Raw genomic sequence first — 57,671 nt, 5'->3', positions numbered from 1 at the left:
CCCACCGGCACACCGGCCACCACCAGTTCGCGACGCGCACCGAAGTTGGCCTGGACGAAGACCCCGACGGTGTACCGGTCCTCGCCGTACTCCACCACGCGCGACGCGGTGCCCGAGCCGCCCTTGAAGCCGTAACAGCGCATCCCCGTTCCGCCGCCGACGCACCCTTCCTCGACCGGGCCGGAGGCCGCCGCCTCGATCGCGGCCCCCGCGTGGCGGGACTCGACGGCCGGACCGTGGATGTCGTTGAGGTGCCCGTCCCAGGTCTCCGTGACGACCGGCAGCAGCCACTCCGGCGCCATGCCCCGGCAGTTGGCGCGCACCCACTCGACCACGCCGCGGTGCACCGGGCCGACCGCGTAGGTGTTGGTGATGACCACCGGAACGGCGAGCGAACCGGTCTCCTCGATCCACGCGGTCCCGGTCATCTCACCGTTGCCGTTGAACGAGTGCCAGCCGGCCGCGCAGGGGGTGCCCACACCGTCCCGGCCGCGCGGCAGCAGCGCGGTCACTCCGGTGCGTACGTCGTCGCCGTCGACGAGGGTGACATACCCGACCTCGACGCCGGGCACGTCCGTGATCGCGTTCCACGGGCCCGGCTCACCGGTCAGGGGGATGCCCGACTCACGTGCGCGCCTGCGCTCTTCGCCCGGGTGATCTTCGCTCATGCGGACAGAGGCTACGGGAACACCCGCCCGCCGGACGAGACCCGCGCCACCTCTTCCTCGTGGCCTACGACCCCGTTCCGTGCAGCGTCCCGTCGGTTCCCCGAACAGTGCCGGGGGTGTTCTCGACGACGATCGCGGTCAGCACCAGACCACCCTCGGCCAGCCAGCGGCCGTGGAAACCCGTGGGCACCGCCGACTCCCCCGTCCCGGTCCCCGGCTCCGGGTCGGAGAGCAGCAGTTCGGCGGTGAAGCTGCCGTCCAGGCGGAGCTCGATGTCGGCCTCCTCGAAGCCCAGCCACCGGTGGGTGAGCGGGAACCAGGCCTTGTACACGGCCTCCTTCGCACTGAACAGCAGCCGGTCCCAGTGAATCCCCGGGTGCGCCAGGCGCAGTTCGCGCTCACGCCGCTGCTCCGTCACCAGCGCGATGTTGTTGTGCACGTCGCCGGGGAGCGGCGCGTGTCCTTCGGCGTCGATGCCGACGGTGAGCACCTCCGTCCGGCGGGCTACGACGGCGGCGCGGTAGCCGGTGCAGTGGGTCAGGCTTCCGACCGTGTCCTCCGGCCAGAGCGGGGCACCTCGTTCGCCTTTGAGGATGGGGACGGGAGCGATGCCCAGCGATCCGAGGGCGCGGCGGGCGCAGTGCCGCGCCGTGGCGAACTCCCTGAGCCGTTTCTCCACGAAGCCGCGGGTCAGCTCCTCCTCACCGGGCAGGAGCGCGGCATCGGGCAGGTCGGAGAACGCCTCTGCCACCGCTACCCGGGACGGCAGAATTTTCTCGATCATGATCTCCCCTTACCGGCGGTTCAGTGCGGTGGCGACGGACTCCAGAACCTCGATGGGGCGCAGCAGGTCCCCGTAGCCGATCGGCGGCCTGCCCGTGCGCGCCATCGCCAGGAACGCTTCGAGGCCGGGTACGCAGTAGTCCGCACCCGGGGTGAGGGTCTGCTGGACCATACTCTCCCGGGTGAACGTCATTCCGTGGAAGGGGATCTGATCCGTGCTGCCCGGTTTGACGAGGTTCACGACGACGCGGGTGTCGCCCGCGGTGAACGACGCGGTGACCGTGGTGTCGGTGATGTCCGTCCGGACGCCGGAGATCCCACCGGGGGCCAGCCGGAGGGCGATGTCCACCGCGTGAATGCCGTAGAAGAAGATCCCGCCGTGGTCGCCGGCGGGATCGGCGGGCCCGGACACGACGACCATGTGCGGCGTTCCTCCCGGCGCCGACCGGGCCACCAGTGCGTCGGTGTCGGGAATCCAGCGGAGGGCCGAGGACGAGGTGAGCGGCGCGTCATGGGCACGTGCGGTGTCGATCATGGCCCGGGCGTCCGCAGCGGTGCGGGCGAGGGGCTTGTCGACGAACACCGGAAGACCCTCGGCCAGGAACGGGATCGCCTGGTCCCGGTGGTGCGCGCCGTCCCGGTCCGCGACGATGACGGCGTCGACCAGTCCCAGCAGCCCGGTGGGGGCGTCGACGATCTCCGCGATCCCTCCGGTGGCCGCCAGCGTGTCGTTGCGACGGCCGCGCCCACCGCTGAGAGCCACCACGCGTGCGTCGCCGCCGGCCTCCTCGACGTTGAGGTGGCGGACGATCTGGTCCACATGGCTGTTGTCGGTGCCGACGATGCCGATGCGCATCCGGAGAGCTTCCCTTCGAGGTGACAGGCGTGCGGAACGCACCCTCGCACCTGGTTGACCGGAACCCGGCAGACAGTGGGTCGGCGGCCGGTCGGCGCGGCGCGGCGCAAGATCGAGTTTCCCACAGGCGTCCATCCGCCAGGAGTCCCGCCCAAGGGCAGGCCACAGGCCCCTGCCGAGCGCCCGCACCCGCTCTTCACACATTCGCCCTCGGACTCGATTCAGCGAAATGAAATGAATGGCGAACCTTTCGACCAATGAACCAATTTGAGGGCATATTGCGCACTCATTTCAAGCCGTTCCGAACCCAAAGCCGGTTCGACTGACTCTTCGCATCCAAACGCTCACTGATTCCGCTCGCCCTATGCCAGCATGAACCCTCCGGAACCGAATGATTCGAGTTGCTGTTCCGAACGGCGATCAGCGCGCGACCAGGTCCTCACAGGGTCGGCCGACTGTGCGATCAGGGGGTAAGGATCATTGACCGGAAGGATCGAACGAGGATGTCCGGTCTGCGGAACACCTGACGAGGGCGGAGTTCTCTGCGGAGTCTGCGGATGGCGGATGTACGGGGATCCGGTCCTGGGGGAAATGTCCGAGAAGGAGCGGGAGGCCGCCCGCGCCGCGCTGCTGGCCGCCGAGCACGCCTGGGACATACGGGCGACGGAGCTGGCCTTCGCGGACTCCGGTCACGGGGCGCGGTCGGCGTCGGTGCTGCGAGGCGGACCGGCGAAGCCCGGCGAACGGACTCCGGCGCAGTGGCCCCCTTCCCCGGGAAACCTCCCGGCGCATGACTCCGCACCGGTGCGGCAAGCCCTCACCGACCTGGTCAACGGCCGTATCGATGCATTGTTGTTCGTCGAATTCACTCCCGATTGCATAACTGTGATCAAGGTCGTCGCGGATGCGAGCGGAATACCTCGGCAGTCCGACGCCGGAACCACGAAGTGGGGATCGGCCGCTCCGTCGCTCGACCGCCGCCCGGAATTTCTTCGATTCCAGCTCGCGGGCGGAATCGGCACGCTTCCGGTGCCCGACCGCCGGGATTTCGACACGGCGGTGACGCGGTGGCTCCGGGAATTCGTACCGCCCTCGTGCGCCCACTCGATCGTGCTGGTGAACCGCCGGTCCGGCTGGACCCTGCTGGACCGGGCCGTGGCCCTGCTTCGCGCCACGTACCCGCTGCGGGCCGAGATCGGCCCGGTGCCGGCGAACCCCGCCGAGCCGGACGGTACGCCCAGGACCGACACGGCGGACGCGGTGCGCGAGTCGCTGCGTACGGCGCCACTGCCGGCCGACCACACGCTGTTGCTCGCCCGGGTCGACCCCGGGACCGGTGCGGTACGCACGCACACCCATGTGCTCTTTCCCGCCGGGTACCGACTCCGGCACGGGGAGACCGCGACCGCGGAGATCACCGTGTACGGCGGGCCCGCCGACCGCGTGCCGGTGGTACTGCCCGTGCTGGCCGACGCGGGCACGGACGGCTCGGAACCGGTGGTGCTGTCCGCGCGGCGGACGGCGCTCACCGCCTTCGCTCCGGCGCGGCTGGCGTTCGTCCTGCACGGACCGGGGGAAGTGACCCTGGCCGGGCCGGCGGGCGGGTCCCCGAGCGGCCGGGCGACGAACGGCACCGCGGACGGCCGCACACCGGACATCTCCGCGCTCGTCGGTCGCCTCCCCCGCGGCATCATCCGGCCCCCTGCCCTGGAAGTCTTCTTCACCGTCGAGATGAGCGGTGCCGAACCGGCGGAGACCGCCGAGCGGCTGGCCTTCACCCAGGAGGTCATCGCGGCCCTGGCCCGCCGCCCGGGCTCCGGCAACAGCCTCCGCGTCGGCGTCGTGGGCCACTACGACCACGTCATCCACGAGAACAGCTACACCCCCCGCTCCGTGCTCCTGCTGACGGTCCCGCCCGGACCCGCGATGGCGGCCCACGCCGCCCTGGCCGGATGGCGTCCCGCCCGGCGCGAACAGGACACCGCCTCGTCCCTGGAGGACGCGCTCAGAAAGGTCCGGCTCGCCACGGCGCCGACGAACGGCACCCTGCGCCCCGACGCCGAGCGCGCCGTGCTGATCGTCGGCCGCCGCCCGCCCGGACCGCCCGAGCAGCACGACATGGTGCCGTCCTGTCCGCTCGGTGCCGACTGGCGGGTCGAGCTGAACAGCCTGCGGGCCCGCGGGATTCGGGTCATGACCCGGCTGGACCGGGCCCACCCGCACGTCGACGGCTCCGCGAGTCCCGTACAGCGTTACACCGCCGCCGCGTGGGGCACCCTCTCCTCCGGCCGTTCCTTTCTCCGGGGCGACGACACCGCGGCCGGTGTGGCCGATGCCCTCGCCCCCGCGTGGCGGTGGGACGGTCCGCCCTGCCGCCTGGCCCTAGCCACTCCCCTGCTGTGATCCGCCGTTCCGGTACGAGGAGAAACACCATGTCCGATCCGTACTACGACCCCAACGAGAACCCGCAGGACTCGGGCGGTCCCTCCACACCGGCGACCCCGCCGCCCTCCGACCCCTCGGAGGCCACGACACTTCACTGGCCCGACACCACCCCGCCGTCCGTCGCCCGCCCGGAGGAGACGGGGACCGAGTACTTCCCCGACCACCATGCGTCGCGGTCCTCCCACTCCTCATATTCCGGATGGGACGGATCCCTCGAACCGGCCGCGATCCCGGCGCCTCCGAACGGCACGGCGGCCACCGCCACGGACCGGATCCGCATCGCGCTGTGGGGCGCCCCGCGCTCCGGCAAGACGTCCTATCTGGCCGCGATGCCCATCGCCGCGATGCAGCAGCAGCGACAGGGCCGCCCCAACTGGGTGATCAGCGGGATGAATCCGGAGTCCAATGAATTCCTCACCTCCGGCGTGACCCAGCTGGCGAGCGACCGGGTGTTCCCGGAGGCCACCGTGGGCGTGCGGTCCCTGTCCTGGTCCTTCCAGGGCGAGGAAGCACCGAACGGTTCGTTCCGAAAGCGCCGTGAGGTGGGCTTCGTACTGGAGGTCCAGGACGTGGCGGGCGAGGTCTACGGGAAGGACACCGAACACGCGCTGCGCCCACGGGTACTCGACCAACTGACCCGTTCCCAGGGCCTGATCTACCTCTTCGACCCACTGCTCGATGCCGAACAGGCGACCAACAGCTTCGACTTCCTCTACTCGATGCTCAATGAGCTCAACACCCGTGTCCGGGACGCGGGCCGGCTCCACCGGAACCGGCTGCCGCACCATGTCTCCGTCTGCGTCACCAAGTTCGACGACCCCAAGGTGTTCCGCCCGGCGGTGGAGGCCGGCTGGGTGACCCAGGACTCCGTGGGTTCCCGGCTGCCCCGAGTGCCCGCGGAGCAGGCCGCCCACTACTTCCAATGGCTGTGCGACGAATTCCGGGGCTCCAACGCCCGGCTCGTACGGGACGGGCTGCTGAACTTCTTCCACCCGCAGCGCATCTCGTACTACGTCTCGTCGGCGATCGGCTTCCGGCTCAACCCCCAGCACATCTTCGACTACCGCAATTACCTCAATGTGGAGACCGTCGACCGCGTCCCCCGGATCTGCACCTCCCCCGTACCCATCAACGTCCTCGAACCACTGACCGAGCTGGAGAGCCGGATCCGCGCGGCCGGGCGCAGGCGGCGGCCATGGTGAGCGACAGCTCCGGTGCGAAAGGGCCGGCCGCCGAGTGGGCGGTCCTCGGCAAGCATCCGGGCCGCAGCATGGGGTACGAGGTGCTGGCCGGCAGCCTGCCGGCCGGCCGCGCCCAGCGCTATCTGTGGAGTGCCACCACCGGGACCCCGGACGCACGCGATCCGGCGAGCGGCCTGCCCTGGAGGGTGTTTCTCAGCGGCGCGGACCGGGAGACCGGTTCGGTCTGCGCGGTGGTGGACACCAGCTGGGACGGGTCCAAGGACGGTACCGGAGCGCCGAGTTACACCTGGCGGCTGCTCCTTCTCGAATGGGACGCGGCCAGCCGTGCAGGGGTGACCTGGACCGCGCTGGACCGGGCCGTCTCCCGGGACGGGTCCGTTTCCGATCCCGAGGCCGCCGCCGTGACGGCGGTACGCACTCCGGCCGCCGACCTGGCGGGCACGGTGGACCGGCTGGGCTTCGAGTGGGCCGCCGGGATGGCCGCCCTGCTGCTGGACGGCCGGCAGCTGGTGATCACTCCGCCGCCCGGGGGCACCGTCCCGGACGTCGCCGAGCGGGTACGGATGCTGGACGCCGTCTGCTCGCTGCTGCCGTACGGATGCCGTGCCTGGCTGAGCGGCGCCACCTGGACCGGCAAGGCCGAGCACGGTCTGCGGCTGGTGTTCGCCGCCTCCGCGCGGACCGGACAGCAGGAAGTACCGCTGCGCACCGGCCGCCCGCCGGCCCCGCAGGGCGAAGCGGCCCGCACCTATCTCGCCGAGCTGCTGCGGGTGCGGGCGAAACGGGAGTCGACCACCGAAGTGGTGGCCCACCTGCTGGCGGCCACCGCCGCCGTCCCGTTGCACGAATCCGCCGTGGCGGTACGCGTCCTGCAGGAGCTGGATCTGCTGGACTCCGTGCTGAACGACATCCGGCGGGGCCGCGGCAGGGTCGACGACGTACAACGGCTGCTGGATCTGCAGGCGGTCGGATCGCTGGACGAGCAACGGCTCGGGGTCGTCGTCACCTTCCTGGCCGGGTGCGCACGGCGCCCGGACGGCGGGGCCGCACGGGCCGTCCTGACCCGGCACTGGACGCCGCTGGTCCCGGAACTGCTGGCCGCCGATGTCGTCGCCCGTGCGGCGTCGAAGGAGACCCTCACGCTGGCCAGGGGGTACCTGGACCTGCTGCGCGGGCTGGAGGTGCCGCACCCCGGCTCGTTCGAGCGGCTGTTCACCGTCCTGGCCGCCACCGAGGGCTACGACCCCGCCTGGGTCGGGTCGCTCGCGTACATGGTGGAGAACGAGTTCGGGCACATCTCCGAAGCGGTCGACCGCACTCTGGTCGACTCCCGGGAAGCCGGGCTGGCCTGGTTGCGCGTGCTGTTGCAGGACCGGGTCCGCGACCTGCGGCCGCTGTCCCGCCTGGTGGCGCTCACCGAGTCGGTCCGCGTCGAAAGCAGGCCGGGCTGGCTGCGCTTCGCCGGGGTGCTGACCGGGCACTTCGGTCCGGCCGAGGTCTTTCCGGCCGACGCCGCCGAGTTCGCCGCGGGGCACGAGGACGCGTGGCGGATCGCTCTGGAGACCGCGCGGCAACACGGCCGGCCGGCCGTGGTCGGTCTGCTGTGGGACGTCCTGCGGCAGGTCGTCGGCAGTGGCAGACAGCGCGAAGTGCTGCCCCTGCTGGACGCCTTGGTACCGCCCGGAGCGCCGGACCTGCCGCCGGACGCGGCCGCCGACGCCGACCTGTTGCGGGTGCTGGCCGGGCTGAACGGTGCCGATTCCCGGCTCGCCCTGTCGATGCCGCGGCTGCGGCGGCTCACCACCGACCGCGCCGGCCTCGACGCCTACGCCACCACGATCGTGCGGCGGACCGAGGGCGACCCCGAGTTGAAGGACCGGGTGGTCGAGGCGCTGCTCGGCGACGAGCCGGACCCCGGCAACTCCTGGGCGGTGCTCTCCCGGTGGATCCGGCAGCGGCCCAGCACCGAGGCCACCGTCCGGGACGGGCTGGCCCTGCGGCTCAACTCGGCGGACTACTCCCGCTGGATCGGCCTCGACCTCCCCCAGGACCTGGTCGACGGCTTGGCCTACCGCAGCGACCTGGGGTGGCTGCGCCCGGTACGGCGACTGCGGGTGGCCGCCGAAGGCCGCGCCGAGCTGAGCGAGATCGGCCGCATCATCGCCGACGCCTGCCCCGACCGCCGGTTCCCCGGCCGCCTGCTGGACGAGATCGCCTCGCTCATGGGCGACTTCGGGCCATGGTTCGCCTTCAATCTCACGACGGAACTGGACCGGCGCCTGCACGGTCTCGGATTCGCGGTGTACGAGGCGCTGGGCAGCAGCACGCGGCACCGGGAAGTCCGCGACCAGCTGGTCCGTTTCAGCGCCGATGAGGAGAGCCGTCACCGCCGGATCCTCGGAGCGCTGCGCGCGACCGGTCACAGCTACGACCGGCCGCCCCAGCCACCGGTGCGCCGACCGTCGCCCGCCCCTCCCGCCGGGGCCGCACCCGGCGCCGGGCCCACAGCGCCTCCGCCGACGCCCCAGGCCCCCGGATACGCCGAGCGCCCCGACAACCGCACCGTCGCCCAGCAGTACCAGGAGGGCAGTCAACCCCGCGGCCTCCTCAAGAAGTTCAAGAACCGGGGGCGTACGTGAGGGGCGTCGCCATCGACATCGGCTCCCGGTACGCCCGGGTCGCCCACGTCGGCGCGCACGGGGCTCCGGAGCTCGTCGAGCTGCCGGGTGCGGTCCCCGGCGAGGGCCTGCCCGTACCGGCCGAGGAGGACGGCCGCCGTGACGGTGCCCTGCGTGCGGCCTACTCCGCGTACGTCCGACACCACGGCGTTCCCGAGCGGCTGGTGATCGTCGCTCCGCGGCGGGACGGGCCGGACCGGTCGGGCCACGAGGCCGACGCGCTGACCGGGCTGCACGGAACCGGCCGGACGCCACACCTGAGCGTCCTGAGCACCCCGCACGCCGTGCTGGCCCTGTTGCGGGAGGCGGGGACGGTGACGGCCGGCCGGTACGTGGTGTGCGACCTCGGGGCGGCGGCGGCCGAGGTGTCGGGGTGCGTGGTGACGGCCGGCGCGGTCGCGGTCTCCGGGACCGCCCGGCATGCGCCCGCCGACGGCTACGGGGCCGGCTTCGAAGCGGCCCTCCTGGCGGAGGCGGGCCTGCCCTGCGACGAGGCGGGCCGCCGGGTCCTGGCCGCGGTCCGGGCCGAGGACGGCGCCGCGCTCCGTCTGGACCTCGCCCTCGACCGCGCCGAGCGCCAACCCGACCGTTACGACGCAACCGCCGTTCACCGTGTGGCGGGGCGCGACATCACCGCGGGCACGGTCCGCCTGGCCCTGCGGCGGCTCACGGCCGGCCTGGACCTGGCGACGGCCGAGGCGCTGGACGGCGCAGGGGCAGCGCCGGACGACGGCGCGTCCACGCAGACGACCGCCCACGGCGGCGGCACCGTCGGCCGCCTGGTCGCCGTGGGCGGCACCGCCCGGTTCGCGCCTTTCCTGCGTCATCTCGAAGGGCGCGGGTGGCCCCTCGTGCCGCTGCCCGCCGACAGCGATCCGGCGCTCGCCGCGGTGTACGGCGCCGCTCTGGTCGCGGCGGGCCGGGTCGACCCGGCGGACCGCTACCCGTACGCCGTGTGCGTGGGCGCCCATCGGACGGTGGCGGGACGGCCGGAGGACCAGGAGCTGCTGATCAGCGGGGCCGGACTCCTGGAGCCGGGCGGAGCGACGGTCTTCGCGGAGGCGGGCGGAGAGCGGCTGCTGGTGCGGACCGGACCGGCGGAAGCCGCGGCCGGTCGGCCCGTGGAGGTGCGGGTGCGTGATCCCGAGGGGGCCGTGAGTCTGCCCGTGCGCACCCTGGCGCTGCCCGGCGGCGACGGGAACCACCGTTTCCATGTGGGTGTCCGACTCGCCGTGGACGGAACGGCCCGGCTGGTGCTGCACCCGGTGGACGCCGGGGCGCCCGCGGAATTCCCGCTCGGCAACCTGCCGACCGACCTCAGGACCGATCCCAAGGGAGTGCGTCTGTGAAGCACAGAAGCCCGTCGTGGGCGCTCCGGTTCGGGCGGAACTGCGCCGCCGTGCTCACCGCGGCGCTACTGGCGGCCACGCCGGTGACGGCCGCGCACGCGGCACCCGGTGATCAGGACCCGACCCGCGCCGAGATCTACCGGGCGCTCGCGCTGGACCAGGCGCCGGCCGACCATGTGATCCTCGTGGACACTTCCGGGTCGATGGCGCAGGGCGGCCGGTACGGCACCGTCCGTTCGACACTGCGCCGGTTCCTGGACGGCCTCACGCCCAAGGACCATGTCGCGCTGTTCACGTTCGACTCCCGGCCCGAACCGCGGTACATCGGCGCGGCCGGCAACACCGAGGCGATCGTGTCGGCGCTGCCGTCCAGGCCCAACCCCGCGGGTGACACCGACATCGGCGCCGCGCTGAACGCCGCGCTGACCGAACTCGCACGCGACGACGCCTCCCCGGTGGCCTCGATCGTGCTGCTCACCGACGGCGAGCACCACCCGCCCCGCGGCTCCCGCTACCCCACCGCCTCGGGAGCGCCCTGGACGGCGCTGCACAAGCGGGCGCAGGCGCTCGCCCGGCGCACCGAACTCGCCGGGTACGCAATGCCGTTGAGCAGCGGCGCGACGGGCGCCGATCTGCTCGGGAACGTGGTGCAGGACACCTCGGTGCTCCGGCCGCAGAGCATCCAGGACCTCGGCGGGTACCTGGCGCGCGCGGGCGACCGGGCACGCGCCCGCAAGGCCGCCCGGTTGCTCGCCGGGGACGCCGACCGGGGCATGAACGCCGACTGGCAGGACACCGGCGGGATCGACCTCACCGGCGGCTCGGCGACCGCGAGGCTCACTCTCCGGTCCACGACCCGTCATCTGCCGTTGACCGTCACCGGCCTGCGGGCATCCATCACCGGCCCGTCCGTCGAGGTCGCCGGACTGCCCGGCCGGGTGACCCTGGAGCCGGGTGCGTCCCGCACGTTCGAGGTGCGGCTGACCGGCCGGCCGGCGGGGAACCCGCTGCCGTACCGGCGTACCGAACACGCCGATGCCGCACTGCGGCTGACCGGCCGGGTCGGCTCGTCGTGGGAGCGCCCGCTCGCCCCCGACGTCGAGCTGGACATACCCCGCGCGATACACGTCGGGCAGACGGCCGTGCCGCTGCGGGCGACCGCGGGGTCGGCGGTCTTCCTGCCCGCGCTGGTGGCCGCCCTTCTGCTGGTGGCGCTCACGGTCTGGCTGTGGTGGCGGCGGACCAACCGGCCGCCGCTGCGCGGTGTGCTGCTGCTGGCACCCGCGTTCGGCGAGCAACTGCCGGACCGCATCGTGCTGGCGGGACGCCGGATGGCGCTCGGGCCGCCGACGGTGGGCGGCCACGGCCAGGTGCTCGGCAGGCGTCGGGCCACGGAGCAGGGGCCGCGGATCGATCTCCGTATCCGGTACACGCCGGACGGTTCCACCGCCCGGCAGAGCGACGCCACCTGTGCCCCGGGAGGCAGAGTCGTCGTCAGCGGGGTGTCGTTCACCTATGTCGCCGATCCGGGCCCCGCTCCGGTCGACGGGTGGCCCCGGTGACCGGCACCGCGCTGAACGTGGCGGCGACCCGGGTCGGCACCGAGGTGCTGGGGCCGGGGGTGCGGTCCGTGCTGTGGGTCCAGGGCTGCCCGTTGTCCTGCGCCGGGTGCATGGCGCCGGACTGGATTCCCTTCCGGCCGGCCCGGAGCGCCGAACCGCGGGAACTGGCCGAGGAGTTGCTGGCCGATCCACGCGTCGGCGGGCTGACCTTCTCCGGTGGTGAGCCGATGGCGCAGGCGGCCGGGCTGGCCGAGGTGGCGAGGGCGGCGAAGGAGATCCGGGATGTCTCCGTGATCTGCTTCACCGGCCACCGGCTGGAACGGCTGCGGACCCGGCCGCCCGGACCCGGCGTGCCCGAACTCCTCGCCGAGGTCGACGTATTGATCGACGGCCCGTATGTGGCCGCGCTGGACGACGGACGCGGGCTGCGCGGCAGCTCCAACCAGCGGGTCCACCATCTCACCGCACGGCACGCGGGCGGCGGTTACGACTTCGCGCACCGGCCGCGGACCGCCGAGATCGCTGTCAGCGGCCCGGAGGCGCTGCTCGTCGGGGTGCCCCCGCAGGGCCTGGTCGGCGCCTTCGACAGCGCGGTCGACGCCGTCCGCGCCCGTATGGCCGCCCCGGCACCTCCCCACGTATCCGAGGCCGCGCGAGAGGCCGTCAGAGAACAGGAACCCCATGAGCGGTAGGAAGCGCATCCAGGTCGACGAGTCGGAGTGGTACCGCATCCAGCGCAAGGCTCAGCAGCTCAAGGAGGTGCAGCGCAATGTCCCCCGGCTGATCGACGCGGTGCGGGAGCAGACCGCGGCCGACCTCGACCGGGTGTTCACCGAGGTCGAGCAGCGGCAGCAGCGGCACGAGTCGATGGTCCAGGAGCTGAGCGAGCAGACCCGGCAGCTGGAGGCCGACACCGCGCGCCGGCTCAGCCGGCAGGCCACGGAACTGCGCGGGGAGCTGGCCGCGTCCGCCGGACAGCTCCGGCAGGAGACCCGGCAGCGGCTGGCCGAACAGCAGGAGCGGGTACGGCAGGCGATCGCGGCGGAACGTGCCGAGCGACGGGCCGAGACGGCCCGGCTGTCCGCGGAGATCGACTGGTGGAAGGAGGACCGCACGCGGGCCGGTCAGCTGGTACGGGCCTGGTTGTCCGACGCACAGGCGATGGCCGGGGCGGTGGCCCGTGCGGGGCTGCACGAGCGGTACGCGCCCGGTGAGCTCGACCGGCTGACGGGCCGGCTGGCGACGGCGGAGCAGAACGCGGCGCAGGGCAGGTTCGACGCGGCGCTCGCGATGGCGCAGGAGACGTACCACTCGCTCAGCGAGCTGCGGGCGGAGACCGAGCAGCGGGAACTGGAGCGCTGCACGGCGCAGATCGCGGCGATCGACGCCCTGGTCACGGTGGACAACGCGATCGAGGGCAGCCGGAGTCAGCCGGTCGTGGGCCCCGACGGGCTGCCGCTGGGCGGGTACACGGTGGACGTCGACTACTGGGCGGACGGCGCGGTGGAGCGGCTGCGGCAGGAGACCGCACAGGGGCTGGCGCTCGCCCGTGACGACCGGACCGGCACGGACGAACTGCGGCGGCTGCGGGAACAGGAAGCGCCCCGGCTGGAGAACGCGCTCGGCGACACCGTGGGGCAGGCGTGTCTGCGGCATCTGTCCTCGCAGATCCGGGTGAACCTGGCGGACGCGGTGACTCAGGCCCTCTCCGGGATGGCCTACTACGAATTCGTCGACGGCGAGTACGAGGACGCTGACCCGCGCGGCTCCTACTACGCCAAGCTCCGCCATGCGAACGGCAACGAGATCGTGCTCGACATCTCGCAGACCGACCGGGACTCCGGGCAGCACGTGGTGCGGGTCTTGTCGTACGACCACGACACCACCGCCGAGGCCGAGCTCCAGGACCGGGCCGAGATGGTCATCCGGGCCATCCAGGACGACGGCCACCCGGTGCCGGCCGCGCCGGTGTCCGAACCGGGGGCACCCGACCCGAGGCTGCCCGACATCGCGAGGCACCGCGAGCGCTCGGAGCGTCCCGCGGAGGGCAGCGCATGACCGAAGGACCGCCCGCTTCCTCCGCTTTCTCCGGGCCTGTAGTGGAACGGTTCGGCGGAGCCGACCTGCGCAGCGGTGAGCCGTTCACCATCTTCTACGGGCCGGGCGTGAACGATGTCTTCGTCGACAGCGCCTACCAGGTGTGCACACTGGAACAGGTGCTGTGGCGGCGACTGCGGGCCGCCGGCTACGAGCGAATCGTGTTCAGCTCGACGGACCATCCGCTGTACTTCCGGGACTCGGCCTCGCGCGACCTGTCCCGCAGGTCCCCCGCCGCGCGGCAGGTCCCGGCATCCGGGCCGCGCACGATGCGTACCCCGGGCATGCGGGGGCCGATGGGCAACCTCCTGGTGACCGGTGCACGCACCCCCGGCAGTCCCCCTGGCGGCACCCCCGACGGGGCCCCCGGACCGCGCCAGGACCGCACGGGCCCGCCGCGACCGGCCTCGGCACTGTCCGACCCGTTCGCCGTCATGACGCTGGTCGACTGTCTCCGGCAGCGCGACGGCCGTACGGCCGTCGTCGTCCCGCACGCCGAGAACTACCTGCGCTACAACCGGGCGTCGCGGCCCCTGGCAGGTGCCATGGCCAACTGGGCCGCGCAGCACGACAACGGCAATCTGTGGGTGCTGGTCTTCTCGAAGCCCAGTCTGGAGGACGTGGCGCAGTTCGTGGAGACGTGCCACGACTACCCGCTGCTGGAGACGTTCGTACGCGAGCAGGCCAGGCAGCCGGGACGGCCCGGCACCGCCAGGATCGACTATCCGCAGGCGGCCGAGACGGAGCGGCTGATCCATGCCGTGCGGCTCCGGTCGGGGCTCCGGATCGAGGACTGGCGGGAGCTGGACACGATCGTCCGGGCCATGGCGACCCATCCCCGCAAGGCGCGCAACTGGGCGGCGTGGCTGGCGGAGCTGGCCGAACCACCGGGCACCGCGTTGAGCGCGGCGGCGGTACGCGACGCGGGCGCGGGCGTCACCCCGGCCGACCCCCGCGGTCCGTGGGAACGGCTGGCGGCCATGCCCGGCCTGGACGTGGTCCGGGAGCACTTCGAGCAGTTGCGGGCCGAGGTCGAGACGATGGAGGTGCTGCGCGCCGACGGCCGCGCCGAGGCGGCCGAACCGCCCTCCTTGCACCTGGTGTTCACCGGAAACCCGGGCACCGGGAAGACCACGGTCGCCCGCCTGGTCGGGGAGCTCTACCGCGATCTGGGGCTGCTGGACCGGGGTCATGTCGTCGAGGCGAAGATGCGGGACCTGGTGGCCGGTTTCATCGGTCAGACGGCGGGGCTGAGCGACGCGACGATCGACAGGGCGCTGGACGGGGTGCTGTTCATCGACGAGGCGTACGGACTGAGTGATCAGAGCGGCGGCTTCGGCGACGAGGCCATTCTGACGCTGCTCGCGCGCATGGAGAACGACCGCGCCCGGCTGGTCGTGATCGTCGCCGGATACCCGGACAAGATGGCGGAGTTCCTGGCCGCCAACCCCGGTCTGGCGAGCCGGTTCCCCGAGGACAACATCCTGCGCTTCCCCGACTACCCGCCACAGACCCTGCACACCATCGCGCTGCGCCGGCTGGCGGAACGCGGCGCCCGGCCCTCGGCCGACACCGAGGACCGGCTGCGGGAGATCATCACGGGGATGCACCACGCGCGGAGCGACTCCTTCGGTAACGCCCGCGACATGCGCACCCTCGCCGACAGCGTCTTCAAGCAGTGGGCCCGCCGCGTGCGCGGCCGGGTGGACGAACCGGTCGCCCCCGGGGACGTACCCGAGAACTACCGCGCCTTCCTGCAACGGCCCGCGCCGGATCCCGCGCAACTGCTGGCCGAACTCGACGCGTACGTAGGGCTCGGACCGGTGCGCGAGGTGCTGACGGACCTGGCCAACCGGCTGCGGCTGCGACAGGCCCGGGGCCAGGGCGGGTTCGCCCCGCCGCATCTGCTGTTCACCGGGCCGCCGGGGACCGGCAAGACCACCGTGGCCCGGCTGGCCGGGGCGATGTTCCGCGACCTGGGCCTGCTGCGCAAGGGGCATGTGGTGGAGGTCGGCCGCGCCTCCCTGGTCGGCGCCTACCTGGGGCACACCGCACGGCAGGTGCGGCAGGCCGTGCAGGACGCGCTGGACGGGGTGCTGTTCATCGACGAGGCCTACAGCCTCGTGAGCGACATCCAGCACGGGGGTTTCGGGAAGGAGGCGATCGACACGCTGGTCCAGGAGATGGAGAACCGGCGGGGCCGCCTCGTGGTGATCGCGGCGGGCTACCCCCGTGAGATCGACGCCTTCCTGGCCGCCAACTCCGGCCTGCCGTCCCGCTTCACGACACGTGTGCCCTTCCCCCACTACGGCATCGGCGACCTGATCGAGATCCTCCGCCGCATGGCCGCGAGCGAGCGCTGCACGCTGGCCCGGGGCGTACCGGAGCGCGCTGCCGCCTGGCTCGAAGCGACCCGTCGGGCCGACCCGGCCGCGTTCGGCAATGCCCGCACGGTGCGCAAACTGCTGGAGCTCATGGAAGCGCGGATGGCCGCCCGCTACGACCCCGAGGCTCCCGGGCGAGCGGCCCCTTCGGAGTTCCTGCCCGAGGACGTCCCCGACCCGCCCGCCTGGTGATGGCCGGGGCGGCGCATCACGCCGCGGGATCGGCGATCGCCCACCTCACCCCGCCCACGGGACAGTGAACCTCCCGTCCCGCTCCTGGGCTTCGCGTTCCGTCAGCACCTGCCGGAGCGCCTCGTCGGCCGCGCGGAGCCGGCTCTCGATGTCGGCCATGGCGGCCTCCACCTCGGCCAGCGAGAGCCGCTGCCGTGCGGTGGCGGTACCGGCGGGCGCCTCCGGCAACGCGCCGAGCGCACGGGCCAGGTCCCGGTCTACGGCCGCGTACTTCTGCAAGGAGGCGACCCGCGCGCCGCACGCGTCCCTGATCTGCTCCAACCGCTCCTCGAACAGGGCGAGTTCGGCCGCTCCCTCGTCGTGCTCGCGCTCCTCCGCGGCCAGTGCGCGCTGCGCGGCGGCGGCCCGTTCGAGGATCTGCCGGGTCTGGGGGGCGAGGGCGGCGAGCCTGTCCTCGGAGAGTCGCACAAGGGCGTCGCTGCTGGTGCGCAGCGCCTCGTCGACCCCGGCGTCCCGGCCCCGCAGGTCGGCCAGCCGGTCCGCGATCACCTGTTGCTGCTCCTGGAGGGCGTCCAGGGCGAGCACCAGCCGTTCCAGGCGGCGCAGTTCATCGACCTGCCGGCGCAGCGCCCCGTGCCGGGCGAGCCGGCTGCGCAGCGCCTCCTCGGTGGCGACGAGCTTCTCCAGGGCGGCGCGTTCGCTCTCGACCCGGTCGGCGACCTCGGCGAGCTGCCGCATCAGCGCCTCGGTGCCGCCGCCGACCTGGTCCCCGGGCATGGCGGCAACCAGCAGTGCGGGCAGTGCGTCGGCGAGTGCACGGCTCTCCTCCAGCGCCTCGTCCAGGTCGTACAGAGCGGCGAGCGCATGGGCGCCACCGGCACCGTCCTCCACCTCGGCCAGCGCCGACGCGGCCCACCGGAAGGCCCGGCCGAGCACCCGCAGTGCGACCGCGGCTTCCGTGCCGCCCGTCCCGGCGTCGTCCAGGGCGGCGGCGATCTCACGTCCGGCATCGTTCACGACGGTCTCCGTCCCCCGGGTGCGCCGACTCGGCGAAGCCGTCGTGGGCCGCACCGAGGGTGCATCATCGCATCCCCGAATCCTGCGCCGATCTGCTGTTCCGGCCATTATGATCGATCCACCGGAAGGCGTGATCGTATCCAACAACCGCTACCGCAAGGGGACTTGATGACCGAGGTAGTGTCCTTCGACGGGCCGGACGGAGCCTCGCTGCAGGTCGAGGTGGCCGATGACGCGCCGGGGCTCGAACGGATCTCCCGGGATTCGGGCGAGGTCGTCCGGGCCGGCCGGCGACTGGAGGACGCCCTCGCGCAGGCCCGCCCCGCGATCCGGTCGGTGATCGACTCGGTCCAGGCGCTGGGACCGGACGAGTACGAGATCGAGTTCGGGATGAAGTTCAACGCCGAGTCCGGTGTGGTGATCGCCAAGACCGCGGTCGAGGGCCACTTCATGGTCAGGGTCCACTGGACCCGGTCCGCTCCGGACCCCACGGTCTGAGCCCGGTGTCCCCCGACTGGGAGCGTCCGCCCTGGTTGGTGAGCATCCGCAGGACCGAGCGCGGTGACCCGGTGGGCGCCGGCCTGCTGGTCACTCCGCGGCACGTGCTGACCTGTGCCCATGTCGTACGTCCCGGCAGGGCGCCGGGCGTGCCCGAGCAGCCGGTCTTCGTACGGTTCCAGTACGCGTCCGCGCACGATCCGCTGCCCGCCGCGGTGGTGCCGGGCGGCTGGCATCCCGACTCCGGGGACGGGACGGGCGATGTCGCGGTGCTCGAACTCGGTGCGCCCGCGCCCCCGGAGGCCCTGCCCGCCCCGTTGCGGACCACCGACCCCGGCACCTGGGACCACCGTTTCCGTGCGTACGGCTACCCCGAGGAGCACAGACGCCAGGGCGTGCCGGTGCGGGGCGAGATCATCGGCCACGCGGGCAGCGAGTGGCTCCAGGTGGAGGCGGCCCCGCACTCCGGCTGGGGGCTGGAGAAGGGCTTCTCCGGCTCCCCCGTGTGGGACGTCAACAGCCGGGGCGTCATCGGCATGCTGGTCGCCCGCGACACGGTGACCTCGGTGGACCGGCGCACGGCGTACGCGATCAAGGTCGAGACGCTCGTCCGCTACTGGCCGGAGCTCGGGCGGCACGTCAAGGGCGCGACGACCACCGAGCTGAGGGACAGGCTGGAGAGCCTGCTGTGGGTCCCGCTGACCGGGAACGGCGAGATCCCCCGGGTCGGCCAGGTGAACCCGCACGACATCGGGGTGGCCCGCTCCAAGTACAGCGGTTCCGGGGACGGCGATCCGCGGGGCAGTGCTCCGTACGTGCCCCGCCGCGCACAGGACGACCGGCTCGACGAACTCCTCGCGAACCGGCGGTTCGTGCTGCTGGCGGGGCGCTCGAAGGCGGGAAAGTCCCGCACCCTGTACGAAGCGCTGCTCCGTACGATGCCGGGCGCGCGGCTGGTGGTGCCGCGCCCGGACAGCTCGGGCCGCCGGATCCTGGACGACCTCAGCCGGCTCCGCCTGCCCACCGGGTCCGACCCGGTGGTGCTCTGGCTGGACGATCTGCACCGCTACCTCCAGCCCGGCGGACTCGACCTGCAGATCCTGGACCGGCTGGCCCGGCGGGAGCCCGGCGTCACCGTCGTGGCGACGATCCCGGCCAAGCAACGGGCCGCGCTGACCGGCATGGAGAACGACATCGGCCGGATCGCACGCACCGTTCTGAACAAGGCGAGCACCGTCGAACTGCCGTCGCTGCTCGCCGCCGAGGACGCCGCGACCGCCCGGGAGACATACCCCCGGGAAGACTTCACGGCCCGGGGCATCGGCGAACTCATGGTCGCCGCGCCCAGCCTGGAACTGCGCTTCACGGACGGGATCGACAGCTGCCCGGCCGGCTGGGCGCTGGCCAGGGCGGCCTCCGACTGGCTGCGCATGGGGGTGGCCGAGCCACTTCCCGAGGCCGCACTGCGAGCGCTCTTCGCCTCGTACATGGCAGCGCACCGTCCGGACCTGGATGCCGACGAGGCCGCGTACCGCACCGGTCTGGCCTGGGCCCGCGAACCGGTGGCGGGCACCATCGCGCTGCTCCACCGGACGGGAGCGCCCGAAGGCCCCGCGGGGTACGCCGGCACTCCGTACCTCTCGGAGTACCTGGACACCCGCGACGACGATCCGTCGGCCGCGGTGCCGCGGTTCGCCTGGGAGTACCTCGCGGGCCGCCGAACGGCTGCCGAACTCCTGCCGACCGCGTACACCGCGCTGGTCCGGGGCGAGTCGGAGACGGCCGAGCGGATGCTGCTGCGGGTCGCGGACGGCGCGGCCGACCGGGACAGTGCGGCGTGGGCAACGCTGGTGCTCGGTGAGATGTATCTGTACCGGGCGGACTTCGCCGCGGCGGCGGACCGGTTGGAGCGCGCGGCCGCGACCACCGTGGACAGTGTGGTCCCGCTGGCGCAGGTCATGCTGGCCGAGATCCTCATGATGACCGGTGACCGGGTCCGCCCGCGGGAGTTGCTGGAGAGCGCCGTGGCGGCCCGCGATCCGCAGCTCTCCCAGCTGGCCCAGGTCAGTCTGGCGGCCCTGCTCTTCACGGAAGGCAGGAGCGAGCGGGCTGAGCAGCTGCTGGAGTCGGTCGTCGCCGCCGGGGACGACGAGGTGGCGCACAAGGCGCAGGCGCAGTTGGTCAACGCGCTCTCCGGGGCCGGCGGCGACGCGGCAGGCGTACGTACCCGGCAGGTGCAGGGACCCGACCGGGGCAAGTCGCGGGTGGGGACGGGTATTTCGCGCGGCGGTACGGCGGAGCCCTCCGAGCAGCCGTGGATCCTCTCCCGGGCGATGGGCGAGTCGATGGCCGGCCAGGTCACCGCGGTGGCCCAGGCGAACCTCGGCGGTGTGCTGGCCGGCCAGGGCAAGCTGGACCGCGCCGAGGAGGTGCTGCGCTCGGTGCTGGCCGGCGGGCAGTCCCACGCGGTGCCGCTGGCCCAGGTGGGCCTGGGCGAGTTGCTGATGGTGCGCGGGCGGGCCGAGGAGGCCGAGCAGATCCTGCGGGAGCTGATCGCCTCCGGCAATCCCCTGCTGGCCTCGTACGCCAAGATCCTGCTGGCCGTCGTGCTGCACCCGCAGGGCCGTATCGAGCAGGGGATGACCCTGCTGCGTGAGGCGGCCGCCTCCGGCCACCCCAACCACGGACCGCGGGCGACCTGCGGGCTCGGCGAGTGGTACGCCCATCAGGGCGATCTCCCCGCCACCGAGGAGTGGTTCGAGCGCGCGATCGCCACCGGCCATCCGGACTGGTCGGCGATGGCCCGGATCGAGTTCGCCATCGTGCTCGCGACCCTGGGCGACGACCTGGACCGGCCCATGGAACTCCTCACCGCCGTCGTCGACTCGGCACACCCCAACCTGGGCCCGTACGCGGCCAACGTCCTCGGTAACGTCCTCGCCCTGGACGACCGCGTCGAGGAGGCCGAGCGCGCGTACCGCGTCGCCATCGACTCCGGACACCCGAACTGGTCCCAGGTGGCCCGGGTCGACTTCGCTGTCACGCTCGCCAACAGGAGCGGCGACGCGGCGGCGGCGACCGAACTCCTCAATGCCGTCATCGGGTCCGCGCACCCGCATCAGGGCCCACGCGCGGCCGACCTCCTCGGTGACCTCCTCGCCCTGAACGGTCGCGTCGAGGAGGCGGAGCGCGCGTACCGCATCGCCATCGACTCCGGACACCCGCAGTGGTCGCTGATCGCCGGCATGGACCTGGCCGGCATGCTCGCCGACGCCGGGGACTACGCGCGGGCGGAGAGCCTGCTGCGGGTGGTGGCCGACTCGGACGACGCCACGGCCGAGGTCTGGGCGCGCGCCGTACTGGGCACGGTACTCATCGCCGACGGCCAACGGGACGAGGGCATCGGTGAGTTGCGGACCGCGGCCGCCGCGGATGCCGGCGCCGCCTCCCAGTTCGGACGCTTCCAGCTGGCCAAGTGCCTGATCGAGGACGGCGAGGCCGAGCGGGCCGAAGGGCTGCTGCGCACCGTCGTCGGGGGCGAGCCGTCCCAGGTCACCGAGGTGGCCCGCGCCTACCTCGCGGTGCGGTTGCTGCACCGGGACGCCGACGCGGCGGCCGAGCTGCTGGTCCGGGAGGAGGACGCGGACGACGAGGAGGCCCTCGCGTTCGCGTATCTGCGTGCGGCGGAGTACCTGCTGGACACCGGGGAGGTGCAGGCGTCCGGAGAACTGCTCCAGGCGGTACTGGAGTTGGCGGGCCCGCGCACGACCCCCTGGGCCGGCGCCCTGCTCGGCGTGGTCCGGCGCTCCGTCAACGACCTCGAATCGGCCCGCCGTCTACTGACCGACGCCCTCGCCGCGGACGACCCGTCCGTCGCCCCCCTGGCCCGGCGCTACCTCGGCAGCACCCTCTTCCGCCTGGGCCTGCTGCCCGAGGCGGAGCAGACCCTGCTGCCACTGGCACGCTCGGAGGACACCGAACACCGCCCGCAGGCACTGCTGCTGCTCGGCCGGGTACTGGCAGCGGACGGCCGACCGGAGGAGGCGTACCCCTGGCTGGAGCAGGCCATCGAACACGGAGACCCCGACACCGAGGCCGACGCCCGCGAGGTCTACGCGGAACTACTGCTGAGCGCAGGACAGCAGACCCGGGCCCGCGAGATCTACGCGCCACTGCTGCCTGCGGACGACGCGGAGGGGCCGGAAAGGCCCGAGGGGCCGGAGGGACCGCACACCACCCTGCCGACCCCACCCCCCAACGACACCCCAAATCCACCCCACGCAACGCTCCCACTCACCCCCGACCCGATGCCCCCTCCCACCCCCGAGCCCACCGCCACCCCGAGCCCCACCCCCACACCACACCCGCTCCCTCCGGCCGTACTCACCCTCCTGGGCGACGTCGCGCACGCGGAGGGCGAAGAGGAGGAGGCCGCGTTCTGGTACGCCTTCGCCCGGCGCGCACCGGGCGGCAACGCCAACCGTTGACCCATCACCGGTGGCACGGCCGGTTCACCGACCGCCGCTGGTTCCGACGTGGAACCTCGTCAGCGCAAAAAGGATCACGAGGTCGAGTGCCATGACGGGGATGGCCCACGCCGGGTAGTACGGAACGAACATGAACTGGGTGATCAGGCTGATCCCTGCCACCGCCACACCGGCACCGCGCCCCCAGCTCTTGTTCGCCAGGATTGCCAGACCGGCCACGACGAGCGCCACACCGACCACGAGGTGAATCACGCCCCAGGCAGTGAGATCGAACCGGTACGCGTACCTGGTCGAGGCGGCGAACAGGTTGTCCTCCGCAATACCGGATGCCCCCACAAGAATGCTGAGCGGCCCGCTGAGCATCAGCAGGGCCCCGGCGACCTGGGACGCACCATCGATCTTCGCACTGCCGGGCTCCCTGTGCCCTGGCGGCGTCTTGTTCGGCATCGCTGTCATGGCCGTAGCCTTCCTGTTCGGCGCGGCCACCGACGCACATGGCCCGTGCGAAGACAGCCACGTTCCCCTGCCAGGATCACCACAATCCCCCGGCACCGCCACTGCGCCCCGCCACGGGGAGGCCGGGGCCGACGGCAAGGGCGCCCGCTCGCGCCGGGCCAACGCTCGAAAGATGTGCGGGAACCACGGGAAGCCCCGGTGGCGCCTAGCGTCGACGACATCGACCTGATCCGCCGCGGACTCTCCGGAGAAGGCAGTCACCAAGGCGGTCACTCTGGCGTGTGGGGGGCGGATAGAGCGCAGTGACGACACATACCTGGCAGCCGATCCGACCCTTCTCATGGGTCTGCACGGCGTCTTCCACCGGCATCCATGGATCGACCGGGTCCTAGCCGAGCACGACCTTGCCGACGAGGACGTGTTCAGCCTGGCCGTCACCCGGGCCGAGGCGTACGGATGGAGCAGCACCCATCTGGGCGGCGCTCCACTGGGAGGCAGCCGCTGGGGCCCAACGCCGCCGGTGAGGACTGGACCGAGGACGGGCACATCCGTCAACTGGCCTGAGTACAAGTGGCCGTGGAAGAAGAAGTGCGCGGTCAGCGCCTTCCCCTGTTACCGATGGCCACGGCCCTCGACGACGCAATGCATCACAGTCATCGCCGTTGCCGCCCGTGATTCCGCCGGGCTGTCGACCCGAGCACCCGACGTAGCGGAAACCACGTCGCGCACCAGCAGCACCGCCCCAACGCGCCTGACGCTCCATCAGAAAAAGCGTCGAACGAGTGTCACGAGATCGCCCGTAACGCACACACCGCACACAATACGCACGCACAGAACCGCAGGTCAGCAGCCCGTCGCGACCGGTTCGAGGATGGCAACGCACTCCACATGATGCGTCATCGGAAATACGTCACGGGGATCGACATTCAGAGAACCTGCAGGTCAGACGCGGCGTGACCGCTCCCGAGGAGCGGCCTGCACATGCCCGGAGCGTCAAACGAGCGTCACGGCCGAGACCGGTCGGCCCTGCTCAACGCGTGTCGACGGCAGCCCCGCACACTGCCAGAAGCAAGGACGTGGGATTGTGCGGAATCACCGGTCGGTGCTCGCCCCCGGGTGCCGGCCACCGTCGAAGCGTGCCCGCACTGCGGGGTCGTCGAGCAGTCGGCACGGGTAACCGTCGGTGCGTACAGATGTGGCCTCGTGACACAGTGGCTCGCCGCAGGTACGGGACATGGGGCTGCGTCCGGTGGAAAACACCCCCACGAAGATGCCCTCCTCACCCACCACCCGTCGTCGTCCGCGACGCCGTCTGCCACGGCGTCGACCTGCAGCCTCCGGCCACACTCACGGCGGCCGGCTCCGGCTTACGGACCCGTTCGCCGAGCCGACCAACCTCGACGGTCGCCGGCCTGGAGCATTTCAGCGGTACCCAGTTGTGCGTGAGCCGGAACGCGGTGCCCGGGCCCACCGGCACGCGTGGGCATGCCTTCCGACACCGCTGTTGCACGACTCGCCTCGAAAGAGCTGAAGCACGAGGGGAGCGCCCCCAGGGGGTCGACAACCCGGCGTCTCTGCTCCGGGAGCTCATCGAGCTGGGCTGATGACGCGGCGCACCGACACTGCGATCGACCTGCCCGACGCCTACCGCCTGGCCTTCGGCATCAAACGCGCGGCAGCGTCCCCGCCGACCGACGGCTCCGCGGAGACGTACCACGGAGCGTGGCGAGTCCCTTGCGCCACAGAGCGATCCCCCCGCCAGGAGGCGGGCTTTCGGTCTACCAGGGGTGATTACGAGGCTTGCGCAGCCAGAATCCATGCGGCTCTTCACCCGAGGACGGCTTCAGCCACGGGCGGAGCTCCCCCGCCTCGTCCGGCACCGACTCGTGCACGAAGCGCGCATCCAATGCTGCCAGCAGAGCGGACAGCTCCGCCTGGGCCTCGTCGGTCAGTGTGCCCATGGAAATCTGCAACTGATCACGCGCATCCAGATCATTGATGTAAGCGCTGATCGGGTACTGCCCCGGTAGCTGCCAGTCGGACTCCATCCTGCGCACAAGATGTTCCCAGGAAGAGAACAGGTTCTTCACGGAATACACCGGATCTGTAATTTTCGCACGAATGCTGGGCGCAACCCGAGAGCGCTCGATTTCCAATCGGCAGGCGTCGTACCGAGAGACGCTATTGATCACCGGCGGAGTCAGTCTGGACCATGCCTCGTCCGTATTCGGCGTCTCCGTCGACCTTTCATTCACGTTACTCCTGGAGTTGGCGCATGTAGTAGCTGTGGCCGTCACTTGGCTGCATGAAGGTGCCGTTGGATCCCTCACGGATTAGCATCGCGCCGGTCCAATCATCCCACCATGCCCAACGAGGGGTCCCTGATGGGGTGTCACGCATTTTAATGCCAGGTTTTGCAGTCATCATGTCTTCGAGATACTCCGGGACATCCAGATCCTGGACTCCCGGAATACCTCGCCTGTTGATGTCACCGTGCGCAGCTATCTTGTCGGCAAGCATACTGAGGTCGCCCGCCTGACTTGCGGGGTCGGCTTGCCCGATACAAGCCTTGAGCCCGAGCGGATCAATCCACAGATGGGGGTTTCGAACGTACACGACGGGATTGAGCGCCGGAATGAGGCCGAGAGGATCCGAGGATATATAACGGGCCGTTTACCGTGGGCCGAGCCGAGGACCTGGGCGGCGAAGGCAGACAGCGAGACGGCCGGAACGGCGGGAAGCGCACGCAGAGCGGCGCACGCCCCGGCCAGCAGGCTGCGCATGGTGTCGGGGCACGGCCCAGGCGTCGCGCGAGCCCATCGGCCCGTACCCTGGCGGCCCAGTCCGCCAGCGGAGGAACCGACGCGGTGAGCTCGTCAAGGGGGGTGCCCCTATCTGTTTCGTCAACCCTGTCAGGGTCGGTTCGTGGGAGTTGGTGCTGGTTTTTGGGAACGTCCCGCGAAGCGGGACGTTCCCGGCGGATCGGGTGCCTGATGGGCAGCCCGGTGGCCGGCACGGCGGGGGTGGCCGTGCCGGTGCGCGCGTGATGGGGTCAGGAAGGGAGGGGCGGTGGTGCTGTCAGGCCGCGAGGCCGATGTCGCCGGGGGTTCGTGGTTCGTAGAGGGCCCCGGTGCGGATCATTGCGTGGATGACGTTCACACGTTGGCGGGCCAGGCGGAGGATCGCTTGGGTGTGGGTCTTGCCGCGTGCGCGTTGACGGTCGTAGTAGGTGCGGGAGGAGCGGTCGGATTTGCAGCCGATCGCGGCGAACGCGGCCTGGAAGAGGGCGCGTTTGAGGAGTCGGTTGCCGCGGTGGGGTGCGTGCTCGCCACGGATGGAGGTGCCCGAGGACTTGGTGGCGGGGGCGAGTCCGGCGTAGGAGGCGAGGTGTCCTGCGGTGGGGAAGGTGGTGCCGTCGCCGATGGCGACGATCACGGCGGCGGTGGTCCTGACGCCCATGCCGGGCATGGAGGTCAGGAGGTGGAAAAGAGGGAGGGCCTCCAGCAGGGCGGCGATCTCCTGCTCGGCCTGGCGGCGCTGGGTGTGGGCGGCGGCGAGCTGGGCGGCAAGTCCGGGCACGATCAGCGCGCTGGCCTCGGTGCCGGGCACGATGACGGTCTGCTCGGCAAGCGCGTCGAAGATCTCCGCGGTGAGGTGGTGGGCCTTGCGCGAGCCGTGCGCCTTGAGCAGGGCCTCGCAGCGGGCGTGGCCCAGTTTCTTCAGCCTGGCCGGGGAGCCGTGCCGTTCAAGGAGGGCCAGGATGTAGGGGTAGCCCAGCCGGGGGCCGACCACCCGCTCCAGGGTGGGATGGATCTGGGAGAGCAGGCCGCGCAGCCGGTTGGAGGTGCGGTTGACCTCGCCGGCCAGGTCGTTGTCGTAGCCGGTGAGCATGGTCAGCTCGGCCAGCTTCTCGTCGTCGCGGTCCACCGCGCGCAGGGTGTGCGGCATGGTCCGGGCGGTGTCGGCGATGACGAAGGCGTCGCGGGCGTCGGTCTTGGCTTCGCCCGGGTAGAGGTCGGCGGCCCGGCGCATCGAGAGTCCCGGCAGGTAAGCGACCCGGCAGCCGGTCGCGCGGGCCACGGTCAGTGGCAGCGCGCCGATGTTGGCGACCTGGTCCACGATCACCAGGACGGTGCCGAACTTGGCCCTGAGCTTGTCGAACAACTCCCGCAGGCGGGCCTCGGTGTTGGGCAGCTTCTTGTCGTGGACGGTCTTGCCCTGCCCGGTCAGGCCGCGGGCGTGGTGGAACTCCTTGCCCAGGTCCAGGCCGAGGAACAGACCTATGCCGGAGATATCGATGACGGTGTCGGCCATGCGCGATGCCCCTCTTCGGTCGTGCCTTTCGCATCCGTCCCGGCCGTCCCTGCGGCACCACACGCCGGCAACCACGTTACGCAGACATCCCGCCCGTGAAGAGGTCCGGCGTTGCACCGGACCAGGCAGTCGTCAGGCCCCTCATCAGCGGTCAAGCGGTGCCCCGAAGCCCGGCGGCAACACCCCCCAGGTCATCGACTTCGACAGGGGGCACACAGCCATACCGGACCCGGGGGCCAGGCGCCCCATTTCGGGGCCACAGAAAAGGTAACGGGGCGTGCGCCCGCTCCCACGCGGCTTCCTCCTCGCGCCGGGCCTGGGCGAGCGGGGTGACGGAACCGGTGAGGGCTTCGACGGCGACGGCGATGCCGCCCGGGCTGGCGCCCGAGCGGCGCAGAGCGGAACCGGATGCCCGAGTCCTCGATCTCGCCGGCCTGGGCGAAGCTCGCGGGAATCGTTCTCGATCATCCGCGGGCTGTATCCGGCCGGGGCATGGGCGGCCTGCCCCGAACCGGACCTGACGTCGGACACCGCCGATACCCTTGGCCCGTACGCACGCGACCATCGCGCGACCTTCGGCAGATCTTCAAGGTGGGGACCAGAGTGAACACAACGCCGCTGAGCCCGGACGATCCGGCCGAGCTGGGCGGGTTCACGCTGCTGGGACGGATCGGCCATGGCGGCATGGGCCAGGTCTACCTCGGCGAGTCCGCTGCTGGTGAGGCCGTCGCGGTGAAGGTGATCAAACCTACGGTCGTCGATTCGGAGACCCGGCAGCGGTTCGCCCAGGAGATCGAGGTCCTCAAGACGATCTGGGGACCGCGCGTCGCCGCGTTCGTGAAGGCCGACACGGAGTCGGAGCAACCGTGGCTCGCGACCGAGTACGTGGAGGGTCCCGACCTGCGTCGGCTCCTCGACACCCGGGGTGTCCTGTCGCCTCTGGCGGCCGCTTCGCTCGGAGCGACCCTTGCCGAGGCGCTGGCCGGAGTCCACAGCCAAGGGCTGCTGCACAGGGACCTCAAGCCGGCGAACATCCTGCTCGGCCCCAACGGCCCCAAGATCATCGACTTCGGCCTCGCCGTCTTCGCCGAGTCCAGCGCCTCCCTCACCGCACCGAACATGGTGATGGGCACTCCTGCCTGCATGTCTCCGGAGCAGGCGAACGGGGAGAAGCCGCTGACGGCCCCGGTGGACGTGTACGCGCTCGGGGCAGTGCTGCTCTTCATGACCACGGGCCACTATCCGTATCAGGCCGATCACGTGCAGGTGCTGTTCAGTCACATCGTCAACCCCGACAAGGCCCCCGACCTGTCGGGGGCCCCCGAGGAACTGGTCGGTCTCCTGTCGTCCATGCTCCGGTACGCGCAGCACGACCGTCCGACGATGGACGAGGTGGTCACCCAGTGCGTGGCGGTCATCAAGGCGCACGGGGCGACCGTGGCCCAGGCCCGACGGCAGCTGACCTCCCTCACCACGGTCGCGTACGAACCGCCGGAGCCCTCCCCCGTACCGGCTCCCGCCCTGCCGCCCACGGATGCCGAGGCCTTCGCCGAGGTGTCGACTCTCCTGGCCCCGAACGCGGTGGCCGTGGCGCCGACCGTTCCACTGCCGCAGCAGTCCGTCACGCCCGCCCGCCCGCCGGGCTACACCCCGACGGTGGCGGTGACCACCCCGGACGCGGAGCCCACATCCGAGGCCGCGCCGCAGCCCGCGCCCGCGCCGCCTGCCGGCCCGCGCCGTTCCGCCGCCTCGCTCCGGATCGCGGCACAGTTGCGGGAGACGTACGCGTCGACAGCGCCGTTCTGAGCGGGCCGACAGGCAGCGAGGCGCCAGGGCGGGCCGGACAGAGGTGCCCATCGCCCCTTGTCCCGGGCCGTGGCCCGCACGAAGATCTACACAGTTCAGCAGCTATCAGGAGGTATCGCGGGTGACCGCCCAGCAGTCCAGTCGGCAGCCCATCCCAGGCACCGGTACGAGTCTCCCGCCCGGCGCCCAGATCGTCGTACGCGATGAGGAATGGCTGGTCAAGAACGTCACCCGGACCGATCATGACGGCGACCGCATCGAAGCCGTCGGGATCTCCGAGTTCGTCCGCGATCAGGAAGCCGTCTTCTTCACCGGCCTGGAGCGCACCCGCGACGGCGCGCCCGGCATCGAGCTGATGGACCCCGCCAAGACCACTCTGATCAGCGACGACTCGCCAAACTTCCGCCGCAGCCGGCTCTTCCTCGAAGCGATTCTCCGCAAGACCCCGCTGCCCCAGTCCGAGCGCGGTCTGGCCCTCGCCGACAGCTTCCTGCTCGACTCGCTCCCCTACCAGCAGCGGCCCGCACAGCTCGCGCTCTCGGGCCGGAACCTGCGCCCGCGCATGCTGATCGCGGACGTCGTCGGCCTCGGCAAGACCCTGGAGATCGGGCTCACCCTCGCGGAGCTGATCCGCCGCGGCCGCGGTGAGCGGATCCTCGTCGTGACCCCGCAGCACGTTCTGGAGCAGTTCCAGCACGAGCTGTGGACACGGTTCGCCATCCCGCTGATCCGCCTAGACTCCGCGGGCATCGAGCGGATCCAGCGGGAGATCCCGGCGGGCCGAAACCCCTTCACGTTCTTCAAGCGCGTGATCGTCTCGATCGACACCCTCAAGAACACCGATCAGTACAAGCATCACCTGGAGCACATCCGGTGGGACGCCGTCGTCATCGACGAGTCGCACAACCTGATCAACCGCGGTTCGCTGCGCAACCAGCTCGCGCAGCTCCTCGCCCCGCAGACGGACGCCCTCATCCTCGCCAGCGCCACCCCGCACAACGGCAACGCCCGCTCGTTCGCCGAGCTGATCGCACTGCTCGACCCGGCGGCGATCCGTGACCCGGAGCGGTACTCGGCCGAGGACATCAAGCACCTGTTCATCCGCCGCACCAAGGTCAGCGCCGAGGTACGGGAGAAGATGTCCGGCCAGTGGGCCGACCGGGGCCCTTCCGAGTCGGTGCACTGCCCGGCGACCCCGGCCGAGGAGAAGATCTTCGAGGAGCTGGCCCAGGTCTGGCTGCCCGCCGAGGGCCGCTCGGTGAGCGAGGTCCCACTCTTCCCGTACACGCTGCTCAAGTCCTTCCTCTCCTCGCACGCCGCCCTGAGCTCGACGGTCGAGACCCGTATCAAGACGCTGGAGAAGAAGAACGACCCGGACGCGACGGCCACCGAACTGGCCGCTCTCCAGCGTCTGCGGGAGCTGACGGCCGGTCTGACCGCGCAGGATTCGTCCAAGTTCGCTGCTCTCGTCGAGCAGTTGAAGGCGATCGGGGTCGGGCCGCGCAGCGAGACACGCGTCGTGGTCTTCTCCGAGCGCGTCCAGACCCTGGAGTGGCTGCGGTCCGCCGTGCCGGCCGCGCTCGGTTTCAAAGGCAAGGCCCTGGAGGAAGCGGCCCGTGTGATGCACGGCGGCCTCTCCGACGAGCAGCAGATGCAGTGCGTCGAGGACTTCGGTCTCGCCGACGCACCCGTACGCATCCTCTTCACCGGTGATGTGGCCTCCGAGGGTGTCAACCTCCACCGGCAGTGCCATCAGCTCATCCACTACGACGTTCCGTGGTCGCTGATCCGCATCGAGCAGCGCAACGGCCGTATCGACCGTTACGGGCAGGTCCACAAGCCGCAGTTCCGCGCCCTGATCCTGACCAGCGAGGTGGACGGCGCGAAGGACGACCGCACGGTCGCCGAGCGTCTCCTTGAGCGGGAGGACGAGGCACACCGCTCGCTCGGCACGGCGGAGGCGGTCTCCGGCCTGTACCGCGCGGAGGCCGAGGAGAAGTCGCTGATCCAGGACCTCCTCAAGGGCCGCACGGTCGACGAGTCGCTCCAGCACACCGCCGATGAGGCGGGCGGGGCGGACGACTTCCTGGCCGGCTTCTTCGCCCAGGTCGACGACGTGTCCGCCGAGCCCACCTCGGAGGCCTCCACGTCCGCGTCTGCGCCGGACGATTCCTCGGCACCGCCGAAGGCCCACGTGCCCCGTCTCTTCACGACCACCCGCGAGTTCGTCGACGAGGCGGTACGAGAGGTCTTCCCGGACGCCCAGCAGTCCCTCGGGATGGACCGCGACCCCGAGAGCGGCCTGATCTCCTTCAAGCCCCCGGTCGACCTGGTGCACCGGCTGAAGGCGCTTCCGCCCGACTACCGCCGCGAGCAGCGCCTGAGCGAGCGCCTGCTGGTCACCCTCAACCGCAAGCTGGCCGACCGCGCCCTCGTACGGGCCCGCGAGTCGGGCACCTCCAGCTGGCCGGAGATCTCCCTGCTCACCGACCTCCACCCGGTGGTGGAGTGGCTGACCGACAAGGTCCTCGTGAAGCTGGGCCGCCAGGAGGCCCCGGTCATCACAGCCGATGTCGAGGCCCCCGTGTACCTCGTTCAGGGCATCTACTCCAACGCCCTTGGCCGCCCGACGGTCGTGAAGTGGATGGCCGTCACGGGCGAGGACGTCACGGACGACATGGTGGGGACACTGCGCGAGGCGGGCATCGGCCCGACGATGGCCAATCCGTTGCGGCCCCACGACGTGGACGGCCTGCGGGCCGGCATCCCGGCGGCCCTGGACGCCGCCGAGGCCTTCCTCTCGCGCCACAGCTCGGAGTGGGACAAGGCGCTCCTCGCCCCGATCGAGGAGTACCGGCAGCGCCTGGGCCAGTGGGAACAACCCACCCTCGCGGGCGAGGAGACCAAGGACGCCCTCTCCCGCCTCGCCGACTCCCTGCTGACGACGGGCCGCCCGATGCTGCGCGTCCTGGCCGTCCTCGACTCAGCCCACGGCTCCGCCGCGCACGCCTAGGAGAATCCCCATGACGTACGACTCCCTGGTCAACCGCGGTGACTACTTCTCCGCGCACTACCTGGCCGAGGTCTTCCCGAAGGACCTCAAGTCCGGGCTCCTCGCGGCCTGGAAGACCCGCGAGGAGGAGGCCAAGTCCTCGTTCTCTGACTCCGAGCAGGAACCTGACCCGGACGCCCTCCCGGTCACGCCCCGCCTGGGTCTGCGCGCCCTGCGCCGCCCGTACTTCCGTACCCGCGCCTTCTTCGCGGAGGCGGCGGTCACGCCCGACGACGCGACGACGTACGACGCACCCGAGTGGCGCGAGCGCGCGACTTCCCTCAATGCCTCCGTTCTCCGCGCCTTCGGCTACGACGCCAAGCCCCAGACCCTGACGGTGTCCCGGGCGGACCACACGTACGAGATCCCCGTCGCGCACGCCGAACCGGGCCTGGTGGCCGTCGACTGCGGCTGGGCTGCCGAACCCGACGCGGCCCTGGACCCGGACGGCCCCGGCCGCCTCCTCACCCCCGTACAGCTGGACGCGTCCAACTCCCTCCGTACGGGCTCGAAGCTGGCCTCGTTCCTCTTCGCAAGCGAGGACGCGCCGCGTTACGTGCTGCTGCTCGCCGGCGGCGTGATCGTCCTCGCGGACCGGGCGGCGTGGGGTGAGGGCCGCTACCTGGCGGCCTCCCTGGACACGGCCCTGGACCGCAACAACACCAAGGACGGCCAGGAACTCGACACCCTGGCCGCGTTGTTCGGCGCGGACTCGCTGCGCACTCCGGAGGAGGGCGGCGAGAACCCGCTCGCCGGGCTCATCGACAAGTCGACGAAGCACGCGGTGGGCGTCTCGTCGGAACTCCGGGACGGCCTGCGCGAGTCGGTGGAACTCATCGCGAACGAGGTCCTGGAACGGATCACCAGCCATGACGGCGTCCGCCTGGAGGACGTCAAGGAACTCCCGGAACTCTCTCGGCAGCTGGCCCGCGAGTCGTTCCGCTACCTGTACCGCATCCTGTTCCTCCTGTACGCGGAGGCCCGCCCGGAGCTGGGCATCCTGCCGTCGGACTACCCGGAATACCACCAGGGGTACGGCCTCGGCCGCCTCGGCGAGCTCGTCGCGGAGCGGGACCTGGTGGGCGAGAAGGCCCGCGAGGGCGTGTACCTGTACGAGTCCCTGGACCTGCTCTTCAGCAAGGTCCAGGAGGGCTACCGGCCGCGCCGCACGCACGGGGTGAGCGCCAAGGATTCCGAAGACGTCGGCCTCCGCTTCGAACCCCTCCACTCGAAGCTCTTCGAACCGGAGTCGATCCGCCTGATCGGCGCGGAGTCGGTCAAGGACCCCCGCCACGACGACGACTCGGACGAGCGCCCGCGCTACCTGGACACCCGGCTCCGCAACGCCACCCTGTACAAGGTCCTGCGGAAGCTGATGCTCACCCGGGGCAGGAAGGGCGAACGAGGCGGCTTCATCTCGTACGCGCAGCTCGGCATCAACCAGCTGGGCGCCGTGTACGAAGGGCTGATGTCGTACGCGGGCTTCATCGCCGGCGAAGAACTGTACGAGGTCGCGAAGAACGGCGACCCGAAGGACGGTTCCTGGCTGATCCCGTCCTCGAAGGCCGACGAGTACGCGGATTCCGTTTTCGTGTGCCGCCGGGACGAGGAGACGGGCGCCGATGTCCGGGTCCGGTACCGACCGGGCTCGTTCGTCTACCGTCTCTCGGGCCGCGACCGCCAGACCTCGGCCTCGTACTACACGCCGGAATCGCTGACGAAGGTCACGGTCCAGCTGGCGTTGCAGCACCGCCTGGACCAGGACGACACGGTCACGGAGGCCCGGGAACTCCTGGACTGGAAGATCTGCGAGCCGGCCCTCGGCTCGGGCGCGTTCCTGAACGAGGCCATCAACCAGGTCGCGGCGGAGTACCTGCGCCGCCGCCAGGAGGAGACCGGCCAGGCGATCGACACCGAGCAGCACCCGGTGGAGCTCCAGAAGGCCAAGGCGTACATCGCGCTGCACAACTCGTACGGCGTGGACCTCAACTCGACGGCGGTCGAACTGGCCGAGGTCTCGCTGTGGCTGAACACGATGCACCCGGGCATGGAGGCGCCGTGGTTCGGCCTCCACCTGCGGCGAGGCAACTCCCTGATCGGCGGCCGTCGCGAGATCTACGGTCCGGAACGCCTGAAGAAGGGCGGCTGGCTGGGCGCCACGCCGGAACGCTTCCCCCTCAAGGATGCGGGGTCGGGCCTGCCGTCCGGTTCGGTCCACCACTTCCTGCTCCCGGCGAAGGAGTGGGGCGCGGTCGCCGCCGAGAAGGAGGCAAAGGCCCTGGCCCCGGAGGAGGCGAAGGCGCTCGGCGCCTGGCGCAAGGCGATCACGAAGTCGCCGAGCGCGAAGCAGACGGCCCGGCTTCAAGGGCTTGCGCGTCGGGCGGAGTACCTGTGGCAGCTGGTGGTCCGCCGCCTGGAGATCTCCGAGCGGGACATCAGCCGCAAGATCGACGTCTGGGGCACGGAGCCGGAGTGGCTGCGGCAGCCGGTGGAGGCGGTCCAGAGAGAAGAGGTCCTGGCGGACCTTGAGGCGGTCGACACCCCGTACTGGCGGCTGAAGACGCTGATGGACGCGTGGTGCGCACTGTGGTTCTGGCCGGTCCAGGAGGCGTCGCTGCTGAATGGCACGAATCCTCGTTACCGGCAGGCGGCGGAGCTGGCCGAGCAGTCGGCCGCGTACGAGGTGGCCGTCTCGGGGGCGGAGGACGAGGACGAGAGCGCCAGTGTCCTGATGTCCTGGGAGGAGGAGGCCCTCCCCGGTTTCGGTACGGAAGCCAAGCAGCTGTCCTTGACCCAGGAGGCCGTGGCCAAGCGCCGGATGGGCCGCCGCAAGGAATCCATCGCTGATCGGCGCCGCGAGGTGATCCCGCTGGCGAACCTGGACGACTGGTTGGATTTCGCGGAGTCGCTGCTGGGGACGCAGGATGTGCCGGCGGAGTCGCTGATCGCGGAGTTCGAGTCGCTTACGGAGCTGACGCCGTATGAGGATGCGCTGCCGGACTTGATGGGGATGGATCGGTCTTATTGGCTGGAGTCCCGGTTCCCTTGGGCGGCCCGGTCGAAGGACATTGCCACCCAGCAGGGGTTCTTTCATTGGGAGTTGGAGTACGCGCAGGTCTTTAAGCGGGGTGGGTATGACCTGCAGGTGGGGAACCCTCCATGGGTACGTCCACGCTGGCAGGAAGATCTGGTTCTGGCGGAGTCAGAGCCTTGGTTCGTACTCGCGGAGAAGCCAGGAGCGGCTGAGTGGCGGCTGCGCAGGGACGAGGTGCTGAGCGCTGACAAGGGCAGCCGGGCCTCATTCCTTGATGAGTTGGCGGTTCATTCCGGGTTCGTTGCTGCTCTGGGCAGCCCAGCCGTGTATCCCATGCTCGTAGGAACCCAAGGCGATCTCTACCGGGCATTCATGGCGCAGGTGTGGCGGCACGCGACGCAACGCGGCAGCGCGGGGCTGATCCACCCGGACACACACTTCGGCGGCGTGCGAGAGGGCCTGATCCGGGGGGCCGCGTACCGGCATCTGCGGGTGCACGCCCACTTCGTCAACTCGGCCAACTGGGCCTTCGAAGACCTCGACCGCGCACAGGAATTCGCGATGCACATCTATGGGCGGTCTCGCGAGCCCGACTTCCTTCACCTCAGCGAACTGCGCGACGCGGAGGCCCTGCCCGCATCACTGGCCCATGACGGGCACGGCGAGGCGCCCGGCATCAAGCACAACGGCTCGTGGGACATCCGACCGCATCGCGAACGCGTAGTGCATGTGGACACGGATCTGCTGGCCAGTTGGCAGGCTCTGACGGGCTCAACCGGTCCAGCGGCGCAGACTCCCCTGCTGTACCCCGTCCTGCGCAGCGAGCAAGGGGCCATTGAGGCGCTGGCCGGGCATCACGGCACATTGGCCGACTACCAGCCGCTGATCACGAGTGGATACCACGAAGCCACCGCAAGGAAGGACGGGCTGATCCGCTGGGGCAACCAGGCTGTCCCGTCTCTCTCGGACGTCATCCTCCAGGGGCCACACTTCGCGGCAGCGCTTCCCTGCTCCAAGGAGCCAAGAATCCCCTGTCGGAGCAACAGGGACTGGGATCTGCTCGCTACGACGGAGCTGTCCGAGGACTACGTTCCGGTGACCAATTATGTGCGAGCCACGGACGAGACCACGTATCTCACGGCCCAGGACTCCTGGCGTGGAGCACCGTCCACCTCGCACTTCCGACTGGCCTGGCGGAGGATGATCCCCTTCAACACCAGCCGCAGCCTCCAGGCCGCCCTCATCCCGCCCGGCCCCGCCCATGTCCACGCCGTGCACTCGGCAGCCTTGGCGGACGGGCGTCTGACCGCCCTCAACGCGGGCTTCTGGGCGACACTGCCGCTCGACTACCTGCTCCGTATCACCGGCCGCTCGGACCTCCAGGTCGTCGAGGCCACCAAGATGCCGGCCCCCGACCCGAAGCACCCCCTAGCCGCCGCGCTCCTCCTCCGCACTCTCCGCATGAACGCCCTCACCATCCACTACGCCCCCCTCTGGGCGGAACTGTTCGACCTCCGCTGGGCGGGCTACGAAGACTGGGCCAATCCCCACTGGCCCCGGCTGAGCCCCCTCGCCGCCGACCTCAAGCCGACGTGGGAGTACGCCACCCCGCTCCGTACGGAGTACGAGCGCCGCGCCGCGCTCGTAGAGCTCGACGCCCTGGTCGCCGTCTGGCTCGGTATCGCTGCGGACCAACTCGTCGCGATCTTCAAGTCCCGCTACCCGCAGCTGTACAACTACGAGTCGGCGACCTACTTCGACGCCAACGGCCGTAAGATCGCGGGGGACTTCAATACCTACGGCCACGCCCAGACGAAGGAGGACTATCGCGCCCTCCTCGACCATCTGGCAAGCCCCGCCACCACCCCACCGCCCGAGGGGTACACCGCCCCCTTCTACAAGGCCGACCGCGAGACCGAGATGCGGGCCGCGCACGCGCACTTCTCCGCTCGGCTCGACGCGGAGATCGCTGCCGGCCGGTGGACACCACCTGTGAAGGCCGACGCGTAGAACACGAACGGGCCGTGCCAACCGAGGTTGGCACGGCCCGCTTGGTCGTACAGGTCAGTGCGACGTGAAGGCGACGAACGCCGCCCACTGCTCCTCGTCGAAGCTCAGCACAGCCCCGGCCCTGTTCTTCGAGTCGCGTACGTGGGTCGAACCAACGACGTTCGCCACCTCCACGCACTCGCCTCCCTCGCCGCTGCTGTAGCTGCTCTTGAACCAGGCCGATTCCGGCACGGCCCGCACAGACTCTTCGACGTTCATGTCTCTCCCAGCAACTTCTCGACGACGGCCAGCGATTCGCGCGGAGTGAGGGCCTGCGCCCTGAGGAGCCCGTACTGCTCCTCGATCTCCCGCACCGAGTTCCGATCCGTATGAAGGCGGCTGTCCTTGAGCACCTCCACGTAGGCGATCCTCCGCCCTTCCCTCGTCTCGATCAAGGTGAACGGGCCCGCCAACCCAGCGTGGTCCTCACGCTCTGTCGGCATCACCTGGATCTCAACGTTGCGGCGATGTCCCACCAGCAGCAGGTGCTCCAACTGCCCCCGCATCACGTCCCTCCCACCCAACGGGCGACGCAGCACGGACTCCTCGATTACGAAGCTGATGGTGGGCATCGGCGTGCGGGAGAGAATCTCGTGCCTGGCCAGCCGGGCCGCGACCCGTTCCTCAACGGTCGCCTCATCCAACAAGGGCCGCCGCATCGCGAACACCGCCCGCGCGTACTCCTCCGTCTGCAACAGCCCCGGCACCGCCTGCGCCGCATACACGTGCAGCTCCACGGCCTCCTTCTCCAGCTTCGCCGCACCCCGGAAGAACGCCGGGTACTGAGCACGCGCCACCTCCTCCTTCATCTCCTTCAAGATGCCGCGCGCACCCAGCAACTCATCCGCCTGATCGATGAACTTCCCGGGCGGGATCCGCTTGCCCTGTTCGAACGCCGCGATGGTCGACGCCGAATACCCCGTCCTCGCCCCGAACTCCGCCCGGTCCAGCTCCGCCCACTCCCGAAACCGCTTCAGCTGCCGCCCGAACACCTGAAGGATGCCCGTCGCCCCCTGCTCGGCCTCGTACCCGGCTTCCGCTTCCCGATCGTCCATGATCCGCACCTCCCACGCCCAACGCCCCGGCCGTCCCGCCGGTCACGCCCCGCACCGCCGACACCCTCCGCACCGACGCATACAACCCGCACCCGTCCGCGCGTCACTCCTGGTCAACGTTACTCACGCAACGCCACCGTTGGCGGCATGAAGTCCACAACTCACCCCACCCAGCCCACGCACGAACCCAATGCCCCCGCCCAGGAGTTCGACATGCGTTTCACTTCCACCCCACGCGGCGCACGGCTCGCCCGGCGCCTCGTCTCGCACCGTCTCCACGAGTGGGGCCATCCCTACAACACGACCGCCAACGACACCGTCACCCTCCTCGCCGCCGAGCTCACCGCGAACGCCGTGCGCCACGGCCACGTCCCCGGCCGGGACTTCCATGTCCGCCTCACCGTCGACGCAGACGCCACGACCATCCGTATCGAGGTCACCGACACCCGCACCGAGCGGATTCCCGTCCTCGCCTCCCCTACGCCGGACGCCGAGGCCGGCCGTGGTCTGCTCCTCGTCGCGGCCCTCGCCACCCACTGGGGCACCACACCCCGCGTAGCCGCCCCCGGCAAGACCGTCTGGGCGGAGATCAGCACTCCCCCAGACCGGTGATCCCATACGCTGCCGTCCGTGGTCTACGCAATCTCCCTCTCCGCAGAAGAACTCGACGACATCGACTGGCAGTTGCAACTAGACCAGTTCATGGGCAAGACCATGGGTTCGTCCATGCGGCCACGAGACCTGTCTCCCCAGGTCACGCTCGTGTTCGCGCGCATCCGTCCCGCGTCAGGCACCGCCGGCCCCGCCTACCAGCTGCGCTGGCTCGGCGTGGTGAAACACCCCAAGGGCAGAAAGGTCGCCACCCGGGACGCCCTGATCAGGGTGGAACCGCTGTGGCGCAGTCCCGCGCCGGTGGAGCTGGCCACAGTGACAGCATCGCTGTCCCGGGAGGACGCCGCAGACCTCACCCCCATGCTCTCCAGCGAAGTCGCCGTACTCCCCGACGAGCTCGGTCAGCGCCTCGTCGCCGCGCTGCGCGGTCTCGGACCGCGGTTCGCCGAGCTTCTCGACCGTCTGACCAGCGTCGCGGATCAGGCCCCCTTCGACAGTTCCCGCGTCGAGGACCGCTCCTGGCAGGAGCAATACGACTCCGCGCGTCTTGCGCTCACCATCGGCGAGTTTCCTCTCGCCCCTCTCAGCGCATGGCTCCGGCCCCCGAGTCCCCACGACACCTACCTCGCCGGGCTGATTCCCGAACCCACCGAACAGAGTCTGATCGAGCACGATGCCGCCCATTCCATGCCCGGCCCGAGGCTCCTCCGGCCCTGGGACGGCCCGGACTTCCGCTGCGACATCCACGTCTTCGAACACGAAGGGCGGTACATCGAAGTCGCCAACGTCAACGCCACTCCCGTTGAGGGACGGCTGGGCAGCGACCTGATCTACTACCACGAGGCCACCGGAAGTTTTGTGATGGTCCAGTACAAACGCCTCCCCTCCGTCGAGCGCTGGGTGTACGTGGACGACCGCCTGCGCGACCAGCTCGACCGGCTGGAGGCCGTGGCGCAGGCCAGCAGGCCGCCCCACGCTCCTCACGACTGGCGGTTGGGCAGCGATCCTTGTTTCCTTAAGCTCGCCTACTGGCCGGAGGACGCCCAGGCCGACCCCGGCGGTCCGGCAGCGGGCATGTACCTCCCGTTGTCCTACGTACGCCTGCTCCTCCAGGACGACTGCACCCGGGGACCGAACGGCGGCAGACGCCTCGGCTACTCCTACGCCGACCGGCACTTGATCAACAGCCAGTTCGTCGAGCTCGTCAAGCACGGCCTGGCCGGGACCGTGGGCACGTCCCGGGAGGAACTGCTCGCCCTGGGGTCGGAGCGCGCCCTGGAGGGGTACTCCGTCACCATCGCGGCAGAACTCGGGGACGGCCGCCACCCCGGGGAGACGGTACGGGAGCGGCAACGGCGCGCCCACTCCCGTAAGGCCGGTAAACGCCAGGCCAAGAAGCGTGCCCCCGCCACTCCCTCGAAGGCCGGCAAGTCGAAGCCGGCGCGGCTCGGGGACCAGATGTCGTTCTTCGAACCCGACGAGGGCCCCCCCGGACTGACAGAGGTCAGCCGCCCTTCGGCAGAGTCCCGTACGAAAAGGTGCACTGGACCTGGCCGTCGGCCGCAGGAACGAGGCGTACCTGCTCGGCGGGCATCTGCAGTGCCGTGCCCGCCGGCTCGTCCCAGAGCGACACCGTTCCTCCGGCCTCCCCGAACGACAGGTACGGATGCTCGGGCTTCAGAACACCACCCCGGCTGCCGAGTTTCGCTGCGGGAACCGTCGGCTCGACGCACATCCACTCCGGCTCCACCCCGAAGTACGAAGGCGGCGCCGTCTTCCGGACCGCGGCCGTACGGAAGTCCTCCACCGCCTCCCGAGCCGAGTCCAGCGCCCCCAGCCCACACACCACCACCACGGTCAACTGGGTACACACGTACAACGGAACCCCCAGCCGCTCGACGGGGCTGACGAACGGTGCGTGCACGTGCTTCGCGATGCCCCAGAGGGCCGGGACGAACAGGGCATAACTGAGCAGGCTCAACAGCTTCAGCGCCGACGCGGCCTGCCAGATCCCGGGGACGTCGAGGTCATCGGGTGTCACGCCGAAACTGTCCGCGTACAGCGCGTGCAGCACCGATCCGGAGGCCACCACAAATGACACAGCAGCCGTGAAGACGAGCGGCGCCGCCCAGGCGAGCCATTCACCCCACGTCCACTGGCGGACCAGCAGCCAGATCCCTCCGATCGTCGCCGTGACTGCGAAGATCGACAGCATCTGCATCGGGGTCCAGCCCCTGTCGTCCCCCAGGTCCGCGCCGTTGGAGACGACAAGGAAGTAGCCGGCCACCGCACCGAACATCAGGAGGCTCGCCACGCGGCCGCCGGCTGCGAACATGCCGTAGGCCGACCTGGCGCCTCCGACGAAGCACAGTGCCGCGGCTCCGGTCCACCCCCATACCCACACACCGCTCTGCTGCCGAGCGACCGCCGCACAGAAGGTCATGGCGAGCAGCCAGGCCACGACCAGGTAGGCACGACGCAGGCCGTCCTCCTCGCGACGCGGCACGATGTGGCGTCGCTCCCGACCGTAGAACGGCCGTACATCGACGGCAGTCCCGGGAGCGGAACCTCCGGGCAGGTTCATACGGGAGAGCCGACGGGCTTCCGATGCCGTACCCGTGACCACCATTCCGGTGTCGCGGTAGCCGCACCTCTCCGAAATGCGCGCACGTGACACTGCGGCCGCTCGGCTCAATCTCGCCATCCACGTCCGTGGCCTCGGGGCGGGTGCGCGAGGCGGTCTGTGATCAACCGTGTGCGCCCGCCATCCGGTCAGCTGCTCCCGATCCCGGTCCACCAGCTCGCAGCGCCGGGCGTACATCTCCAGACCGGCCGACCGTGCCAGCTGCTCCACCCGCCAGGCGGCCGCCCGCTCGGTGCGCCGGTTGCGGGCTCCGAAGAACCGCACCTCGACGGAGTACAGCCGTGCCGAGGGTGCCTCGCGCAGCACCCCCCGCGACGCGCCCTCACCACGCGTGAACCCAGTGACGACCGGCCAGCCCCGCTGGTCGAACACCCGCTCCGCCTCGTCCCAGTCGCGTTGCTCCCCCCGTACCTCGACGAGCACCAGCACACGCTGGTCATAGCGTTTCCCCAGCACCAGCTCCGCCTCTCACCGGGCTCCGAAGGTACAGCGACCTACGATGTGACGGTCACGGTGGAAGGAAGCCACTCCTACGAGGGAACGGACACGAAGACATGTCACCGGAGGACAGCGGCAGCAACCGCGCACCCCAGCCGAAGGACCAGCTGTCCCTGTACGGCCGCTATCTGGACGATGCGTCCGCCGAGGACAGCGGGGGCTTCCTGGTGGAGATCGGGGCGGGTGGGCGGAGCACCGATGTCGAGCTGGAGCAGCCCGACGAGGAGCCGGACAGCGCGGACGACCGGATCACGGCACCGTACGACCCGTCTAAAATCGAGATCCAGACCCTCAACCCGACGATCAACCTGCTGATCTCCCGGCTGGTCAACGGGATGATCGATCTCGCCCCGGACTTCCAGCGCAAAGCGGGCATCTGGTCGGACGAGCAGCAGAGCCGGCTGATCGAGTCCCTGCTCCTGCGCATCCCCATCCCCTCCTTCTACGCCTCCGAACTCACCGACAGCTCATGGGCCCAGGACAGTTCCTGGGCCATCGTCGACGGCATCCAGCGCCTCACCGCCATCGCACGGTTCATCGCCCCCGAAGCACTGGCGGAGGCGGGGATAGACTCCGGGCCGCTCAAGTTGCGCGGACTGGAGTACCTCAAGGACGACTTCGAGGGCAAGGGGTACGACGATCTGTCGGGGCGCATGCAGATCCGCCTGAACGAAAGCCAGGTCGTCGTCCACCTCATCCGTCCGGGGACTCCGGAAGAGGTCAAGTTCAACATCTTCGCGCGCATCAACACCGGTGGCCTCCCGCTGACCCGCCAGGAGATCCGGCACGCGCTCGTCCCCGGCCCGGCACGGCAGCTCCTGTCCTCGCTCGCCGAATCGCCGGAGTTCGCCTCGGCCACCAGCTACGGCGTCTACAGCGAGCGGATGGCGGACCGCGAGATGGTGCTGCGCTACCTCGCCTTCCGGCTCACCGACCCCAACCTGTTCAGGAGCCAGGACTTCGACCAGTTCCTCGCTCTCACCATGCGCCAGGTCAACCGCCTCACCGAGGACGAGCGGGAGGCTCACGCCCACGACTTCCGGCGGGCCATGATCACGGCTGAGGAGATCTTCGAAGGTCATGCCTTCCGTAAACAGTTCCCTGGTCAGACTCGGCGCTCACCGGTCAACAAGGCCATCTTCGAGACAGTTTCCGTGAATCTGGCCGTTCTCTCGGACCGTGAACGATCTGCGCTGGTAGCGTCCCGCGAACAGGTGGTCGAGGGCTTCCAGCAGCTCATGACCGACCGGAACTTCGAGCGGGCCGTGTCCGTGGGCACCGGCGACCGGGTCAAGGTGGTCGACCGCTTCGCCAAGGTCCGCGAACTCTTCCGCACCGTCCTGCAGACCAACGGGGGCAGCAACCAGTGATCGAACAGTTGTCGCTGACCAACTTCAAGGCGTTCCGGTCCGCCGACATCCGGCTGGCCCCGGTCACGCTCCTCACCGGCCTCAATTCCTCGGGCAAGAGCACGGTCCTGCAGTCCCTGGCGCTGCTCCGTCAGTCGTACGACTCGGGCATCCTCATGTCCACCGACGGGGACACCGACAGCCACGGGGGTTTCCTCCTCGACGGTGACCTCGTGGAGTTGGGCACGGGCCAGGACCTCCTGCACGAGGACTTCACCACCGAGCGGCCGGGCACGGACCCGCTGATCTCCATCGTGTTCGAATCTGCCGACAAGGAGTCGTACTCCTGGTCCGTCCGGTATGCGCCGGAGCAGGACGTACTGCCGCTCGAAAGCTCCACCCGCCCGGCGGACTGGGGTGACGTGCCCCTGTTCTCCCGGCGCTTCCAGTACCTCAAGGCCGACCGGATCACGCCGGCCACCACCTATCCCCGGTCTCACCATCAGGCGATCGGCCGCGGCTTCCTCGGGGCACGCGGCGAGCACGCCGTCAACTTCCTGCGGCACCACGCGCAGGACGTCGTACCGGACGGCCACCCGCTCCGACACCCGGAGGCCGACGGCCACACCCTGCTCGACCAGGTCGTCGCGTGGATGCAGGAGCTGTGCCCCGGGGTCAACCTCGAAGCCTCGGAGATTCCCGGGATCGACTCGGTACGTCTCAGCTTCGGGTTCGGCGGCACCGCCGGCCTGGACTCCACCCGGCGTCGACGCCCGACGAACGTCGGCTTCGGTCTCACGTACGCCCTCCCCATCGTCGTGGCGTGTCTCACCGCCGGGCCCGGCAGCCTCATCCTGCTGGAGAACCCCGAGGCCCATCTCCACCCGCGCGGCCAGTCCCGTATGGCCTCCCTCATCGCCGCCGCGGCGTCCGCCGGCGCGCAGCTCGTCGTCGAGACCCACAGCGACCACGTACTCGACGGGACCCGGCTCGCGGTCAAGCAGGGGCGGCTCGCGGCCGGGGATACGGCGGTGCACTTCTTCCGGGGCAACGGGGCCGGCGTGGAGATCGTCACTCCGACGGTTGCCGAGGACGGATCGCTCTCCGAATGGCCGGAGGGCTTCTTCGACGAGTCGGAGAACACGCTCGACCAGCTGTTGGGCTGACCGCCCGCCTGTCAGTTCCGGAAGCCACAAAGGGGGGCGCTTCATGGTGCTCATGTTCTTCAACGAGAAATCCTGCGTCTCCGACTGCTCGCAGGACGAGGCCGGGCAGGCCATGCGCGATTTCGTGAAGGTCTGCCAGGCGGTCAGGCGGGTGGACAACGGGGCGAGTCTCGTCAGTGAGGTCCGGCTGGAGGACCTGGAGATCGCTCCCGGCTACTACCTCGCCCAGTGGCGGAACGAGAGCCAGAACCGCGACCACTGGCGGTTCATGCGGCTGCTCAACCGCAAGTCCCCGCACTCCACGGTGCTGCCGGCCCCTCCCGAGGATCAGGAGGTCGAGTACCGTCACGACGGCGACCGGGTTCTCGGGCTCGCCGCCGCCCATCTCATGGACACGCTGGCCGTCAGCCTTCCCACCGCCCGGCCCTGGGAGGCCTCCTGGCTGAGTGTCGAGTACGTCCTCGTCGACGAGGACGAGGTCCAGGAGGACAGCGCGGAGGTCCGGCACGCCTCGACACCCGAGCACGTGGCGGAACACGCCGACTGGATACGCGAGAGCGCGGCGAACGCCGTCACCTCCGGCGCGCAGCTGTGGGAGGAACGCGAAAGTCTCTTCGCCTCGCTCCAGTTCGCCCCTGGCGTGGAGGACGACCTGAGGAACCTCCCGGGTGTCTCCGTGCCCTCGGTCCGGGCTGCGCTTCTCTCGCTCAATGCGGCGGCCGAGGCCTGGAAGCCCGGCGATTCGGAACCTGTCTGGCCCATCAAGGTAGTCCCCGAGAGCGACACCCGGATCAGACTCGGGCTGTGCAACTTCACCGACACGGACGGGGAGAAGCGGCTGTTCAGCCTCCACACCCGGTTCCGGCCGAGGCCCGGCCGCATCCACCTGCGGGTGGTCACCGAGGAGGGCCGTGTGCGCATCGGCTACATCGGCCGGAAGCGCCTGGAGGAGGGCGTCCCGCGCAGCTCGCGGTGAGCTACCGCTTTACGCTGCCCGGGCGGCGCCAGAGGTCGATGTCCTTCTTCCATGCCTTGTTGCCGCCGCCCGTCGGGCACTGGCTGTTGTAGCAGCGCCAGTACCAGTTCTCCTTCGCACCGCGCCTGATCTCGATGTCGTCCTGCCCGCACCGGGGGCACTTCGGCGGGCGGGCGAAGATCTCGGCATGCTCGTGAGTGAGGATCTTGCGGGCGAAGTAGGCGCCGCGCATCGTGACCATCACCTCGCGGGTCCAGCTCTGCGACAGGGCGTTGAGGCTGCCGAGCATCACGGTCTTTTCGTCCACGACCACGATCTTCTGATGCATGACGTGCATCGGGACGACCGTGTGGACGACCGCACGCAGGTCCTCGACGAGAGACAGGTTCGCCGGCTTCTTCTGGAGCTGGTCACTGGGGTCGCGGACGAAAACGGTCACCCGTACACCCCGGTCGACCGCCGCGCGCAGCTCCGGGAGGATCATCCGGACGCGCCTGGCCACCCAGGGGGTCCACAGCCACAGGGATGTCCGCGCGCTTCTGATGGCTGCGACGAAGGACGCGTAGAACGTCGTCTCGTCGTCGACATCACTGACCTCCACGTGCCGCGAGAGGACCTCCGCCAGACGGTCGCCGAACTCCCCGCGTGGCACGTTCAGTTCGGGCGGCGTGATCAGAGACTTGGCGGGGAGAACCCGCACTCCGGACGTGCCGATGAGGGCGTCCAGCTGTCCGAACGGGGAGTCCGGCGCCTTCCGTGCCACCTCCCGGATGCGTGTGCCGCTCGCGATGACGTACACACGAGTCTGTACGCGGGTCATGGCCACGTTGAACAGCCTGATCCCGCTGCGCATCCAGTCGCTCGCCTCCGGTGCGCGCGATGCCTTCGCCATCCACAGCGGCCCGGCTGTGTTCGCCCTCGACGGTGTCGAAGACGACGATGGGGAACTCCCGGCCCTGGAACCGGTGCGCGGTGCCGACCTCGGCGCTCGGACCACCATCCCGTTCGATGTCGCGAAGTGCCTCCAACGTGGCCTCGGCCTGGTCTCCGTACGGGGTCACAACGCCCGTGGTCTCGCCGTCCCCGCCGTGCAGATCGATCAGGGCCCGGGAGATGAGGGGGCCCGCGGGCCACCAGCCCTTGCTCGGGCCCGTGAGATGGACATGGGCGAGTTCGTGGAGCCCGTCGGTGTCGATAAGGACGATCTCCGGATCCTCGGGGCTCCTGGGGCTCCGTACGACGGGGCCGGCCTGAAGCACACCGCCGTAGGCCAGGCCGTTCACGAGGCCCATCACGGCACGGCCGAACCGGTTCTGGGTCACCAGGGTCGTACAGGCGGGGTGTGTCCGCGCTGCCGCCGGGTCGGTGATACCGCAGTGCTGGAACACGTCCGGAACCAGCCAGCGCTGGATGTCAGGGCGCTTCTTGTCCTTCAGCGCTCGGGGAACGACCGGGCCCAGCTGCATGAAGTCCCCGAGGAGCACAGCCGTCTGCTGGGCGTGGGAGACGGCGAGCAGGACCTCGGGCAGAGAGGCGGCGCCGACCTCGTCGATGAGGACCACGTCGTAGTGACCGGAGAAGACATGCCGGTTGGTACGGAAGCGGGCCAGGGTCGTGGCGACGAGACGGGCGTTCTTGATGATCTCGCCCTGCGCGTCGCGGGCGAGGCGCTCGTACTCCTCCTGAATCTGCTTGTACCGCTCCTCCAGCGGGCCCTTCCGAGCCGCTTCGGAGGCGACGATGGGACGCAGGGCCGCGGCCTTCCCGTGCCGGGCCGGCCAGCCCTGTTCCTCGGCGGTGGCGATGAGCGTCTCGGCGAGGTGCGCGCGTCCGGCTTCGTCCTCGGCCGTGGCGAGAGCCGTGCGAAGTTCGCCCAGGGACCGGGTCAGGGTCCGGTGGTGGGTGGCGGCGCCGCGCGCCGCCTTGTCACGTCGGTCGATCTCGGTGTCGGAGAAGGGGATCGCCCGAGTCATCTCCTCGGCCTGGACCGCGATCTGGGCCCGGCGGCGATCCGCGATGTCGCGGGCCTTGAGGGCATGGTCGTGTGCCTCTCGGAACTGGACCCCCGCGTCACCGCACGCGGCCTGGGCATCGGTTCGCTCAGCTCGTGAACGCAGCTTGGCGAGCCCTGTCCGGTTCTCGACCTCGCGCAGGTCGCGCTGCGTCTCGCGCAGCCGCTCCTGGCTCTGAAGAGCGGCGGACTCGGCTGCCGTGGCAGCGTGTTCCACCCCGTCGGCCTCGTCGAGGAGGGCGTCGACCTGCTTCCAGAGGTGGCGGGAGTCCTCGGCGTCGTCCCGGTCCTTCAGCGCCCTGTTCAGGTCCTGCTCGGCTGCCGCCAGGCTCTGGCCGACCTCCCGGGCGGCCTTCTTCAGTTCCGACACCCGTACATCGCGCGACGCCGCATCGCCGAACGGCTCGGTCACCAGAGCCCTGGCCTCCGCATAGACCTCCGCATCGAACCGTACGAGGCTCGCCTCCAGCTCCGACAGGTCCTCCGCGCGGCTTCGGATGCCCAGCAGTTCCACTGACACCCGGGCACGCCGACTCTCGACGTCGGCCAGCCGGGCCCGGACCATGAGGGGAAGGGACACCTGCGGGTCGTCGGCGATCTCCTTGAGCTGGGGCGGGCCTACGCGGACGATGTCGCCCGGGCTGTGGCGGCGTCCCCTCATGACGCCCTTCAGGGCGTTGTCCACGGCGATGTTGGTCGCGGAGACGAGCAGGACCCTCTTGCCCGCGGCGATCAGATCGCCGATGGCCAGTGTGAGCACCATCGTCTTCCCTGTGCCGGGTGGCCCCCACACGAGGCGTACGCCGGTCCCCAGGCAGGCCCTGTACGCCTCCTCCTGCTCGGGAAAGAGGCCGGCCGGTACCTCGGTCCGGGCAGGCTCTCCGGCGGGGCTGCCGGAAGCAAGCAGGCTACCGAGCGGAGTGTCCCCCAACCCGGCGATGCCGTCTCTCAGGGTTTCCAGCAGAAAGGTGGGGGGCTGTTGCAGAACCCAGAGGAAGGGATCGACCGGGTCCGCGAATTCGGCGACTTTGACGGTCAGCGACGAACCGCTCTGCATGGTTTCGGTGACGGCGAAGCCGGCCTCCACACCCGATTCCTCGGGCCCGGCGAGACGCAGGCTTTCGAGCTGGTCGGGGTTGAGTTCGGTGCCGCGCAGATCCACGGCATAGCCGCCCGGCTCGCCGGCCCGGGCCGCGCGGCCGATCCTTCGCCACCGCGGGCGCTGACCTGTTCCCCCTTCCACGGCGATCCATTCGTCGACCGCCGTGGTGATCTCCTCGCGCCAGCCCAAAGCTCCCCCTTGTCAGCTCGCGAATGGTAGATCTTACGGAGGTCCCGGCACCTCCTGTTACGTGAAAGCCGTGGCCTCCACAGCGGGAATGGAAAGCTTCGAGACTCGGATCGGTCCTATTCGGCCATGCCCCGGTCCTCGTCAACTGGACTGCGGAACCGCCTGTCCGAGGCCACATATACCGTTGACGCAGCTCACCGAACTGGCACGAAGCGAAGGAGAACGTCGTGAGGCCCACGCTGGCCGCCGCGCAGCTGCGGGGCAGTCTCACCCAGTACCTCACGACGACGTACGCGCTCACCGACGAGGACACCCGTCGGGCGCTGGAGCGGTTCCTCGAGCATCCCGAGACCGGAATGTTCCGCGGCCCCTATCTGCGGATCAGAACTCCCTTCCACAAGGCCGATGCCGGCTGGGAGAAGCACCTGGAGTGGAACCCGGGATTCACCCCGTACCGGCATCAGGCGAAGGCGTACGAGCGGCTGAGCACGCTCCACGGGCCCGCCCTGCCGACGCTGGTCACGACGGGGACTGGTTCCGGGAAGACCGAGTCGTTCCTCGTCCCCGTCCTCGACCACTGCCGCCGCGAGAAAGCCCTCGGCCGGCACGGGGTCAAGGCCGTGCTGCTCTATCCGATGAACGCGCTCGCCACCGATCAGGCCAGCCGCATCGGCGACTATCTCTCACAGCCGGACCTGGCGCAGGTGACGGCGGGGCTCTACATCGGCGACCGGCCGGACACCGACTTCCGCCGGGTGATGACGCGGCGCGAGGAGATGCGGCAGTCGCCGCCCGACCTGCTCATCACGAACTACAAGATGCTCGATCTGCTGCTCCAGCGGACCGAGGACCGCGCGCTGTGGCAGGACTCCAGGATCCAGTACGTGGTGCTGGACGAGTTCCACACCTACGACGGGGCGCAGGGCACGGACGTCGCCATGCTGCTGCGCCGCCTGGCGATGACCACGGGCCAGAGCGAGCCCGGGCGTCCCCTCGGTTCGATCTGCCCGGTGGCGACCTCGGCGACCCTCGGCGAGTCCGGCCCCGGGGCCGGCCCCGGCTCCATCCTGGAGGCGGCGGCGCAGGTCTTCGGGATGCCGTTCTCCCCGGACGCACTGGTGGGCGAGGAACGGATGACGCCCGAGCAGTTCACCGGGCCGGTGAACTACGGTCTGCCCGAACCGCCTTCGCCCGAGGAGGTCATCGCCTGCTCGGGCGGCCCCGATGTGGTGTCCCGTCCGGACAAGCTCGATCTCAACGCCCTGGCGGCACGGATGCTGGGACAGCAGGGCCTGTCCGCCTTCGAGATCGGACGGCTGCTCAAGCAGCACGACTTCACTCAGGGGGTGCTGTCCCTTCTCGACGGGGACCCGCTGAGCGAATGGGAGCTCCGCGACCGCCTCGGCCGGTTCGGGTACACGTGGGGCCGGACCGCCCGGGAGAATCCCCGCCTCGCCCTCGCCGCGCTCGCGCGGTTCGTCGCCCTGCTGTCGGCCGCCCGTGATCCGGAGTCGGACGAGCGCCGCCCGCGGCCCCTGCTTCACGTGGAGACCCACCTGTGGGTCCGGCCGGTCGGCCGGATCGTGCGCGGAGTCGGCCCCGGCAAGCCCGAGTTCCACTGGTACGAGGACGATCGCGCTCGGCGCTCCGCCCTGCCCGCGTCGCCCCCTGAGGGCGACGAGGAGCCCGAAGCCGGTCAGATCGGGTACGTGGCACGCTCGCATCGCGCGCAGTCGGCGATCGGCGCGGACACCGCCGTGCGACAGGCGAGCATAAGGCTGCCCGCCGTGTACTGCCGCAACTGCGGCCGCTCCGGCTGGGCGGCCGTCTCCCCGGAGGCCGATCCCCAGCAGCTCGTGATGGCCCACGACAAGATCTGGCGCGCCAGCGTGGGACGGGAGAAGCGGCGGGTCCGCTATTTCATCGCCGCCACGCCTGCGGAACAGGAGGACACGCTGGCGGCGGTCAGCCAGTCCCGCCCCGCGACGGGAGGCGGACAGCCACCGGCGCTGATCCTGGACGGTGCTCAGGGGACATACCGGCTACCGGTCGCCCAGGACACCGGGAACCTGCAGGACGCCAGCTTCGTCCTGGCGATCACCGAGAAGAAGACCGCCGACCGAGCCGCCGCCGATCAGCGCTGCCCCGCCTGCGACACCGACAACGCGATGCGTTTCCTCGGCACTCGGCCGGCCGCCCTGGCAGCCGCGACAGTGACCCAGCTGTTCACCGGTCAGGAGGTCGCGCTCGAAGCGGAGGAGCGCAAGACCCTCCTGTTCAACGACTCGACCCAGGACGCCGCCCACCGTGCGGGTTACGTGGCGAACCGGTCGTTCACGTTCTCGCTGCGCTCACTCCTTGCGCGCAACCTGGACGAGTCCGGCAAGCCGTCGGCTCTCAACGACCTGATCGGGAACGTGCTCGACTCCGTCGAGGATCCGCAGGCCCTCGCGGCTGTCGTCCCGCCCGATCTGTACGACGAGCCGGGCGTGGACCGGCTGCTCTCCGGGCGGGGCACGGGCGACCTTCGGACCTGGAAGCTCATCGGAGAGCGGCTCGCCTTCGCCACCGTCATGGAGTTCGGGCTCCGTTCCCGGCAGGGCCGCACCCTGGAGCTGACCCGGACGGCGGCCGCCGAGGTCGTCATCGAGGACCAGCACCAGATCACTATGCTCGCCCGCGACGTACACATGGCCCTGCCCGGTCAGCTGCTCGGCACCGGCCTGCCGACGGCCGAGCGCTATCTGGCCTTCGTCCGCGGGTTGCTGGAGCGGGTCCGGCTGCGCGGCGGGGTCCGGCACCGGTGGCTGGAGCCGTGGATGAAGGACGCCGGGGTGACCCGGTTCAAGATCTGGGGCGGCCGGCCCGACGGCATGCCAGCGTTCCCCGACAGTGTGGCCGCGCCGCGCTTCCTGCTCGACGGTGACAAGGGCAGGTCCGACTTCGACTCGACGACAGCCCGCGCCGGCTGGTACCAGGACTGGGCGCGCCGGTGCCTGGGCCTCGACGCCCCCGGGGCGGCCGAGTATCTCCGCAGGCTGCTGCCCGTCCTCGTCGACGAGGGGCTCCTCGCGGTGCGGACGGCACAGGACCGGACGACGAAGGTCTACGGCCTGCAGCCCGGCCACATCGAGGTGCGGCTGCTCGAGGACGACATCGTCAACAAGGCCTTCGTCACCTGTGAGGCATGCGGCTGGCAGCAGGTGGTCCATCCCTCCCGGCGGACCCGCTGGTACGGCCATCCCTGTCCTCGGTACCGGTGCCGCGGGCAGATCACCGCGCCACAACCGGGTCAGGCCACGGTGCCGTCCTCCGGTTCCACCAGCTTCGGCGGCCCCCGGCCGCGCGACTACCGCGATGACTACTACCGGCACCTGTACCGGACAGGTGGCACCTTCCGGGTGGTCACGGCCGAACACACCGGCATGCTCACCCGGCCCCAGCGGGAGCGCGTGGAGCGGGCCTTCCGCGACGGCACCCACTACACCGACCCGAATGTGCTGTCGTGCACTCCGACTCTGGAGCTCGGCATCGACATCGGAGACCTGTCCGCGGTCCTGCTGGGATCGCTTCCGAAGGGCCCTGCCAACTACGTGCAGCGAGCAGGCCGCGCGGGCCGAAAGACGGGCAACGCCCTGGTGGTGGCCTTCGGCGGCCGCCGGGCCCGCGACCTGTACTACCTCGACGAGCCGCGAGAGATGATCGCCGGGGACATCGTGCCGCCCGGCTGCTACCTCTCCGCGGTGGAGATCCTGCGCCGCCAGTACACGGCACACCTTCTGGACCTCGCGGCGCGGGGCCGGCTCACGACGAGCGACGGTGAGCCGCTGCAGCCCACGCCGCGCCTGGTGTCGGCGCTGTTCGGCAGTACGGCCTGGTGCCAGGAGCTCGCGGACGCGGCCCTCGCCCATGGCGCCGTGCTCGTCGAATCGTTCCTGGACCTCTTTCCCTCCCTCCCGGGCCGGCCGGACACCGGGGTCTCCGAGCAGGCCGCCGAGGAGTTGCGTGCGTACGCGTGCGGTGGCATCGTGCGCGCGCTGCAGGAGGCCGAGGAGGAATGGACCGGCCGCGGTGAGGAACTCCGGCGCCGTATCCACGCCATCGACACGGCGATGGACCAGCTCGTGCGCAGCGATCCCGAGCAGGAACGCGAATGGCGCGAGTTGCGCGCCGAGCGCTACGCGACGGGCAACCTGCTGCGCGACCTGAACCAGACCAGTGCCCACGGAGCTCTCGTCGAGCTCGGGCTCCTGCCCAACTACACCCTCTCGGACACCACCACGCAGCTGGAGGCCACCCTCTACTGGACCGAGCAGCCCGAGACCGAGGGGGCCAAGAAGAGCTACCACAGCGAGGTCCGGGACTACGAGCGCTCGCGCCGGTCCGCGCTGTCCGAACTGGCGCCCGGAAACAGCTTCTACGTCAACGGCTACAAGCACGTCGTCCGGGCCCTGGACATCGGCAGTCCGGAGCGTCGTGCCTGGTCGGTGTGGCGGCTGTGCCCCGCGTGCGGCTACGTCCGTACGGAGAACGCCCAGGCCGAGGCCTCGCCCTGCCCCCGGTGCGGCGGCCGGGAGATCGCGGACGCCGGCTGTGTCCAGCGCGTTCTCGAACCGAAGCGGGTCATGTCGCGCGACAAGCGGGACGACGCCCGGGTCCGCGACGACAAGGACGAGCGCGACAGCAAGAGGTACGCCGTCCTCACGACCGTGGACATCGACCCGGTGCACCTGGCCGCGGGCTCCTGGCGCCACGACACCGCCGTCTTCGGCGTCGACTTCACCCGCCAGGCGGTGGTGCGCACGCTGAATCTGGGCCTCGACCGTCAGGACGGCAGCAGCACCGTGCCCCTCGCCGGGGCCGACATACGGATCAACCCGTTCTACGTCTGCACGAGCTGCGGCGGCGCCACCTCCGAGGGGCGCCCGGTCGTGGACCACCACCAGGACGCACTCACCGAATCCCTTGCCGCGGCGACCAGGGCCAGCGCTCACCACCAGCTGTGGTGCCCGCGCCGCAAGGTCCGTACTAGTACCCCGGAAGGCCAGGGGAAGGGGGAGGACGTCCCCCTTCTCCTGGCCCACGAGCTGACCACCGAGGCCGTCCGTATCCTGCTTCCCGCGTCGGTCGCCCGCGTCAAGGAACGCCTCGCGTCCTTCACCGCCGCGTCCATGCCCGACGGCAACGACCCAGAATGGCCTCGTCGTTTCCTCGTCGTCTACGACCGTCTGCCGGGCGGCACCGGCTACCTGCACCGGCTCGCCACCTCCGACGGCTTCCGCGAAGTGCTGCTGAGGGCTCGCGAGGTGATCGACGGCTGCCCATGCATCGAGAAGGGCCTCGACGGCTGCCACCGCTGCCTGCTGCGTCGCGTACCAGCCGGCGACTACGACAAGGTCAGCCGCAACGAGGTCCGGCAGATGTTCGACGAGCTGCTGGGAGCCGACGGCGGTAGCTGGGCCACCTCGCCGGTCGCGGCCACCCACCAGATCCCGCTGGAGCGGCAGGCCGAGAGCGATCTAGAGGTCATGTTCCTGGAGACCTTGGGCGAATGGGCGAAGCAGCCCTCGGCCAAGGCCAGCGCGGACGCCTACACGACCACGGCCGGAACGTACTCTCTGGACCTGCGACTGACCGGCGTCGACGGGGCCACCGTCAGCTGGCGGGTCTCCCAGCAGCGGGTCCTCGACGGCACTCGTCCCGACGTCCTCTTCGAACGCACGGATGCACCCGGTCCGCGGATCGCGCTCTACCTCGACGGATACGAGTTCCATGCCGGGCCGAAGCACAAGGAGAGGCTGGCCGACGACGCCGTCAAGCGCACCCGGCTGCGCGCCGACGGAGTGCGGGTCTTCCAGCTCACCTACTACGACGTGAAGGACTGGCGGACCCGGGTCCGTGACACGGGCTACGCGAGCACGGGGCCTGAGCACCCGGCCTGGGTGCCGTACGGCGAGCAGGGCCAGAAGCGTGCCCGTGACTACTACGCGGGCGTGCACGGCGGCCTGCCGGGCGAGCTGTCCGCGAACCTCTGGGTAAATCCGGCGGACCTTCTGATCGCTCATCTGCGTGCCCCGGACGCTTCCTTGTGGCAGCAGCGCGCCGAGGCCGCCGTCGCGGGGCTGCTGGGCGCCGGGGCCCGCATCGCCGCACTGCATCCTCAAGCGGTCGGGGAACAACTCCTCACCGCGCTGCGGGGCGGCGCCCCTCAGGGGCCCAAGGGACCGGTACAGCTGCTCTCCGCGGTCGACGCGACAGGATGCGTGGTCACGGCTGCTGCGGACGGTCGGCACCGGCCGCCGGTGTGGACCGCGCTGACCCTGCTCGACGACAGCGACCGGGCCCTCTCGGACGAGGCCGGGCACAAGCGACGCTGGCAGGGCTGGCTCTACTGGAGCAATGTGCTGCAGTTCCTGGAGCACGGAGGCGGTGACAGTGTCCAGTTGACGGCCAGCCTGCTGGAGGGCTTCACCACCGACGGCCTCGCCGTCACCGGGGGCTCGGGCTGGCTCAGATCCCAGCGGGTCGAGCAGCCGGCCGCCGTTACGGCGAGTCCCGCCGGAGACCTGGCAGAAAGGCCGCCCGCCCCGGTCATCCCCACATCTCGGCCGGCCCAGCCCTCCGACACGGCTCATGACACCGACTGGGAGCAGGTACTGGAGTTCCTCGACCCCGATGAACCCGGTCTGCTCCCCCTCAGCCAGGGGCTTCGCGCTCTGGGCGTGGTGCCGCCGGAAGCCGGTTACGAGCTGGACGAGCACGGTTGGATGGCCGAACTCGCCTGGCCCTCCGCCCGGATCGCCGTGGTGACGGCCCACCGTCCGGCCGATGGGGAACGGGATCACGATGCGGAGGACCGGGACAAGGCCTTCACCTCGGCAGACTGGCGGATCCGCACAGCCGCCTCCTGCACCGCCCTGGACATCAAGAACCTCCTCGCCGCGGCGGAGGGCGAAGACACGGACACGAACGACGGAGACCAGCAGCGATGACGACCACGGGCGTGACCCTGCGTCTGCTCGACAAGGCGGACAAGGAGATCCTGAGGCTGCCGCGTGCGGTCAAGGGCGCGATCTACGACTTCCAGCACAAGTTCAAGGAGAACCCTCAGCTCCGGGGCCTTCGGCTGAAGCAGCTGGAAGGCCACGACCGGCTCTGGTCGGCCCGCATCAACGACGAGTACAGGGTCCTGCTGCTGCGTCTGGCGGACACCGACTGGCTCATCGTCTCCGTCAAGCACCGCAAGGAGGCGTACGAGAAGCTCGACCGGCTCTCGTACGGCATCAACCGGATCACCGGCGGCATCGAGTACGTCGACCTCCAGATCGTCGAGGAGAGCGTCCTTCGCCGAGCGGCGACTCCGGGGCCCGCCACCGCCCCCACCGAGCCTGCCCCGGCACCCGCGCCCGCCCCTGTCCCGCTGTTCGCCGCGTTCTCCGACGAGCAGCTCACCGACCTCGGCGTCGCGGGACCGCTCGTACCGGTCGTCCGGACCCTGACCACCGAGGATCAGCTCCTCGGTCTGGCGGAGTACGCCCCTCAGCTCACCTCGGAAGTCCTGCTCGCACTCCACGACGGTGCGTCGTACGACGCGGTGCTGGAGCAGATCACCAGTCCCGTCTCCGTACCGGACCCCATCGACACCGACGACTTCCGGGCCGCCGCCGAGCGGCCGGCCACCATGGTCACGACGACGGACGAGGCGCTGCGCGAAGCCCTGGAGGGCGGCGACTTCGGTCGGTGGAAGGTATTCCTCCACCCGACCCAATCCCGGCTCGTCGAACGCGAGTACTCGGGTCCCGCCCGGGTAGGGGGTGGACCTGGCACCGGCAAGACCATCGTGGCCCTGCACCGGGTCAAGCACCTGGTGGACCGGCTGCCTCCCGGCCGTAACAAGCCCGTCCTCCTCACCACGTACAACAAGAACCTTGCCGCCGACCTCAGGTCCCGGCTGCTCCAACTGGGCGGCGAGGAGCTGTTGGCGCGCGTGGAGATCAGCCACGTCGACCAGCTCGCGCTGCGCGTCGTACGCGAGGCCGAGCCCGGAAGCGCCAAGCAGACGCTCGACGAGAGCCAGGCTCTCCGTGAGTGGCGGGCCATGCTCGACGAGCTGGGCGAAACCGGGTGGGACGCCCAGTTCCTGCACGACGAGTGGTCGCAAGTCATCCTGGGCCAGGCCGTCGTCTCCCGGACCGAATACTTCCGTGCGCGGCGAGCCGGCCGGGGCAAGAACATCGCACGAGCCGAGCGCGCCGAGATCTGGCAGCTCGCGGAGCGGTTCACCCAGCGACTCGACCGCCTCGGACGGCAGACCTGGGAACAGGTCGCCGAGCGCGCGGCCCGGCTGGAGATGGACCGCGAGCGGCGGATCCAGAACGTCGAGCGTCAGCGGGAGGAGGCGGGCGGTCTTGACAACATCCATCTTCAGGCCGGCTCCGCGGGCTGGCTGCGGCACCGCTTCCAGCACATCGTCGTCGACGAGGCACAGGACCTGCGGGCCGCGCACTGGAAGCTGCTTCGGGCGATGGCACCGCGTGCCGCCAACGACATCTTCCTCGTGGGCGACACACACCAGCGCATCTACGGCAACCAGGTCACGCTGGGAAGCCTCGGGGTCCACATCCGCGGACGCTCGGCCAAACTGACATTGAGCTACCGAACGACCCGGCAGATCCTCGGCTCCGCACTCGGTGTGCTCAGCGGCGAGAGCTTCGACGACCTGGACGGCAGCAGCGAGGACCTGGCCGGGTACAGGTCCGTCCTGACCGGAAGCCTTCCGCAGTTGCACGGTTGCGACGACTGGGAGTCCGAGCAGGAGTCGATCGCCGCGCTCCTAGCCGACTGGATCGCCCTGCCGACACCGCCCGGGCAGATCGCCGTCTGCGTTCCGACCAACGCCATGGCGAGCGAGCTGGCTTACACCCTGCTCGCCCACAAAGGGATCAAGGCCGTCGAGATCGGCCCCGAGGGTCCCCGTGGAGACGAAGGCGTCCACATCGGCACGATGTTCCGCTTCAAGGGACTCGAGTACCAGCGCATGGTCATCGCGGGGGTTCGGGACGGACTCGTGCCCCGAGAGGCGGTCACCCGCCTACGGAACGCCGATGCCGTCCGCTACCGGCGCGAGCTCCAGCGGGCCC

General features: G+C 70.5%; 33 protein-coding genes (2 of these 33 cut by a window edge). 19 read left to right on the top strand and 14 right to left on the bottom strand.

The window, feature by feature from the left end; translation table 11 throughout:
- The 3 genes from OG978_RS30995 to OG978_RS30985 all read right to left on the bottom strand — a co-directional run.
- On the bottom strand, positions 1 to 668 hold the 5' portion of the coding sequence (locus tag OG978_RS30995; protein ID WP_326768353.1) for a DmpA family aminopeptidase. The gene continues 475 nt to the left of window position 1, outside the view; 668 of the gene's 1,143 nt are visible here — the first part of the coding sequence; it begins with the start codon at positions 666 to 668; its stop codon lies off the left edge, out of view.
- Between the two features lie 64 nt (positions 669 to 732).
- Positions 733 to 1,452: a 4'-phosphopantetheinyl transferase family protein gene (locus OG978_RS30990; protein WP_326768352.1), complete on the bottom strand. Its 720-nt coding sequence runs from the start codon at positions 1,450 to 1,452 to the stop codon at positions 733 to 735.
- 9 nt (positions 1,453 to 1,461) lie between these two features.
- Entirely contained in the window at positions 1,462 to 2,307 is an 846-nt protein-coding gene (locus OG978_RS30985) for a Gfo/Idh/MocA family protein (RefSeq protein ID WP_326768351.1), read from the bottom strand.
- A 591-nt stretch (positions 2,308 to 2,898) separates the two neighbouring features.
- Between OG978_RS30985 and OG978_RS30980 the strand changes: the two genes are divergently transcribed.
- The 8 genes from OG978_RS30980 to OG978_RS30945 are packed head-to-tail and all read left to right on the top strand — an operon-like array spanning position 2,899 to position 16,216.
- On the top strand, positions 2,899 to 4,710 hold the full coding sequence (locus OG978_RS30980) for a hypothetical protein (protein ID WP_326768350.1): 1,812 nt from the start codon (positions 2,899 to 2,901) through the stop codon (positions 4,708 to 4,710).
- A gap of 29 nt (positions 4,711 to 4,739) precedes the next feature.
- Complete coding sequence (locus OG978_RS30975; protein WP_326768349.1) at positions 4,740 to 5,954, top strand: hypothetical protein; 1,215 nt, start codon at positions 4,740 to 4,742, stop codon at positions 5,952 to 5,954.
- Complete coding sequence (locus OG978_RS30970; RefSeq protein WP_326768348.1) at positions 5,948 to 8,593, top strand: hypothetical protein; 2,646 nt, start codon at positions 5,948 to 5,950, stop codon at positions 8,591 to 8,593. Before OG978_RS30975 ends, OG978_RS30970 begins: the two co-directional genes overlap by 7 nt.
- Positions 8,590 to 9,981 carry a hypothetical protein gene (locus tag OG978_RS30965; RefSeq protein ID WP_326768347.1) on the top strand — a complete coding sequence of 464 codons (1,392 nt, stop codon included), beginning with the start codon at positions 8,590 to 8,592 and terminating at the stop codon, positions 9,979 to 9,981. The genes OG978_RS30970 and OG978_RS30965 overlap by 4 nt, the downstream gene beginning before the upstream one ends.
- The gene (locus tag OG978_RS30960) at positions 9,978 to 11,543 is read left to right on the top strand and encodes a vWA domain-containing protein (protein ID WP_326768346.1); all 1,566 of its coding nucleotides are present in this window, start codon (positions 9,978 to 9,980) and stop codon (positions 11,541 to 11,543) included. Before OG978_RS30965 ends, OG978_RS30960 begins: the two co-directional genes overlap by 4 nt.
- Positions 11,540 to 12,235: a 4Fe-4S single cluster domain-containing protein gene (locus OG978_RS30955; protein WP_326770223.1), complete on the top strand. Its 696-nt coding sequence runs from the start codon at positions 11,540 to 11,542 to the stop codon at positions 12,233 to 12,235. The genes OG978_RS30960 and OG978_RS30955 overlap by 4 nt, the downstream gene beginning before the upstream one ends.
- Positions 12,225 to 13,601, top strand: coding sequence for a hypothetical protein (locus OG978_RS30950; RefSeq protein WP_326768345.1), 1,377 nt, complete (start codon positions 12,225 to 12,227; stop codon positions 13,599 to 13,601). Before OG978_RS30955 ends, OG978_RS30950 begins: the two co-directional genes overlap by 11 nt.
- Positions 13,598 to 16,216, top strand: coding sequence for an AAA family ATPase (locus OG978_RS30945; RefSeq protein ID WP_326768344.1), 2,619 nt, complete (start codon positions 13,598 to 13,600; stop codon positions 16,214 to 16,216). Before OG978_RS30950 ends, OG978_RS30945 begins: the two co-directional genes overlap by 4 nt.
- A gap of 45 nt (positions 16,217 to 16,261) precedes the next feature.
- On the opposite strand, the gene OG978_RS30940 is transcribed toward OG978_RS30945, so the two are convergent.
- Complete coding sequence (locus OG978_RS30940) at positions 16,262 to 17,233, bottom strand: hypothetical protein (RefSeq protein ID WP_326768343.1); 972 nt, start codon at positions 17,231 to 17,233, stop codon at positions 16,262 to 16,264.
- Positions 17,234 to 17,401: 168 nt separating this feature from the next.
- Here OG978_RS30940 and OG978_RS30935 point away from each other — a divergent pair, with 168 nt between their 5' ends.
- Both OG978_RS30935 and OG978_RS30930 read left to right on the top strand, forming a co-directional pair.
- Positions 17,402 to 17,731 carry a CU044_2847 family protein gene (locus tag OG978_RS30935; protein ID WP_326768342.1) on the top strand — a complete coding sequence of 110 codons (330 nt, stop codon included), beginning with the start codon at positions 17,402 to 17,404 and terminating at the stop codon, positions 17,729 to 17,731.
- A gap of 38 nt (positions 17,732 to 17,769) precedes the next feature.
- Positions 17,770 to 22,218, top strand: a complete 4,449-nt coding sequence (locus tag OG978_RS30930; RefSeq protein ID WP_326768341.1) for a tetratricopeptide repeat-containing serine protease family protein — start codon at positions 17,770 to 17,772, stop codon at positions 22,216 to 22,218.
- A 24-nt stretch (positions 22,219 to 22,242) separates the two neighbouring features.
- Here the strand turns inward: OG978_RS30930 and OG978_RS30925 are convergent, their stop codons facing one another.
- The 4 genes from OG978_RS30925 to OG978_RS30910 form a co-directional block, all read right to left on the bottom strand.
- On the bottom strand, positions 22,243 to 22,704 hold the full coding sequence (locus OG978_RS30925; protein ID WP_326768340.1) for a DUF7144 family membrane protein: 462 nt from the start codon (positions 22,702 to 22,704) through the stop codon (positions 22,243 to 22,245).
- 1,748 nt (positions 22,705 to 24,452) lie between these two features.
- On the bottom strand, positions 24,453 to 24,764 hold the full coding sequence (locus OG978_RS30920) for a hypothetical protein (RefSeq protein WP_326768339.1): 312 nt from the start codon (positions 24,762 to 24,764) through the stop codon (positions 24,453 to 24,455).
- Positions 24,765 to 24,930: 166 nt separating this feature from the next.
- Complete coding sequence (locus OG978_RS30915) at positions 24,931 to 25,290, bottom strand: hypothetical protein (RefSeq protein ID WP_326768338.1); 360 nt, start codon at positions 25,288 to 25,290, stop codon at positions 24,931 to 24,933.
- A gap of 462 nt (positions 25,291 to 25,752) precedes the next feature.
- Positions 25,753 to 26,988: an IS110 family transposase gene (locus tag OG978_RS30910; protein WP_326763311.1), complete on the bottom strand. Its 1,236-nt coding sequence runs from the start codon at positions 26,986 to 26,988 to the stop codon at positions 25,753 to 25,755.
- Between the two features lie 603 nt (positions 26,989 to 27,591).
- Here OG978_RS30910 and OG978_RS30905 point away from each other — a divergent pair.
- The 3 genes from OG978_RS30905 (at position 27,592) to OG978_RS30895 (ending at position 36,890) form a co-directional block, all read left to right on the top strand.
- Positions 27,592 to 28,794, top strand: coding sequence for a serine/threonine-protein kinase (locus OG978_RS30905; RefSeq protein ID WP_326768337.1), 1,203 nt, complete (start codon positions 27,592 to 27,594; stop codon positions 28,792 to 28,794).
- Between the two features lie 121 nt (positions 28,795 to 28,915).
- Positions 28,916 to 31,807 (top strand): DEAD/DEAH box helicase, encoded by a 2,892-nt coding sequence (locus OG978_RS30900; RefSeq protein WP_326768336.1) that lies wholly within the window; start codon positions 28,916 to 28,918, stop codon positions 31,805 to 31,807.
- Between the two features lie 10 nt (positions 31,808 to 31,817).
- Positions 31,818 to 36,890 (top strand): class I SAM-dependent DNA methyltransferase, encoded by a 5,073-nt coding sequence (locus tag OG978_RS30895; RefSeq protein WP_326768335.1) that lies wholly within the window; start codon positions 31,818 to 31,820, stop codon positions 36,888 to 36,890.
- A gap of 54 nt (positions 36,891 to 36,944) precedes the next feature.
- Here the strand turns inward: OG978_RS30895 and OG978_RS30890 are convergent, their stop codons facing one another.
- Together OG978_RS30890 and OG978_RS30885 are read right to left on the bottom strand one after the other, a co-directional pair.
- On the bottom strand, positions 36,945 to 37,148 hold the full coding sequence (locus tag OG978_RS30890) for a DUF397 domain-containing protein (protein WP_326768334.1): 204 nt from the start codon (positions 37,146 to 37,148) through the stop codon (positions 36,945 to 36,947).
- Positions 37,145 to 37,984 (bottom strand): helix-turn-helix domain-containing protein, encoded by an 840-nt coding sequence (locus OG978_RS30885; protein WP_326768333.1) that lies wholly within the window; start codon positions 37,982 to 37,984, stop codon positions 37,145 to 37,147. Before OG978_RS30885 ends, OG978_RS30890 begins: the two co-directional genes overlap by 4 nt.
- 147 nt (positions 37,985 to 38,131) lie before the next feature.
- Here OG978_RS30885 and OG978_RS30880 point away from each other — a divergent pair, with 147 nt between their 5' ends.
- The gene (locus OG978_RS30880; RefSeq protein WP_326768332.1) at positions 38,132 to 38,596 is read left to right on the top strand and encodes an ATP-binding protein; all 465 of its coding nucleotides are present in this window, start codon (positions 38,132 to 38,134) and stop codon (positions 38,594 to 38,596) included.
- A 174-nt stretch (positions 38,597 to 38,770) separates the two neighbouring features.
- Here OG978_RS30880 and OG978_RS30875 read toward each other — a convergent pair whose 3' ends face one another.
- Both OG978_RS30875 and OG978_RS30870 read right to left on the bottom strand, forming a co-directional pair.
- Positions 38,771 to 39,808, bottom strand: a complete 1,038-nt coding sequence (locus OG978_RS30875) for a hypothetical protein (protein ID WP_326768331.1) — start codon at positions 39,806 to 39,808, stop codon at positions 38,771 to 38,773.
- Between the two features lie 292 nt (positions 39,809 to 40,100).
- Positions 40,101 to 41,696, bottom strand: a complete 1,596-nt coding sequence (locus tag OG978_RS30870) for an NnrS multi-domain protein (RefSeq protein WP_326768330.1) — start codon at positions 41,694 to 41,696, stop codon at positions 40,101 to 40,103.
- Between the two features lie 98 nt (positions 41,697 to 41,794).
- Here OG978_RS30870 and OG978_RS30865 point away from each other — a divergent pair, with 98 nt between their 5' ends.
- Genes OG978_RS30865 through OG978_RS30855 form a run of 3 tightly spaced genes read left to right on the top strand, consistent with a single transcriptional unit; the run spans position 41,795 to position 45,229 of the window.
- Entirely contained in the window at positions 41,795 to 43,108 is a 1,314-nt protein-coding gene (locus tag OG978_RS30865) for a DUF262 domain-containing protein (RefSeq protein ID WP_326768329.1), read from the top strand.
- On the top strand, positions 43,105 to 44,253 hold the full coding sequence (locus OG978_RS30860) for an AAA family ATPase (protein ID WP_326768328.1): 1,149 nt from the start codon (positions 43,105 to 43,107) through the stop codon (positions 44,251 to 44,253). Before OG978_RS30865 ends, OG978_RS30860 begins: the two co-directional genes overlap by 4 nt.
- Positions 44,254 to 44,296: 43 nt before the next feature.
- On the top strand, positions 44,297 to 45,229 hold the full coding sequence (locus tag OG978_RS30855) for a hypothetical protein (protein WP_326768327.1): 933 nt from the start codon (positions 44,297 to 44,299) through the stop codon (positions 45,227 to 45,229).
- A 1-nt stretch (position 45,230) separates the two neighbouring features.
- Here OG978_RS30855 and OG978_RS30850 read toward each other — a convergent pair whose 3' ends face one another.
- The gene (locus OG978_RS30850) at positions 45,231 to 45,830 is read right to left on the bottom strand and encodes a phospholipase D-like domain-containing protein (protein WP_326768326.1); all 600 of its coding nucleotides are present in this window, start codon (positions 45,828 to 45,830) and stop codon (positions 45,231 to 45,233) included.
- On the bottom strand, positions 45,817 to 48,531 hold the full coding sequence (locus tag OG978_RS30845) for a DEAD/DEAH box helicase (RefSeq protein ID WP_326768325.1): 2,715 nt from the start codon (positions 48,529 to 48,531) through the stop codon (positions 45,817 to 45,819). The genes OG978_RS30850 and OG978_RS30845 overlap by 14 nt, the downstream gene beginning before the upstream one ends.
- A 227-nt stretch (positions 48,532 to 48,758) precedes the next feature.
- On the opposite strand from OG978_RS30845, the gene OG978_RS30840 reads away from it, so the two are divergent.
- Both OG978_RS30840 and OG978_RS30835 read left to right on the top strand, forming a co-directional pair.
- Positions 48,759 to 55,523: a DEAD/DEAH box helicase gene (locus OG978_RS30840; RefSeq protein ID WP_326768324.1), complete on the top strand. Its 6,765-nt coding sequence runs from the start codon at positions 48,759 to 48,761 to the stop codon at positions 55,521 to 55,523.
- On the top strand, positions 55,520 to 57,671 hold the 5' portion of the coding sequence (locus OG978_RS30835; protein WP_326768323.1) for a UvrD-helicase domain-containing protein. It continues 110 nt past the right edge of the window; only the first 2,152 of its 2,262 coding nucleotides appear in the window; the start codon lies at positions 55,520 to 55,522; its stop codon lies off the right edge, out of view. The genes OG978_RS30840 and OG978_RS30835 overlap by 4 nt, the downstream gene beginning before the upstream one ends.

This window comes from Streptomyces sp. NBC_01591 (assembly GCF_035918155.1).
Classification (GTDB): domain Bacteria; phylum Actinomycetota; class Actinomycetes; order Streptomycetales; family Streptomycetaceae; genus Streptomyces.
This window is presented reverse-complemented; position numbering and strand designations above follow the sequence as displayed.

What these genes read in the sequence shown, in the direction of transcription:
- OG978_RS30990 (WP_326768352.1), bottom strand. Translation starts at nt 1,452, where the DNA reads ATGATCGAGAAAATTCTGCCGTCCCGGGTAGCGGTGGCAGAGGCGTTC.
- OG978_RS30985 (WP_326768351.1), bottom strand. Translation starts at nt 2,307, where the DNA reads ATGCGCATCGGCATCGTCGGCACCGACAACAGCCATGTGGACCAGATC.
- OG978_RS30980 (WP_326768350.1), top strand. Translation starts at nt 2,899, where the DNA reads ATGTCCGAGAAGGAGCGGGAGGCCGCCCGCGCCGCGCTGCTGGCCGCC.
- OG978_RS30975 (WP_326768349.1), top strand. Translation starts at nt 4,740, where the DNA reads ATGTCCGATCCGTACTACGACCCCAACGAGAACCCGCAGGACTCGGGC.
- OG978_RS30970 (WP_326768348.1), top strand. Translation starts at nt 5,948, where the DNA reads ATGGTGAGCGACAGCTCCGGTGCGAAAGGGCCGGCCGCCGAGTGGGCG.
- OG978_RS30950 (WP_326768345.1), top strand. Translation starts at nt 12,225, where the DNA reads ATGAGCGGTAGGAAGCGCATCCAGGTCGACGAGTCGGAGTGGTACCGC.
- OG978_RS30945 (WP_326768344.1), top strand. Translation starts at nt 13,598, where the DNA reads ATGACCGAAGGACCGCCCGCTTCCTCCGCTTTCTCCGGGCCTGTAGTG.
- OG978_RS30935 (WP_326768342.1), top strand. Translation starts at nt 17,402, where the DNA reads ATGACCGAGGTAGTGTCCTTCGACGGGCCGGACGGAGCCTCGCTGCAG.
- OG978_RS30910 (WP_326763311.1), bottom strand. Translation starts at nt 26,988, where the DNA reads ATGGCCGACACCGTCATCGATATCTCCGGCATAGGTCTGTTCCTCGGC.
- OG978_RS30895 (WP_326768335.1), top strand. Translation starts at nt 31,818, where the DNA reads ATGACGTACGACTCCCTGGTCAACCGCGGTGACTACTTCTCCGCGCAC.
- OG978_RS30890 (WP_326768334.1), bottom strand. Translation starts at nt 37,148, where the DNA reads ATGAACGTCGAAGAGTCTGTGCGGGCCGTGCCGGAATCGGCCTGGTTC.
- OG978_RS30885 (WP_326768333.1), bottom strand. Translation starts at nt 37,984, where the DNA reads ATGGACGATCGGGAAGCGGAAGCCGGGTACGAGGCCGAGCAGGGGGCG.
- OG978_RS30880 (WP_326768332.1), top strand. Translation starts at nt 38,132, where the DNA reads ATGAAGTCCACAACTCACCCCACCCAGCCCACGCACGAACCCAATGCC.
- OG978_RS30865 (WP_326768329.1), top strand. Translation starts at nt 41,795, where the DNA reads ATGTCACCGGAGGACAGCGGCAGCAACCGCGCACCCCAGCCGAAGGAC.
- OG978_RS30855 (WP_326768327.1), top strand. Translation starts at nt 44,297, where the DNA reads ATGGTGCTCATGTTCTTCAACGAGAAATCCTGCGTCTCCGACTGCTCG.